This is a genomic window from Ensifer sp. ENS10 (genome assembly GCF_014852025.1).
Lineage (GTDB): Bacteria > Pseudomonadota > Alphaproteobacteria > Rhizobiales > Rhizobiaceae > Ensifer.
The window spans coordinates 283,287-340,957 of sequence record NZ_JACVAS010000006.1; the positions used below are offsets into that span (position 1 = coordinate 283,287).

Below are 57,671 nucleotides of genomic sequence, written 5' to 3' on the forward strand. Positions count from 1 at the left end.
GTTCTGAATCCAACCGGGGTTGATCGGCCCGGTCCTCGTTGGGTTGCCGGGTTGGCTGCGGACCTGAGAAGTCAGGCTGAGCCGGCGCATTGCTAGACACGGTCATGTGTCCTCCCATCCACCGTCAATTCCCGCATGTGGGGAATTGGCGGTAACAGGCACCGCCCTCGACTGGGCATCGGAGATCGCAAAGCCGGCGGCGCATTGGTTTTCAAGGCCGCGGTGATGCATGAAAATGGCATTTTTTAGCCGTGGTGCCAACAGCTTGCAAGGATTGCTCATACAAGTTCGGACGATTTGCGCACAAACGAATCAAGCCGAAACCGGCCGCTGCGCGCGCCCCCAATGGCACTTCGATACAGCTCTCTCAATTGCCCTCTTCTCAAGCTTCATCGCGAATGGCAGACGAGGCGAAACGTGAAGCGGCGAGGAAGGTTCCCTCGATTTGTAGAAAAGCGTCGATCCGCTCAGCCCACTTGCTCGGTGATCCACTCCCGGAAGGCCAGGCTGATGGGGTTTTCGAGCTTACCCTCGGGCACGGCGAGATAATAGCTGTTTTCCGTCTTCATCGGCCGGTCGAGCACGATGCTCAGCGTGCCGGCGGCAATTTCCTGCTCGATCAGGTAACGTGGCAGCAGCGCGAAACCGAGCCCCGCCGTCGCCGCTTCGATCACCATGGAGAACTGGTCAAAACGGTTGCCGCGATAGGCGCCGCGGCCGTCCATGTCGTTTGCCTCGAACCATTGTGCCCAGAGCTTCGGCCGCGTGGCGAGATGCAGCAACGGGCCGGCGACGAGATCCTCGGGGGTCTCGATCGGATGGTTCGCCAACAGGGCAGGGCTCGCAGCGGGCACGATGATCTCGCTGCACAGATAGCTGCAGGTGGCGCGCGCCCAGACCGGTTGGCCGTAATGAATGGCGAGATCGAAGTTCTGCTCGTCGAAATCGAAGGGCGCGGAACGGGAGGCGATGTTCAGCACCGTATCCGGATGGCGCTTGAGGAAGTCGGGAAGGCGCGGCACCAGCCAGCGGCTGCCGAAAGTCGGGAGCGACGCGATCGAGAGCGTCGAGTCCGCCCGGGCCGAAGCCATGGCGCGCACCATCAGTTCCTCGGTCTGATTGAGGAGACGGCGAACCTCGGGCAGGAACTTCTGGCCGGCATCCGACAGGATCACCCGCTGGCGCACGCGCTCGAACAAAAGCACGCCGAGCTGGTTTTCGAGATCCTTGATCTGCCGGCTGACGGCGCTTTGGGTAAGGTTCAGCTCGGCGGCGGCCTGCGTGAAGCTGCCATGTCGCGCCGCGCATTCGAACGCCTGCAGCGTCGTCACGTCGGGAACCAGCCTGCGGCTTAACTTCATTCCAGCCTCGCATCAACATAGTCAGAAGCAACGCGATCAATGGCCAGTTCGATCGGATATGATCCGAAATGAGAATGACCTTGTCCTTCACCCATAGCGCGAGGCGAGCCCCAGTGAAAGAGAATAGTTTCGTATCGGCCGACGACATCCGTTCGGCCTTTTCCGCAGCCATGTCGGTTATGTACCGCGAAGAGGTGCCGGCCTACGGCACGCTGATGGAACTGGTCGCCAAGGTAAACGACGATACGCTCGCCGCCGATCCGGTCCTGAAGGAGCGTCTGGACGCCACGGATTCGCTCGATCGCATCTCCGAGGAACGCCACGGTGCGATCCGCCTCGGCACACCCGCCGAGCTATCGATGATGCGTCGCGTCTTTGCCGTCATGGGCATGTACCCGGTCGGCTACTACGACCTGTCGACTGCCGGTGTCCCGGTGCACTCGACGGCTTTCCGCCCCGTTGGTGACGCCGCTCTGAAGCGCAATCCCTTCCGCGTTTTCACCTCGCTGCTGCGCCTGGACTTGATCGCTGACGAGAGCCTGCGCGCCGAGTCACAGGCGATCCTCGCCGAGCGCCGGATCTTTACGCCCGTCGCTGTCGAACTGACCGAAAAGGCTGAACGTGACGGCGGTCTCGACAAAGCCGACGCTGAGCGTTTCGTCTCGGAAGTGCTCGAAACCTTCCGCTGGCACGACAAGGCCAATGTCAGCGCCGACATGTACAAGCGTCTGCACGACGCCCATCGTCTGATCGCCGACGTCGTCTCCTTCAAGGGTCCGCACATCAACCACCTGACGCCGCGTACGCTCGACATCGACATGGTGCAGGCGCTGATGCCGGAATACGAAATCGCGCCGAAGGCCGTCGTCGAGGGCCCGCCGACCCGCAAGTGCCCGATCCTTTTGCGCCAGACCTCGTTCAAGGCGCTGGAAGAGCCTGTTTCCTTCAAGGATGCCGACGGCGCCTGGAAGGCCGGCTCCCACACCGCTCGCTTCGGCGAGATCGAACAGCGCGGCATCGCGCTGACCCCGAAAGGCCGCGCGCTCTACGACGACCTGCTCGACGCCTCGCGCAAGATCGTCCGCCCAGCCGCCGACGGCTCCAATGCCCGCGAATACGAAGCAGCCCTCGCCAAGGCTTTTGAGCCCTTCCCGGACACTTGGGCAGGCATCCGCGAAGCCGGCCTCGGCTATTTCAGCTACTCGCTAACGGAGAAGGGCCGCAAGGCCGGCGTCTCCCCGGCGCGTGACATCGAAGCGCTGATCGCGAGCGGTCTCGTCCAGTTCGACGCGATCGTCTACGAAGACTTCTTGCCGGTCAGCGCCGCGGGTATCTTCCAGTCGAACCTCGGCGACGGCGCCCAGCAGGACTTCGTCGCCAGCCCGAACCAGAAGCGCTTCGAAAGCGATCTCGGCGCCACCGTGCTCAACGAATTCGACCACTATGCCGGCATCGAGCAGGCTTCGATCGAAAGCTGCATCCGGGCCTTGACCGGCGCGATCGCTGCGGAATGATGCTTTTCTGATGATCGACAAACGGCACATCGACGCGCTGAGCGGGATCCTTGGAAACAAGGGTGTCGTTACGCGTCCTGAAGACCTGGAAGCCTACGAGACCGGCGCGCGCTACGATCGCGGCCGGACTTCGCTCGTGCTGCGGCCGGCAACGACGGAAGAAGTCTCTGCTGCGGTCGCCTATTGCGTCACGAACGGCATCGCGCTGATCCCGCAATCCGGCAACACCGGCCTCGTTTCCGGCTCGACCCCGGATCAGTCGGGCGACGAGGCCGTGCTCAGCCTCGACCGGCTGACGAAGCGCTTCGAGCTCGACCTCGACAATCGCTCGGTGCGGCTCGACGCCGGCTTTCGGCTGTCCGATCTCAACCGGCGGCTGGAAGAGCACGGCCTGTTCTTCCCGATCGACCTTGGTGCCGACCCGCGCATCGGCGGCATGATCGCCACCAACACCGGCGGTTCACGCTTTCTGAAATATGGCGACGTGCGCCGCAACACGCTCGGGCTCAAGGTCGTTCTCGCAGACGAGGACGGCACCGTGCTCGACCTGCAATGCGACCTGCGCAAGAACAACACCGGCGTCGATTGGAAGCAGATCTTCGTCGGCACTTCGGGCGCCTTCGGCATCGTCACCGAATGCGTGCTGAACCTAGAGCGCCTGCCGCAACAGACGGCAACCGCGCTGCTCGTTCCGGCAAGCGGCGCCCATGTACTGCCGTTGCTCCGCGCCATGGAAGAGCGGCTCGGCGCCTATCTCTCGGCCTTCGAGGGCATGTCGAAGAACGCCGTCAAGGCCGCCTTCGCCCATGTGCCGTCACTGAAGAACCCCTTCCAGGGCGGCAACGTTCCTGACTATGTCATCCTCGCCGAGATCAGCCGCACCTGGGCACCGCGCGACGGCGAACAGTCGCTCGACGCGGTATTGGAATCGGCACTTGCCGAGATCTGGGAAATGGAAGAGGCGCCGCTCGCCGATGCTTTCGTCGGCCCGCCGCATGAGATCTGGGCGCTGCGCCACGCTCTGTCCGAGGGCGTCAAGCATCTCGGCAAGCTGATCGCCTTCGACGTCTCCTTCCGCAGGGGTGACATCATGGCCTTCTGCGACCATATGAAGGCCGAAATGCCGGCGAAATTCCCTGATGTGACCGTCTGCGACTTCGGCCATATCGGCGACGGCGGCGTGCACTTCAACCTCGTCGTGCCGAAGGACAGCGACCTTCTCAACGACGAGACCTTCGAATCCCGGCTTCGCGAATGGGTTTTCGCGGTCGCCGTTGAGGAGTATCACGGCAGCTTCAGCGCGGAACATGCGATCGGCCGCCGCAACCAGGCCTATTACGACATTTATACACCAGACAAACTCAAGGACATGGCCGCAGGCCTGAAGACGCTCACCTCGCCGGGAAAGCTCGGCAGCGTGCGCTTCGGATAGGTCAAGCCAGGAAAACGGGAGTCAGACCATGAACATCGCAACCAAAAAAGTCGACGTGACCAAGGAAGCCGCAGCGCTTCTCGAAAAGATGGGCGTCGCCAAGGAACTCTACACCGGCGGCGACATGCCGTCCTACAGCCCGGTCACCGGCGAGAAGATCGGCAACCTCAAGACGGTTTCGGCTGCGGAAGCCGCCGCCAAGATCGAAAAGGCTCATGAAGCCTTCAAGGCCTGGCGCCTGGTTCCGGCACCGAAGCGCGGCGAACTGATCCGCCTGCTCGGCGAAGAACTGCGCGCCTTCAAGGCCGACCTCGGCCGCCTGGTTTCGATCGAAGCCGGCAAGATCACCTCCGAAGGCCTCGGCGAAGTCCAGGAAATGATCGACATCTGCGATTTCGCCGTCGGTCTTTCCCGCCAGCTATACGGCCTGACGATCGCCACCGAGCGCCCCGGCCACCGCATGATGGAAACCTGGCATCCGCTGGGCGTCGTCGGCGTCATCTCGGCCTTCAACTTCCCGGTCGCCGTCTGGTCGTGGAACACGGCGCTGGCGCTCGTCTGCGGCAACTCCGTCGTCTGGAAGCCGTCCGAAAAGACCCCGCTCACGGCGCTTGCCTCGCAGGCAATCTTCGAGCGTGCACTCGCCCGCTTCGGCGATGCGCCGGAAGGCCTGTCGCAGGTTCTCATCGGCGACCGCACCGTCGGCGAAGTCCTCGTCGACAACCCGAAGGTTCCGCTCGTTTCGGCGACCGGTTCCACCCGCATGGGCCGCGACGTCGGCCCGCGCCTTGCCAAGCGTTTTGCCCGCGCCATCCTCGAACTCGGCGGCAACAATGCCGGCATCGTCTGCCCCTCGGCCGATCTCGACATGGCCTTGCGCGCCATCGCCTTCGGCGCCATGGGCACCGCCGGCCAGCGTTGCACCACCATGCGTCGTCTCTTCGTGCACGAGAGCGTCTATGACCAGCTCGTTCCGCGTCTGAAGAAGGCCTATGGCTCGGTCTCGGTCGGCAACCCGCTGGAATCGACCGCCCTCGTCGGCCCGCTCGTCGACAAGGCTGCTTTCGACAGCATGCAGAAGGCAATCGGCGAAGCCAAGACCCATGGCGGCACCGTCACCGGCGGCGAACGCGTCGAACTCGGCTATGATAACGGCTACTATGCCAAGCCGGCCCTCGTCGAAATGCCGAAGCAGGCTGGCCCGGTGCTCGAAGAGACCTTCGCGCCGATCCTCTACGTCATGAAGTACAGCGACTTCGACGCCGTCGTTGCCGACCACAATGCGGTCGCGGCCGGCCTGTCGTCCTCGATCTTCACCCGCGACATGCAGGAATCCGAACGCTTCCTGGCGGTCGACGGCTCGGATTGCGGCATCGCCAACGTCAACATCGGCACCTCGGGTGCTGAAATCGGCGGCGCCTTCGGCGGTGAGAAGGAAACCGGCGGCGGTCGCGAATCCGGCTCGGACTCGTGGAAGGCCTACATGCGCCGCGCCACCAACACGGTGAACTATTCGAAGGCTCTGCCGCTGGCGCAGGGCGTGTCGTTCGACATCGAATAATCGGCGCACTTAAGTAGGATTCGACCATGACCATCAACCAAACGGTCAAGGAGGCGGGCTTTCAGCCCGCCTCGCGGATCTCCTCGATCGGAGTCTCCGAAATCCTGAAAATCGGCGCCCGCGCGCAAGCCATGAAGCGCGAAGGCAAGCCGGTCATCATTCTCGGCGCTGGCGAGCCGGACTTCGACACGCCCGACTACGTCAAGGACGCCGCCTGCGAGGCGATCAAGCGCGGCGAAACCAAGTACACCGCACTCGACGGCACGCCGGACCTCAAGAAGGCGATCCGCGAAAAGTTCCAGCGTGAAAACGGCATTGCCTACGAGCAAGACGAGATCACGGTGGCAACCGGCGCCAAGCAGATCCTGTTCAACGCCATGATGGCGTCGATCAATCCCGGCGACGAGGTGATCATCCCGACGCCCTACTGGACCTCCTATTCGGATATCGTCCAGATCTGCGAAGGCAAGCCGGTTCTGATCCCCTGCGACGCCTCCTCGGGCTTCCGGCTGACAGCCGACAAGCTCGAAGCGGCAATCACGCCGAGGACGCGTTGGGTGCTCCTGAATTCGCCGTCGAACCCCTCGGGTGCCGCCTACAGCGCTGCCGACTACCGGCCGCTGCTCGACGTGCTCCTGAAGCATCCACATGTGTGGCTGCTGGTCGACGACATGTACGAGCACATCGTCTATGACGGCTTTCGCTTCGTCACCCCGGCCCAGCTCGAGCCGCGCCTGAAAGACCGCACTCTGACGGTCAACGGCGTCTCCAAGGCCTATGCCATGACCGGCTGGCGCATCGGTTATGCTGGCGGACCGCGTGACCTGATCAAGGCTATGGCCGTGGTCCAGAGCCAGGCAACCTCCTGCCCCTCCTCCGTCAGCCAGGCCGCTTCCGTCGCCGCGCTCACCGGGCCGCAGGAATTCTTGAAGGAACGCACGGCCAGCTTCCAGCGTCGCCGCGACCTGGTCGTCCATGGCCTCAACGCCATCGACGGTCTCGACTGCCGCGTTCCGGAAGGTGCCTTCTACACCTTCTCCGGCTGCGCCGGCATGCTCGGCAAGGTCACGCCCTCGGGCAAGAGGATCGAGACGGATACGGACTTCTGCGCCTACCTGCTCGACGATGCCCACGTCGCCGTCGTTCCCGGCTCGGCCTTCGGCCTTTCGCCGTTCTTCCGCATCTCCTATGCGACCTCGGAAGCGGAACTGAAGTTAGCGTTGACGCGCATCGCCGACGCCTGCGCGCGGCTTTCGTAACGTACTGCGGACGGCGCCCCGGCGCCGTCCGTCCTCAAAACGTCGGCGGCGTACAGGCGCTGATCACCTCGCAAGGCACCGGCCCGACGCAGCGAAAGCGATGCGGCCGCCGGCTCTCAAAGTAATACGCATCCCCCGGCCCCAGTATCCGCCGCTCGTCATCGACGGTGACCTCGATGCGGCCCGAGAGTACGATGCCTCCCTCCTCGCCATCATGCACCAGCGGCACCTTTCCGGTGTCGGCGCCCGGCTGGTAACATTCCTTCAGGATCTGCAGGCTGCGGCCAAAGAGGTTTTCGCCGATCTGCCGGTAGGAAATCGGCCCCTTGCCGATTTCGACCAGTTCCTCCGCTGCATAAAACGCCTTGCGCGGCTTCTCCGGCTCGAAGGAGAAGAACTCCGCAAGCCCGATCGGTATGCCGTCGAGAATGCGCTTCAGCGCGCCGACGGACGGATTGGAGGCGTTCGATTCGATCAGCGAGATCGTCGAGTTGGTGACGCCGGCGCGCTTGGCGAGTTCGCGTTGCGACAGATTGTGCATGAGCCTCAGATGGCGAAGCCGGTTTCCGATGTCGACTGTCATGCAGATCAAACCTTGGTGTTCAGGTTGTTCGAAATAGCGCAAACACACTGCATCGACCCGATGAAATTCAATGAGTTAAGTGACAGCAGAAAAGGACTTGTTTGGCAAATCAAATCATGGCGTCAATCGCCGACTTCAGGAGGATGCCATGAACCAGCACACCAAACCCAACGCTCCCGTACTCGACAGCTATTGGATGCCCTTTACCGCCAACCGGCAATTCAAACAGGCACCGCGCCTGCTCGCCTCGGCCGAGGGCATGCACTACACCAGCACCGATGGCCGCACGATCCTCGACGGCACCGCCGGCCTCTGGTGCGTCAATGCCGGCCATGGTCGCCGCCAGATTGCCGCTGCCGTCGAGCGCCAGCTGTCGACCATGGATTTCGCGCCCTCCTTCCAGATGGGCCACCCGATCGCCTTCGATTTCGCCGAACGTCTCGCCGAGATCGCTCCGGGTCCTGAGGGCCAGAAGCTTGACCGCGTGTTCTTCACCGGCTCCGGCTCGGAATCGGTCGACACCGCCCTGAAGATCGCGATCGCCTATCAGCGCGCGATTGGCCAGGGCACCCGCACCCGCCTGATCGGCCGTGAGCGTGGATATCACGGTGTCGGCTTTGGCGGCATTTCGGTCGGCGGCATCCTCAACAACCGCCGCGTCTTCCCGCAGCTTCCCGGTTCGGACCACCTTCGCCACACCCACGACCTCGCCAAGAACGCCTTCGTCAAGGGCCAGCCGGAGCACGGCGCCGAACTTGCCGATGATCTCGAGCGGCTGGTGGCGCTGCACGGCGCCGAAACCATCGCCGCCTGCATCGTCGAACCGGTCGCCGGCTCGACCGGCGTGCTCATCCCGCCGAAGGGTTACCTGGAACGCCTGCGCGCCATCTGCGACAAGCACGGCATCCTCCTGATCTTCGACGAAGTCATCACCGGCTTCGGCCGCTTGGGCGCCCCCTTTGCGACGGATTTCTTCGGCGTCACGCCCGATCTGGTGACGACCGCCAAGGGGCTTACCAACGGCGCGATCCCGATGGGCGCTGTCTTTGCCAGCCGCAAGGTGCACGATGCTCTGATGCATGGTCCGGAAAACGCGATCGAGCTCTTCCACGGCTACACGTACTCCGGCCACCCGGCCGCTTGCGCCGCCGGCATCGCCACGCTCGACATCTACCGCGACGAGGGCCTGATGACCCGCGCTGTCGAGCTGCAGGACGCCTGGCACGATGCCATGCATTCCATGAAGGGCCTGCCAAACGTCATCGACATCCGCACGATCGGCCTGATTGCCGGCATCGAGCTGCAGTCGCGCGACGGCGCTGTCGGCGCCCGCGCCTATGACGTCTTCGTCGATTGCTTCGAAAAGGGTCTGCTGATCCGCGTCACCGGCGACATCATCGCCTTCTCGCCGCCGCTGATCGCCGAAGAGAAGCATTTCGCCGAGATCGTTTCGATCCTTGGCGATGCGCTGAAGCGCGCCAAGTAAGTCAAAGCGAAGCAAGTCAAAACAGCGCCGCCGCCGCGGATATCGGCGGCGGCGTTTGCATTTCACATGCGGCGCCGAATCCGGCTAACATCTCTGCGAGAAAGCCGCGTCCTAGCGGATCAGCAGCGCCCGGAAATCGTTGACGTTCGTTCCGGTCGGTCCGGGCGCGAAGAGATCACCACTCGCGGCAAAGGCCGACCAGGCATCATGGCGGGCGAGGTGCAGGCGCGGATCGATGCCGGCCGCCCGCATGCGGGTTATGCTCTCACCGTCGGCAAAGGCGCCGGCATTATCCTCGGAACCGTCGATTCCATCCGTATCGGCGGCAAGCGCATCGATGCCATCCACGCCGTCGATGTCGAGCGCCAGCGACAGCAGCAATTCGCTGTTGCGCCCACCCTTTCCGTAGTCCTTGCCTGAGATCGTCACGGTCGTCTCGCCGCCGGAAAGCAGCACCACCGGCTTTTCGAAGGGGCGGCTCCTGAGCGCCACCTCACGAGCGAGCGCCGCATGCATACGGCCGATATCACGCGCCTCTCCCTCGATCGCATCGGATAGAATGCGCGCCTCGATGCCGAGTTCGCGCGCCTTGGCCGCGGCCGCTTCGAGAGACACGCTCGCCGAAGCGATCACGTGGCATTCATGTCCGGCAAAACGCAGATCGTCCGGATCGGGCGCTCTTGCCGCTTCCGAGCGCAGATGCGCCATCACCCCATCGGGCAGCGCCATGCGGTAACGGGCAACGATATCAAGTGCCTCCGCCGCCGTAGTGCGATCCGGAACGGTCGGGCCGGAGGCGACGAACGCCGGATTGTCGCCGGGCACGTCGGAGACCACCAGGCTGACGACACGCGCCGGGAAAGCCGCCGCAGCGAGCCGACCGCCCTTGATGCGCGACACGTGCTTGCGGACAACATTCATTGCTGAGATCGGTGCACCGGAAGCAAGGAGCGCCTTGTTGACCGCAATCTCGTCGGCAAGCGTCAAGCCTTCAGGCGGCGCCGGCAGCAGGGCCGAGCCGCCGCCGGAAACCAGCGCAACCACGAGATCGTCGGCTGTCAGGTTGGAGACGGCGTAAAGCAGCACGCTCGAGGCCGCGAGGCCGGCTTCGTCCGGCACAGGGTGGGCCGATTGCAGCACCGTGATCCGCTCGCAATGTTCGATCGGGCCGTGTCGTGCCACCACCGTCCCGCTCAACGGATGCTTCCAGAGCCGCTCAAAGGCGGCCGCCATCTGGCTCGCCGCCTTGCCGGCGCCGACGACCACGGTCCGCCCCTTTGGCGGATCGGGCAGATGCGCCTTGATTGCCTCATAGGGGTCGGCGGCTCTTACGGCTTCCTCGAATAGCCGGGTCAGGAACGGGCGCGCTTCGAGCATGATCGTCACTCAATCGGCAATTTCGAGGTCGTAGACGAAGATACCGGCAACGCCGCCTTCGGCCGCAGCGACGATCTTGGCGCCGGTCTTGCGGTGCGCCTCGTCTTCCAGGTAGGCGTCGCGGGCCGCCGCATCGGTGAAGTCGACGATGAAACCTAGGCCATGGCCCTTGTCCATGCCCACTTCCGGGCTGACATTGCCACCGATATGGGCTGCCATGAAACCCGGCAACCGTGATTTCAGCGCGACGATCTCGTCGAAGATCGTTGCTTTCTCCTCCTCGGAGATTTCGGGGCGGAAGCGGATGAAGACGCAATGGCGGATCATGGGGACCTCAACGGATATCGGCGCGGGCGCGCGGGCGGCTGTCGTTACGTTCGTGGGAAAAGATGGCAGGCGGCAGGGGCTGGCGCTCGCGAATGATGTCGGCGCCCTTCTCCCCCATCATGATCGTCGGCCCGTTGGTGTTGCAAGAGGGAACGCGCGGCATCACCGAGCTGTCGCAGACGCGCAGTCCCTCCAGCCCCCGCACCTTGAGATCGAGGTCGACCACCGCCATGGCGTCCGTCCCCATCTTGCAGGTTCCGACGGGGTGGTGATCCGTCTTGGCATTGGCGCAGCCGTAGTCGAAGAACTGTTCATCGCTGATGACCGAATTGCCGGGAAGACGTTCCGCCATCACGAAAGGCTTCAGCGCCGCCTGCTGCATGATCTCGCGGGCGATCTTTAGCCCCTCGATCGACATCTTGCGATCGTGCGGATCCTCCCAATAGTTGGGGTCGATGAGCGGCGCTGCCGCCGGATCCGAGGACGAAAGCCGGACCGTGCCGCGTGAGCGCGGATGCAGATAGGCGGAATTGAGCGTCACGCCGGCGTTCTTCAGCTTTTCGACGCCGGCCTCGATGCCGGAGCCAAGCCCCAGATGGAACTGGATATCCGGCGAGCGCGCATTGGGATCGGCATACCAGAAGCCCCCGGTTTCAAAGAGCGAGGACGCGACCGGACCGGAACGGAACAGCACATATTGCAGCCCGGCCCATAGCGTACGATGAAGTTTCGCCACACCGTCATAGGTGTGGTCGCCGGTGCATTCAGAAATGACGAAGAGATCGAGGTGGTCCTGCAGGTTGCCGCCGACCCCGGGCAGGTCGTGCTTCACCGCGACGCCGACCGACTTCAGGTGATCGGCCGGGCCGATGCCGGACTGTAGCAAGAGCTTTGGCGAACCGATGGCGCCGGAGGAGACAAGCACTTCACGCTCCGCCCGGATGATCTCGCTACCCTTGCCGGTGACGACTTCGACGCCGACGGCGCGGGTGCCCTCAAGCACGATCCGCGCGACGCGCGCGCCGGTCCGGACCGTGAGGTTGCGGCGGTCCTTGATCGGCGAAAGATAGGCAAGCGATGCGCTCGAGCGGCGACGGTTGCGCTGGGTGAGCTGGTAGAAGCCGACGCCCGCCTGCTGGCGGCCGTTGAAATCGTGGTTATAGGGAATGCCGAGTTCCTGGCCGGCGCGGATATAGGCGTCACAGATCGGCAGCGCCGAGACCGGCATTGAGACGCCGAGCGGGCCGCCATAGGCGTGATAGTCGTCGGCAAAGCGCTGGTTGTCTTCGCAGCGTTTGAAATAGGGAAGCACGCTGCGATAGTCCCAGCCGGCGCAGCCGTCCTCGGAAGCCCAGAGATCGTAGTCGGCGGCGTTGCCGCGGGTGTAGAGCTGGGCGTTGATCGAGGAGCCGCCGCCAATGACCTTGGCCTGGGTATAGCGCAGCACCCTGCCCTTCATGTGCTTCTGCGGGACGGTCTCCCAGCCCCAGCTGGCAACACCCTTGGTCATCTTGGCAAAGCCGGCCGGCATGTGGAACAGCGGATTCCAGTCGCCGCCACCGGCTTCCAGCAGCAGCACGCGAACCGACGGATCCTCGGAGAGCCGGTTGGCAAGAACGCAGCCGGCCGGGCCGGCACCGGTGATGATGTAGTCGTAGCTCATTCCCTGTTTTCCTCCGCCGCCGCCATTTGGAACGTTCCAAATTTTCGACGTGATAACTCCAAACCCTGCCCGCTTGCGAGCGTCCGTAAGTCCTGCCTGTTTCCTAGAGTCGGCCGATCGAAAGGCCGCCATCCGCCTGGATGACGGAACCCGTGGCAAAGCCGAAAGTGCCGCCGGCGAGACCGGCCACCATGTTGCCGATATCCTCCGGCTCGCCCCAACGGCGCATCGGCACCAGCCCGCCATCGATCAGTGTGTCGTATTTCGCCGAGACGCCCGCGGTCATGTCGGAGCGGATGATGCCCGGCCGGATCTCGAAGACCGAGATTCCGGTATTGGCGAGCCGGAGCGCCAGACCCTGGCTGAAGGCGGCAAGCCCGGCCTTGGTCATGCAATAGTCGAGCCGCTCCGGCGAACTCATCGTCGCCGAAACCGAGGTGATGTTGATGATCGATCGCGGCGTCACATCGGCCGGATCGGTCAGCATCGACACCAGAACGGCCTGGGTGAAAAACACCGTGCCGCGCAGGTTGGTGGCGACGATCGTGTCGAAATTCTCCGGCAGCAGGTCGAGAAAGTCACCCCTGACGACCGAGGCGATGCCGGCATTGTTGACGAGGCAGCGGATCGGGCCGAGCTCGGCGCGAACGCGCTCAACGGTGGCGCCATGCCCGCCGACATCGGCAAGATTGGCCTCGATGTAGATGGCCCGGCCGCTGTCGCCCGCAAGTTCGGCAAGCGTCTGGTCCGTGGCAGTGTCTGGAGCGCCGAGACCGGTGATGGCGATGTCGAAACCGTCGCGCGCAAGCGCGCGGGCAACGCCGAGCCCGATGCCGCGGCGGCCGCCGGTGACGATGGCGACGGGACGCGTCGATGACGTCATGATCGGAACTCCTTCGCAACGATATGGTCGGCGACGCGCAGCGCCTGGGCGGCAACCGTCAGCGCCGGATTGACGGCGGCGGACGTGGGCAGAAAGGCGGCGTCGACGACGAAGAGATTGGGGTGGTCGAAGGCACGGCAATAGACGTCGAGCGGCGCGTCCTTCGGGTCGGTGCCGATTCGCACCGTGCCGCATTGGTGCGACGGCGTGCGCTTGTCGAAGGCCTGGGAAAGCACGATCGGATAGCCGGCGGCCTTGAAGTGCGCGCGCATCTTCGCTTCGAGCCCGGAAAGTGCCTCCATGTTCGAGCGCCGCCACTGCATGATGATGCCCTTGCCGTCGACCATGATACGACTTTCCGGGTTCGGCAGGTCCTCGGTCATCATGTACCAGTCGACCGCATGACCGGCCATGAAGTCGAAGGCGAAGCGTGGCCCCCAGATCGGCGCATTGGCCTTGAGGATGTCGGCATTGATCTTGCCGAGCAGCTGGACATTGCCGAGTGGCAGGCCATCCCTACCGCCGGTCAGGTAATAGTCGTTCAGCATCAGCGTCTTCTGGTAGATGCTGTCGTTGCGCCTGAACGGATTGATCGCCAGCATGGCGCTGCAATTGTGGTTCATGAAGTTGCGGCCGACCTGGTCGGAAGCGTTTGCCAGCCCCTTGCCGTCGCCGGAGCGCAGCAGGATGGCCGCCGAATTGATCGCGCCCGCCGACAGGATCACCAGCTTCGGCGACAGGCGCTTCCTCTCGCCCCTGTGGGTGTAGTGGATCGCCTCGATCCGCCCGCCCGGGCCTGCCTCCAGCGTGTCGACATGGGCTGAGGTGATCAGCTCGATATTCGGGTCCTTCAGAGCGGCCGCGAGCGATGCGGTCTCGGCATCCTTCTTGCCCTTGCCGGTATTGGGAAATCCATCCCATGGCGTGCGCCCGCCGGCGAGCCACGTCTCGATATCGACACCGAGCGGCAGCGTCGCCGGGTGCAGTCCCTGCGCCTTCAACTCGGCGCGCGCGCGGGCAATCGCCGGCTCGTCCGGTACCGGGCCGTGAGGATAGGGCGAAGCGTGGAACGGCTCGGTCGGGTCCTGGCCCAGCTCGCCGCGCACCTCGAACAATTGCTCGGCCTTGCCGTACCATGGCTCCAGTTCCTCATAGGGAAAGGGCCAGGCCGGCGAGACGCCGCCAAGGTGCTGCATCTCGGTGAAATCTTCGGCCCGGTAGCGCAGGAGCACCGCGCCGAAGAGCTTGGAATTGCCGCCGACGAAGTAGAAATTTCCCGGATTGAATTCGGTACCATCGGGCTCGCGCCACATCTCCCTGGGCCGGAAATGGCCCTTGACGAAGATCGAGCTGTAGCTGCGCGCCTCCGGCGTATCGGGCAGGCGCTCGCCGCGCTCGAGGATGGCGATGCGGGCACCGGAGCCGGCAAGCCCCGCCGCAATGGTGGAGCCGCCGATACCCGACCCGATGATGACGATGTCCGGCTGCTCCTGCATCGTTCGTTACACGATCCGCTGTTGGCTCTGCGGGTCGAAGAACACCGCCTTGTCGAGGTTGAAGGCAAGGCGCGAGGTCTGGCCTGGGGCGATGCGCGCATCGGCGCGCAGGCGGGCAACGACCTCCTTGCCGCCGAGACGGGTCACCGCGAAGGTGTCCGAACCCGCGGGCTCAACCACCTCGATCAGGCATTCGCCTTCGACGATCGCCTTGGCATTGCGGTCGGCCCCGTCAGGATCGGTCAGCGCTTCCGGACGGATGCCGAAGACGACGTCCTTGCCGGCATAGGCGGCGAGCGCGCCGTTATGCGGCACCGCCAGCTTCATCGGCTCAGCGTTCGGGCGCGCGAGCGTGACGGCAACGTCGGAACCGCTCTTTTCGATGCGCGCCGTCAACAGGTTCATCGCCGGCGAGCCCATGAAGTCGGCGACGAACATGTTGGCCGGATTGTTGTAGATCTCCGCCGGCGTTCCGAACTGCTGCAGCACGCCGTCCTTCAAGACCGCGATCTTGGTCGCTAGCGTCATCGCCTCGATCTGGTCGTGCGTGACGTAGACGATCGTCGTCTTCATGCGATGGTGCAGGCGCTTGATCTCGGTGCGCATGTCGACGCGCAGCTTGGCGTCGAGGTTGGAGAGCGGCTCGTCGAACAGGAAGACCTGCGGGTTGCGCACCAGCGCACGGCCCATGGCGACGCGCTGGCGCTGGCCGCCGGAAAGCTGGCTCGGCTTGCGGTCGAGCAGATGGCCGATCTGCAGCATGTCGGCGACCTGCTTGATCGCCTTCTCGCGCTCGTCCTTCGGCACGCCGCGGATTTCCATGCCGAAGGCGATGTTTCCGGCGACAGTCATGTTCGGATAGAGCGCGTAGGACTGGAACACCATGGCGATGTCACGCTTCGACGGATGCAGATCGGCGACCGACCGGCCGTTGATGGCGATCTCCCCCGACGTGATCGGCTCAAGGCCGGCAATCGTGTTGAGAAGCGTGGACTTGCCGCAGCCCGAGGGGCCGACGAGCACGAGGAAACCACCCTTTTCAATCTCCAGGTTGATGTCCTTCAGGATCTCGAGCGAGCCATAGGATTTGCGCAGGTTGCTGATTTTCAAGAAAGACATGAGCTTATCCTTTCACGGCGCCCGACATCAGCCCGCGAACGAAGTAGCGGCCGGACACGATGTAGACGATGAGCGTTGGCAGGGCGGCAAGGATCGCGCCTGCGAAGTGAACGTTGTATTCCTTGACCCCGGTCGAGGACGAAACGAGGTTGTTGAGCGCGACCGTCATCGGCGTCGAATAGGGGCCGGAGAAAGACGCACCGAACAGGAAGTCGTTCCAGATGTTGGTGAACTGCCAGATGACCGAAACGACGATGATTGGGCCGGACGACGGCAGGAGGATGCGCCAGAAGATCTGGAAGAAGCTGGCGCCATCGATCTGCGCCGCGCGCACCAGTTCCGTCGGAAACGCCTCGTAGTAGTTGCGGAAGTAAAGCGTCGTGAAGCCCAGGCCGTAGATCACATGGACGAAGATCAGGCCCCAGATCGAACCGGCGAGCCCCAGGATACCGAGGATGCGCGCCATCGGGATCAGCACGATCTGGAACGGGATGAAGCAGGACAAGAGCAGCATGCCGAAGAAGATGTTGGCACCGGGAAAGCGCCACTTCGTCAGCACGTAGCCATTGAGCGCGCCGATGATCGTCGAGATCGCCACGGCCGGCACCACCATCAGGATCGAGTTGATGAAGAAGGGTTTCAGGCCGGTCGGCTGCACACCGATCTGCGCCGTCGACCAGGCCTGAAGCCAGGGCTCGATGGTAAAGGTTTGCGGCAGGTTGAGCATGCCGCCCTGGCGGATCTCATCGAGCGGCTTCACCGAATTCACCAGCATCACATAGAGCGGCAGCAGCGAATAGAGCGCGAAAAGGATCAGTGCGGTATAGATCAGCGCACGGGTGAGGCGGTTGTGCGAGATGATGTTGTCTGGGCTCGGAGCGCTCATCAGCGTTTTGCTCCCCGGATTTCGGAATAGAGGTACGGCACGATGATCGAGAAGATCATCACCAGCATGATGATCGCCGAGGACGCGCCGATGCCCATCTGGTTGCGGGTGAAGGTGTAGGAATACATGAAGGTCGCCGGCAGTTCGGTCGCCTGCCCCGGGCCGCCGCCGGTCAAGGCGATGATCAGGTCGTAGGCCTTGATCGCCAGGTGCGCGAGCACCACGAAGGCCGACAGGAACACCGGCCGCATCAAGGGAATGATGATCCGGCGATAGATCGTCGAGGTCTTGGCGCCGTCGATCTGTGCTGCCTTGATAATCTCGTTGTCGACGCCGCGAAGGCCGGCCAGGAACATCGCCATGATGAAGCCGGTCGACTGCCAGACCGCGGCAATCACGACGCAGTAGATCGCGTAGTTGCGGTCCTTGATCCAGTTGAAGGAGAAGCTCTCCCAGCCCCAGAGATGCATGGTGTTTTCAAGACCGATGCCAGGATCGAGGAACCACTTCCAGGCCGTTCCCGTCACGATGAACGAGAGCGCCATCGGATAGAGGTAGATCGGCCGCAGGAAACCTTCGGCCCGGATCTTCTGGTCGAGCAGGATTGCCAGCCCGAGACCGAGCACGGAGCAGATGGCGATATAGAGCGCGGCGAAGATCGCCAGGTTGCTCACCGCCCGCCACCAGTGCGGCAGCGCCCACAGTTTCGCGTAATTGCTGAACCCGACGAAATTGTAGGACGGCAGCATCTTGCTGTCCGTCATCGACAAGAAGCCGGTATAGGCAATGAAGCCATAGACAAAGATCAGGACGATAAGGAAGCTCGGGGCAAGGACCAGCTTCGGTATCAGGTCCTGCAGGCGGCTGCGGCTATCCATGAACGTTCACCACTTCTGGCGCGGCCGTCGGGAAATCCCTGATATCGGCATCCGCGCGAGGTTCTGGGTATCGAAGCGCCCTTCCCCGCGTCCTATTGGCCACGGCGGTACGACGACGCTTGCATGTCGGAATGGGTGTCCGGGGCGCTTTGAGCGCCCCGGAACGAGCCCGTTACTTCGCGGCCTCGACCGCTGTGACCAGTTCCTTGACGGCCTCTTCGGACGTCAGTTCGCCGTTGAACTCACGCGTCACGACGTCGTAGATCGCGTTCTTGACGGCAGCCGGGTTGGCATGGCCATGCGCCATGGAACCGAAAAGCTTGCCGTTGCTGTTGGCTTCGGCGAGGTCCTTGATGCCCTTCTTGCCGCAAGCGTCGAAGTCCGTGTCCGGAACGTCGGTGCGGGCCGGGACCGAACCCTTGACGACGTTGAAGGCCGACTGGAAGGTCGGGCTTTCGATGGCCGAAGCCATGGCGAGCTGCGCCGGAACCTTGTCGTCAGCAACCTTGAACATCGCGAACTGGTCGGAGTTGAAGGTGACCGAGCCTTGCGTGCCCGGGAAGCGCATGCAGACGAAATCGGTGCCAGGCACCTTCTTGGCCTTCAGGAACTCGCCCTTCGCCCAGTCGCCCATGAACTGCAGGCCGGCCTTGTTCTCGATGACCATGGCGGAAGCGAGGTTCCAGTCGCGACCGGAGAAGTTGTCGTCGACATAGGAGCGCAGCTTCGTCATGCGATCGAAGGCTTCCTTCATCTTGTCGCCGCCGAGCGCTGCCGGGTCGAGATCGATGAAGGCCTGCTTGTAGAAGTCGGTGCCGAGCGAAAGCACGACGGCGTCGAAAATCGTCGCATCCTGCCAGGGCTGGCCGCCATGAGCAATCGGGGTGATCCCTTGAGCCTTGAAGTTGTCGAGCAGAGCGATCAGCTCGTCCCAATTGGCCGGCTCCTTGCCGCCAGCCTTGTCGAGTGCGGCCTTGTTGATCCAGACCCAGTTGGTCGAATGCACGTTGACCGGAGCTGCGATCCAGTGGCCGTCATACTTCGAGAACTGCTGCAGGGCGGTCGGAACGACCTTGTCCCAGCCTTCCTTGGCAGCCGTCTCGTCGAGGTTGCCGAGCGCGCCTTCCTTGGCCCAGTCGAGAATGTCGAAGCCGAGCATCTGCACGGCGGTCGGAGCGTTGCCCGCGGTGACGCGAGCGCGCAGGACGGTCATGGCTTCCGTGCCGCCACCGCCGGCAACCGGCATGTCGGTCCAGGTGATGCCCTTGCTTTCCAGATCCTTCTTCAGAACGTCGAGCGCGGCAGCTTCGCCACCGGATGTCCACCAGTGCAGAACTTCCACATTCTCGGCTGCGCGCGCGGCGGTGGCCGCCATCATCAGCGCCACAACGGCCGTCGTCGTCATCAACTTGCGCATCGTTATCCTCCCGTTTGCAAGTTTTCGAAGTGGAACCTCCTTCCACCCCGGAATTCGCGCCGCTCTAGCCAGCGGCTGGCCATTTAAAACGTTATAAATTCAGCAAGTCAAGCATTGCGCCATTTTGTATTTTAGCACCTTCAGAACCGATTGAATTTGCTGAATTATATAGCACATATTGGCTTTTGCAGTGCAGCAAACCATGCCGCGATGCGAGATTTAAAACGTTTTCATGATTCGATTGCCTAAGCGTTCGCACCACGTTACAAAACCCGCTCTCGCCCGCTCTCAGGATGACTTGCATTGGCCGATCCCTCCAAGCCCGCCCATCGCGAAGACGGTGGCTCCACCGCCAAGCGCGGCAAGCCGACCCTTCGCACGATCGCGGAAATCACCGGCCTTGCGGTCACCACCGTATCCCGCGCGCTTTCCGATGCGCCGCAGATTTCGCTCGATACCCGCAAGCGGGTGCGCGAGGTCGCCGATGAGATCGGCTACTCGCCCGACCGCGCCGCCCAGCGCCTGAAGACCGGCCGCACCAATGTCATCGGCGTGCTGCTCGACCCGCATGAGGAAATCCTGGGCTACGGCACGTCGATCATGAGCGGCATCGCCAAGGCGCTGCAGGGCACGGCGTTTCACCTGATCGTCATGCCGAACTTCCTGAATTCGACCAATGTCGAGGCGGTCAACTACATCACCCGCAACGGCATGGCCGACGGCCTGATCTTCTCGCGCACGGAACCGCTCGATCCCCGCGTCCGGCTGCTGTCGGATCTCGGCTTTCCCTTCGTCACCCATGGGCGCACTGAGCTTTCCACCCCGCATCCCTATGTCGACTACGACAACTTCACCTTTTCCTACCAGGCGACGAAACGCCTGATCGCCAAGGGCAGGCGCAAGCCGGCTCTCATCAGCGGTCCCGCCGGTTTCACCTTCGCCGGTCATCTGCAGCATGGCTTCATGACCGCCGTGCGCGAGGCCGGCTGCGCCTATGAGATCCTCACCGGCATCGACCTTGATAGCCCCGCCGGCGCGATCCGCGACCGTATCCGGCAGCGCTACGCCGAGCCCGGTCCGCCGGACAGTTTCATGTGCGGCGGGGAGGTCTGCGCGCTCGCAACCATCACCGGCATGAGCGATTGCGGGCTGACGCTTGGCCGCGAATACGACATCGTCGCCAAGCAGACCTCGCATCTGCTGAGCGCCATCCAGCCGCAGGTCGAGACGATCTACGAAGACCTGACGGCAACCGGCGAGGACATGGGCCGGGTGCTCCTGCAGAAGATCGGCGGCGAAAGCGACGTCAGTAAGCTGCAACTGTTGCTCTGTCCGCAGATCCCCGCGAGTTTCAGCACGGCGGGCTGAGCGGGCGGAAAAGATGCGCAAGGCCGCGTCGCGTGACGCTGCCTCCTGCCGCCTCTGATCTCCGCCCTCGATCCGCATGTCTTCTCCTCCCTCAGCAGCGCCTTAACGCGGCATCCACCAGCCGGTGCGCGGCCCCATATGCATGTTGAGCGTCTTGGTCTCGGTGTAATCCTCGACCGAATGTCGGCCGAGCTCGCGGCCGAGGCCGGACTGGCGGTAACCGCCGAAGGGCAGCTCGGACGCGCCATCCATGAAGGTATTCATCCAGATGGTGCCGGCGCGCACGCGGCGGCCGATCATCAGGCAGGTGTCGAAGTCGCGGCTCCAGACGCCGGCCGAAAGACCGTAGTCGATCGCATTGGCGATGCTGATCGCTTCCTCGGTCGTCTCGAAGGTCAATACCGAAAGAACCGGGCCGAACACTTCCTCGCGCGCCACCGCCATGTCGGGGCGCACGGCCGAGAGGATCGTCGGCGCCATGAACTGACCCATGCCGAGATCGAGGGCCGTGCCGCCATGCGCGACCGCAGCGCCATCCTTGGATGCAGCAGAAACATAGCCGGCAATCTTTTCCAGATGCTGCGGCGTGATGATCGCGCCGACCTGGGTTTCCGGATCCAGCGGATCGCCGACCTTGACCTTGGCCGAAAGCTCGGCGATCCGCCGCGTCACCTCGTCGGCGATATCGCGATGCAGGATCAGACGCGAGCCGGCATTGCAGCATTCGCCGGCATTGAAATAGGCGCCGAAGACGGCCGCATCGATGAATTCGTCGAGATTGGCGTCGGGGAAGACGATCTGCGGGTTCTTGCCGCCGAGTTCCAGCGACACCTTCTTCAGCGTCTGTGCGGCATTGGCCATGGTCAGGCGACCAACGCCGGTCGAACCGGTGAAGGACACCATGTCCACATCCGGATGCGTCGTCATCGGCGCGCCGACCTCCGGCCCCGTGCCGGTGATGATGTTGACGACGCCAGCAGGGACGCCAGCCGCTTCGAGGATTTCGCCGAGCAGCAGCGTCGAAGCCGAGGTCAGTTCGGACGGCTTGACCACCGTGGTGCAGCCCGCCGCCAAGGCGAAGGGCAGCTTCTGGCTGACGATCAGGAACGGGAAGTTCCAGGGCGTGATGATCGAGACGACGCCAATCGCTTCGCGCAGCACGACACCAAGCGTGCCATCGCCGAGCGTGTTGTAGCTTTCGCCATGCAGATCGCGGGCAAGGGCCGCGGCATAGCGCCAGATATCGGCCGCGCCGCCAAGCTCGCCCTTGGCCTGGCTGATCGGCTTGCCGGATTCGATCGCGTCGAGATAGGCGAGTTCATCGGCCCGTTCCGCGATGATGTCGGCGGCCCGCAGCAACACCAGCGAGCGCTGGGAAGCGGTCATGCGCGGCCAGGCGCCTTCGTCGAAAGCACGGCGAGCCGCGGCGATCGCCTTTTCGGCGTCGGCCTTGGTGCCCGCTTGGTAGCGGCTGACGACGACGCCATGGCCCGGCGACACGCGCTCGATCATGCGCCGCTCGGCGCTGTCCACCCATTTGCCGTCGATCAGCATCTGGAAGGCGCGGACCTTGTGGTCGCCAAGCGCCTTGGGTTTCACGAGCACGGTCATTACCATTCTCCCTTGAATTGGGCTTCACGCTTTTCGGAAAAGGCGGCAACGCCTTCCTTGAGATCACCGGTCTTGGCGACGAGGATCGAGCCGAGAGCCTCGACCGCCGAGCCATTGTCTTCGCCATTCGCCGAAGCGATCATCAGTTTCGAGATTTCGAGCGCCGCCGGGCCGCGCTTCGCAACACGCGCCGCGTAGTCGCGGGCGGCGGCAAGGACCGTGCCGGTCTCGACGACGGCATCGACCAAACCTTCCTTGAGCGCAGTCTCGGCAGTGAACATCTCGCCACCCAGCACCATGCGCCGCACGATCTGGGCACCGAAGCGCGAGACCAGGCGCTGCGTGCCCGACCAACCGGGAACCATGCCGAGGCTCGTTTCCGGCAGACCGATCTTGATCTGCGCCTCGGCCAGGCGGATGTCGGCCGCGGCCGCAAGCTCCAGCCCGCCTCCGAGCGCGTGGCCGTTGAGCGCGGCGATCACAGGCATGCGCAACGTCGCCAGCCGCTCGAACACACGATGGCCGAAGCGCACCCAGTCATGACCGAATGCGGGCGCATCCATGCCGCCCCAGGCCTTGATGTCGCCGCCGGCCGAAAACGCCTTGCCCTCACCGGTGAGGATGACAACGCGGATGTTGCGGTCGGCCTCTACCGTATCGCAGGCGGCGGCCAGGGCCTTCAGCATGTCGATGTCGAAGGCGTTGAGCTTTTCCGGGCGGGCGACCGTCATGGTCGCGATCGCGCCTTCTATCTCAATTCGGATGCGCCCCTCAGCCATGGTGGCCTCCGTCGAGCCGACGCTGCGCCTTTTTCGGCAGCTCAAGCCCGATCAGTGCGTCCTGGAAGAGGGCAGCATCCATCGTTTTCAGCTGATTGGACACGATCAGCGGAAACTCCGACTGATCAAGAATATGGGTCTGCAGATCGACGCCCGGCGCGATCTCCGTCAGCATGACGCCCTCAGGCGTCAGCTTCATCACGCAGCGCTCGGTCACATAGGTGATGTCCTGGCCTTGCTCGATGCCGCGACGGCCGGAGAAGGTGACGTGTTCGACCTCGTTGACCAGCTTCTTCAGCTTGCCTTCCTTCTCGATCACCAGCTTGCCATCGCCGATCGAAAGCTTGGCGCCGGCATTGAACATGCCGGAAAAGACGATCTTCTTCGCCCGCGCCGTGATGTCGACGAAGCCGCCGGCGCCGGCCGTCACATGCGGACGGAACGAGAGCTTTGAGACATTGACCGAGCCGTGACGGTCGATCTCGAGGAAGGAGAGCAGCGACGCGTCGAAGCCGGCACCCTGGAAATAGGTGAACTGGTAGGGCGAAGGCATGAAGGCATCAGCGTTCGAGGCGCAGCCGAAAGCGAAATCGAGAAGCGGCACGCCGCCGACGGCGCCCTGCTCGATCACCCAGGTGACCGCGCCATGCAAGCCTTCTTCAAGCAGGATGCGCGGCACGTTGGCCGAGATGCCGAAACCGAGATTGACGGCGCTGCCGACCTCAAGCTCCTGCGCCACGCGGCGGGCGATCACCTTCTGGATATTGAATTCCGGCACGCGGAAACTGTCGAGCGGCCGGAAGATCTCGCCCGAGATCGCCGGATCGTAAAGCGTCTGGGTCGTCTGCTTCTGGTCCGGGTCGACGATGACATAGTCCACGAGGACACCCGGCACCCGCACGTCGTGCGGCTTCAACGAGCCTTCCTTGGTGATGCGCTTGACCTGGGCAATAACAATGCCGCCATTGTTGCGGGCGGCGAGCGCCTGATCGAGGCCGCCGAGATAAGCGCCCTCGTGTTCATAGGTGAGGTTGCCGCGCTCGTCCGCGGTCGTCGCGCGGATGATGGCCACCTGCGGCGCAATCGCCTTGAAATACAGCCAGTCCTCGCCCTCGAACGAGACCTTCTTGACCACCGGCTTGGCGGCCGCCGAAGCATTCATCGCGCAGCCCTCGCGCGACGGGTCGACAAAGGTGTCGAGGCCGACCTTGGTCATGACGCCCGGCCGCTTGGCGGCCGCCTCGCGGTGCATATCGAAGAGGATGCCGGAGGGAATGTTGTAGGCGGCCACCTCGTTGGCACCAATCATCTGCCAGATCAGCGGCGGTTCCGCACTCGACGGGCCGGAGGGATAGGAGCCGCCGATGATCTTCTTCAGGAGGCCCTTCTTCGCGATGTAGTCGACACCTTTGATGCCGCTCATGTCGCCGGCGGCGATCGGGTGCAGTGTCGTGAGATCGCGCGGATGACCGGTCGCCTCGAAGCGCTCACCGATCGCCTTCAGCATCAGGTCGGGGCAGCCGAGTCCGCTGGACGACGAGACGGAAACCACCGCACCATCCGGGATCAGGGCGGCCGCTTCGGCCGGCGAGATATGCTTGTTCATCGACATGAGTTCAAAGTCCCGTTTCGATCGCCACCGCCTGGCCGGTCGCAGCCGCCTTGACCACGGCAAGACCCGTCGCCAGCGACCACACGCCGTCTTCACCCGTGGCCGAAGGACGGCCTTCGCCCTTGACTGCGGCGTGGAAGGCGGAAAGTGCGGTTTCGTAGAGGTTGCGATGGTCGAGCGACAGCTCGGTCTCACCATCGGCATTGCGCAGCGTCACGGTTCCGACCGGTCGCTGGGTCATGACCTTGCGGCCGATCAGCGAGCCCTCGGTTCCATGCACCTCGAGGCCGGTATCGGCGAACCTGGTGGTAAAGGCGTCATGGAACTGGGCGATGACGCCGGAGCGGAAGTGCAGCACGCCCATGACGCCGTCTTCCAGGCCTTCCTTGCCCATGCCGGCGCTGTGGCTGATGGCGACCGCTTCGATCGGGTCGTCGTCGAGCACGTAGCGCAGCGTATCGACATCATGCACGGTGATGTCGAGAATGACGCCGCCGCCGGCTTCCGGCCTGTCGAGCCGCCAGCCCTGGAGGTGCGGTGGCAGATAGACGGCATGGAAGACGCGTGCCGCAATCGGCCTGCCGATTCGGCCCGCGGCGATCGCTTCACGCATGACGCGATGGGGGGCGGCATTGCGCAGATGGTGGTTGGTGGCGAGCACGACGCCCGCCTCACACGCCTTCAGCACCATCTCGCAGCCATCATTGAGGTTCATCGCCAGCGGCTTTTCGCAAAGCACGTGTTTGCCGGCAGCGATCGCCGCCAGCGTCTGTTCGCGATGCAATTCGTTGGTGGTCGAGACATAGACCGCATCGACGTCGGGATCACCGACCAGTTCAGCAACTGACGTCACCGACTTCGGAATGCCGTTTTCCTCGGCATAGGCAGCGCCGCGCTCGGCATTGGTGCTCATGACCGAGACGACCTCGCCACCGGCGGCGCGGATCGCGCCAATCACCCATTCGCGCGCAATCGTGCTTGCGCCGATCAGACCCCACCGCGTCATGCCAAAACCTCCCTTTTTCTCTCCACCGCAGCGCCGCAGCTCTGGCGAACGACGAGGCGCACCGAACTGACGATCGCTTCGGGTTCCGCCTTGCCGGCCTTGATCTGCTTCAGCAGCAGTTCGGCGGCCCGCTGACCCATGCCCTGCGGATCGACGGAAACCGTCGTCAGTGCCGGCACGGCGGTCTTCGCCTCGATCACGTCGTCGAAGCCGATGACGGCGAAATCGGCGCCTGGCTCCAGCCGCCGCGCCCTGAGGCCATCGCAGACGCCAAAGGCGACCGCATCGTTGAAGCAGAGCGCCGCCGTCGGCCGGTCGGCGAGCATCATTGCCTGTTCCACCGCCGTTACCCCGCCGGCGCGCGACGGCGCCGAACCGATGATCAACGCATCGGAGCCTGCAATACCGGTCTCGATGAGAGCATCGCGGTAGCCGCGCATGCGCGCCTCGAAGACGGCAGTATCGGGAAAGCCGCCGAGAAAGGCGATGCGCTGGTGGCCACGCTCGATCAGGTGACGCACGGCCGCCATGGCACCGGCGTGATTGTCGGATATCAATGAAGAAACGTCGGCGCCGGCAATGTCGCGCACGACAAGCACGACGGGAATGCCGCTATCGACCAGAGGCGCGAGATCGGCAACTTCCGTGCCGCGCGCCGGAGAGACGATCAGGCCGGAGACGCCGTGCTCACGCATCGACGCCACCACTTCGCGCTGACGCTCGATCTTTTCACCGGTGTTGGCAAGGAACTGCACGAAGCCAGCCGACTGCACGACGGCATCGACACCGACGGCCAGCTCCGCAAAGAAGCTGTTGGTGAGATCGTTGACGACGATGCCGATGATCTTGGACTTCGCCTGGCGAAGATTGGCAGCTCCACGGTTGTAGACGTAGCCGAGATCGCGGATCGCGGCATTCACCTTGGCGCGCGTCGCCTCGTTGACGAGCGAGCTGCCCTGCAGAACGAGCGACACGGTCGACTTGGACACGCCGGCGGCGTGCGCAATATCGATGACCGTCACCCTTTCCTTGACCACAGCATCCTCCCGAATTCTCGTACCTGCTTTTCTCTTTCATAATTGGAACGTTCCAATTTCGTCAAGAGATGATTGATCACTTTTTTCTGGACCAACGACTCTTCTAGCGATCAATCGGCATTAAATGCCAGTGATACTGGCGCCTTCCTGATGACATAAATCCATACAAAACAACGATGTAATCACACGTGAGCCGCTACCGATAACACTGTTGGCGAATTCCCAAAAACAATGCCACTTGCCATTTGGAACGATCCAAAGTATTTCAACACAAACTTCCGCGGAGGAGACCTACCCCGATGACAAGCCTGACGCTGCCGCACCAAGACGGCTCGCTCGAACACTACCGCCTGACGGGAACCCCGATCGAACGGCCGCAGACGCCGCCGACCTTCAACCGCATCGCCTATGCGGCCGCCCATGTGGTCTCGGATCCTCTCCGGGATCTCGATCCCTGGGGCAATCCGGCGATCGACTGGGGGGCGACGATGGCGTTTCGCCACCATCTCTGGAGCCTTGGCTTCAAGATCGCCGAGGCGATGGACACCGCCCAACGCGGTATGGGCCTTGCCTGGCCGGGCGCGCAGGAACTGATCCGCCGCTCGCTTGCGGACGCGCGGCAGGTTCCGGGCGCCGATCTTGCCTGCGGTGCCGGCACCGACCACCTGGCGCCGACCGATGCGCGATCGCTGGACGACGTGATTGCCGCCTACGAAGAGCAGGTCGGCTTCGTCGAAGGCGAGGGGGGCAGGGCGATCATGATGGCAAGCCGCGCACTCGCCCGCGTTGCCCGCTCCGCCGACGACTATCGCCATGTCTATGGGCGCATCCTCGGCCAGACCCGACACAAGGTCGTGCTGCACTGGCTCGGCGACATGTTCGACCCGCAACTTCGGGGTTACTGGGGCTCTGAGGACTTCGACCAGGCGCTCGATACCGTGCTCTCGATCATCGAAGCCAACCGCGACAAGGTCGAAGGCATCAAGATCTCGCTGCTCGACAACGCCAGGGAAGTGGCGCTACGCAACCGCCTGCCGGACGGCGTGCTCTGCTTTACCGGCGACGATTTCAACTATGCGGAACTGATCGAAGGCGACGGCACGAAGTTTAGCCACGCCCTGCTCGGCATTTTCGATGCGGTGGCACCCTCCGCCTCCAAGGCGCTCGCAGCACTCGCCAAGAGTGACCTCGCCACCTTCCGCGGCGTGATCGAGCCGACCGTGCCGTTGTCACGCAAGATCTTCGAGGCGCCTACGCAATACTACAAGGCCGGGGTCGTTTTCCTTGCCTGGCTGAACGGGCACCAGCGCCACTTCACCATGCCCGCCGGCATGCAGTCCGCCCGCGGGGCGCTGCACTATGCCGACATCTTCCGTCTCGCCGACCGCGCCAATGTGCTCGATCGGCCGGAACTGGCGGCGCAACGGATGCAAAGCCTGCTATCGACATTTGGCGTCGAGCAGAGCGCTTGAGCAGAATGCTAAAACGGCGCCCGAGGGCGCCGTTCCAATATCCAGCCAACCGGGCAGGTTTCAGGACACCTCAGGCCGCCAGGCCCTTCTTTGCCAGCATCGCATCCGGGCTCGGCAGCTTGCCGCGGAACGCCTTGTAAGCATCCTCCGGATCGATCGAGCCGCCGACCGAATAGATATTGTCCTTGAGGCGGGCGGCCATCGCCGGATCGAAGGCATTGCCGGTTTCCTCGAAGGCCGCGAAGGCGTCGGCGTCGAGCACTTCCGACCACATGTAGGAATAGTAGCCTGCCGAATAGCCGTCGCCCGAGAAGACGTGCAGGAAATGTGGGCTGCGGTGGCGCATGACGATGGATTTCGGCATGCCGATCTCATCGAGCTTCTTTGCTTCGAGCGCCATCGGCTCCGCCGTCTCCTCGGCCGTGTGGTAGGCCATGTCGACCAGAGCAGAAGAAGTGAACTCGACGGTGGCGAAGCCGGAGTTAAACGTCCGGGCGGCGAGCACCTTGTCAAGCAGCGCCTGCGGCATCGGCTCGCCGGTCTGGTAATGCACTGCGTAGCGCTTGAGGATCTCCGGCACCGTCAGCCAATGTTCGTAGAGCTGCGACGGCAGCTCGACGAAATCGCGCGACACACCGGTACCCGAAACGGACGGATAGGTGACGTTGGATAGCATGCCATGCAAGGCATGGCCAAACTCGTGGAAGAGCGTGCGGGCATCGTCGAGCGACAGCAGTGCCGGCTTGCCCTCGGCGGGTTTGGCAAAATTGCAGACGTTATAAATGATCGGCAGTTCGCCTTCGGCGCCGCTCTTCAGTTTCAGCTTGTGCTGCGACTGGAACGAGCTCATCCAGGCGCCGGAACGCTTCGACGACCGGGCGAAATAATCGCCGAGGAAGAGGGCCACCAGCTTGCCGGACGCGTCCTTGATCTCGAAGACCCGCACGTCAGGATGATAGGCGGCGATGCCTTTCTTCTCCGTCGCGGTGATGCCGAACAGGCGCTTGGCAACGTCGAAGCAAGCTTCGATGATCTTTTCGAGCTGCAGGTAAGGCTTGAGTTCGCCTTCGGAGAAATTGAACTTCTCGGCCCGGAGCTTTTCGGCATAATGGCGCCAGTCCCAGGGCATGACGTCGTGATTGCGACCCTCGCCGGCAACGAGCCGGGCAAGCTCCGCCTCTTCCTCGTGGGCGCGGGCAACGGCCTTTTCCCAGACCTGCATCAGGAGACCGTTCACTGCGGCCGGCGTCTTCGCCATGGTGTCGTCGAGCTTCAGCGACGCGAAGTTTTCATAGCCGAGCAGCTTCGCCTTTTCCGCGCGCAGCGCCAGCATCTCGGCGATCAGCCCGCGATTGTCGGTGTCGCCGCCGTTTTCGCCTCGCGCGACCCAGGCGCGGAAGGCCTGTTCACGGAGCTCGCGATTTTCCGAGAAGGTCAGGAACGGTTCGATGATCGAGCGCGACAGGGTAACCGCGTATTTTCCCTTCTGGCCACGGTCCTCGGCCACTGCCGCCATGGCGTCGCGAAGGAAGTCCGGCACACCGGCGAGCTGTTCCTCGCTTTCGAGGAACAGAACCCAGATCTTCTCGTCGGCAAGCACGTTCTGCCCGAACTTCGCGCCGATGCCGGCGAGCTTTTCGTTGATCGCGGCCAGCCGCTCCTGCTCGGGTTTTGCGAGCTTGGCGCCGGATTTGACGAAACCCTTCCAGTGCCGCTCGAGCACACGGGTCGCTTCAAGATCAAGCCCCAGGGACTGGCGGCCTTCCCACAGCGTGTCGATGCGCCTGAACAGCGCGGCATTCATGCCGATCTTGGAATAGTGCCGCGACATCTTTGGGGCGATGTCGCGCTCCAGCGCCTGAATCGTTTCGTTGGTGTCGGCCCCGGCCTTATTCCAGAAGATGGAGGACACGCGCGAAAGTGCATCGCCAGCGATTTCGAGTGCAACGATGGTATTCTCGAAGGTCGGAGCGGCCGAATTTTCGGCAATCGCGTCAATCTCCGCTTCGTGCTCCCGGAAGGCCGCTTCGAACGCCGGCGCGAAATCCTCGTCCTTCACCAGATCGAAACGCGGCAGGCCCTCGTGGCCTGACCATGATGTGAGCGCGGGGTTGAGCGGGGTGCTGGTGGTCATCAGAAATCCTTTCGCATGCGGTCCGGCTTAGGTCCGGGGAGGGGGCCGGCTACCTCCGACATGAGGAAGCGGCGAAAATGAAGGTGGTTGCCGGCAGGGATACCGTCAAGGTTTGCGCAGCCCGAGAAGTCCCGGCGCTGCGTGCCAGACGGCTTGAGCGGCGAAGCCCATGAACAGGAGACCGGAGAGCCTGACGATTGCCAATTCGTGCCGTCGGTAGAAACGCCGCACCACAGAGGTGCCGATGATGACGATCAGGATCAGGTCGGCAACAAGAAAGCCGATGAGCGAGACGCCAAGCAGCGCCGGAAGCGCGTTGAACTCAAGCGCGTTCGCCGAGCTGGCAAGCAGCGCCGTGAAAGTTGCGAGCGCCACCGGATATCCCTTGGGATTGGTGAGCCCAAAGATCAGGCCGCGCCGCAGCGGACGCTCGACGGTCAGGAGTGCCCGGTTCTCGCCCGCCGGCCTCGCACGGAGTGCCGTCCAGCCGATCCAGCCGAGATAGACGCCGCAAAAGAGGCCGAGAATATCGAAGATCGTGCTACCGACCGAACGCGCGCCAACGATGGCAACCAGCGCCAGGGTCGACCAGAGAACGTCACCCGCCAGGTGCCCGCCCATGAACAAGGCGCCTGCCTTGCGCCCCTGTCCGGCGCCGATACCGAGCAACGCCAGAAACGCCGGTCCGGGAATAAGGACATAGGAAAGGGCGGCGAGAAAGGCTCCGATCAGCAGCGTCTCGGACATGGCGGGTTCCCGGTTGTGTTGCCCGCATTCGATCCGGAGGCACCGATTCAGTCAAGAGGAAAGCTAAGCCAGCTATATGACGACGCGGGTGACCGCTTGCCAGCAAAGGTTAAATTCTTGGCCGTGGCGCGGATATGTGTGGCGACTGCATGGACGAACTTGCGCATGCTTTTCTCCTAGGAGGATCGATGGCCGGGCAAGATGCGCGGCCTCGAAAAGAGCATCCCACTTCCTCGGTAGAGCAGCTGTTCCGCCGGGAACGTGCCGCTCGCAGCCGCGCACAAATCTTTCGTCGCGGCGATTTCCCTCGATACGAAGTTGCGCTAGAACGCGGCCGAGTTTTCCCCCGCGAGAAGGACTATCCATGACTGTGCGCAACCTCTTCCTTCTGCCCGGCGACGGCATCGGCCCGGAAGCCATGGCGGAAGTCCGCAAAATCATCGCCTACATGAATGCCGAGCTTGGTGCCGGCTTCGTGACCGACGAGGGCCTGGTCGGCGGTTCGGCCTATGACGCCCATGGCCAGGCGATCTCGGAAGCGGACATGAAGAAGGCGCTGACCGCCGATGCGGTGCTGTTCGGCGCCGTCGGCGGTCCGAAGTGGGATGCGGTGCCCTACGAGGTGCGTCCGGAAGCCGGGTTGCTGCGTCTGCGCAAGGATCTCGAACTGTTCGCCAACCTGCGCCCGGCGATCTGCTATCCGGCACTGGCCGCCGCCTCGTCGCTGAAGCCCGAGCTGGTCGAAGGTCTCGACATCCTGATCGTGCGCGAACTGACCGGCGGCGTCTATTTCGGCGAGCCGAAGCAGATCATCGATCTCGGCAACGGCCAGAAGCGCGGCATCGACACCCAGGTCTACGACACCTACGAGATCGAGCGCATCGCCGGCGTCGCCTTCGAGCTGGCCCGCACGCGGTCCAACCGCGTCTGCTCGATGGAAAAGCGCAACGTCATGAAGTCGGGCGTCTTGTGGAACCAGGTGGTGACCGAGACGCACAAGGCGAAATATTCTGACGTTCAGCTCGAGCACATGCTGGCCGATGCCGGCGGCATGCAGCTGGTGCGCCAGCCCAAGCAGTTCGACGTCATCGTCACCGACAACCTGTTCGGCGACATGCTGTCGGACGTCGCCGCCATGCTGACCGGCTCGCTCGGCATGCTGCCGTCGGCCTCGCTCGGTGCCCCGGATGCGGTGACCGGCAAGCGCAAGGCGCTCTACGAGCCGGTGCATGGCTCGGCCCCCGACATTGCCGGCAAGGGCATCGCCAACCCGATCGCGATGATCGCCTCCTTTGCCATGTGCCTGCGTTATTCCTTCAACCTGGTGACGGAAGCCGACAATCTGGAGAAGGCGATCGCCGCCGTGCTCGACCAGGGCATCCGCACCGGCGACATCATGGCCGAGGGTGCGAAGAAGGTCGGCACGACCGAAATGGGCGACGCCATCCTCGCCGCGTTCAAGGCGCTGTCGGCCTGAGCCACCAACGATTCCAGTCGGCGTGATCTGACGCCGACCTGCAGGCAAGAACAGACACCTCCGGAGCGCATCCGGAGGTGTTTTGCGTCGCACGGCCTTGAATTTGCCGAAAGAACCGACACATCGGGGAACTAGACGCCATGAGAAGAACGAACGCGGCGCAGACATGCGACGCGGCGGCAGGACGGAGATTCATGAACGGACCACTTGCGACCACCGGATGGATTGCACTGACTACTTTCGTCCTCGTGCTCGCACTCATTCCATTGGATCCATATCTGTCGCAAAGCGCGCAGGCGCTGCCGGAAAGCATCGTCGATTTCAATCGGATGATCACGGACTTCGGGACGTTCGCCTGGATGATCTACCTTTCAGCTGGGCTCCTGGCAGCGACGTTCATCCTGCGTCGCGCGGCAAACCAGGGGCCGCTTCAGCGCAGGGCAAGTGCCGCCCGCGATCTTGCGGCCTATTTCCTCCTGACGATCGGCACAGCCAGCGCGCTGGTCCACACACTGAAAATTATCGTCGGCCGGGCCCGGCCGGAACTCTTCACCGAGCTCGGCGCCTACAGCCTGACGCCGTTTGCCAACAGCGGTCTGTACGAAAGTTTCCCCTCCGGCCATTCGACCGCGGCCGGCGCCTTCTTCGGTGTCTTCGCCATGCTGATGCCGAAGCTGAGGCCACTCTTTCTGATCCTGGCGCTGACGATCGGCGTTTCCCGCGTCATCGTCGGCGCACACTACCCAAGCGACGTCGCTGCCGGGCTGCTGCTCGGTCTCTGGACATCCGTGATGGTGGCGTTTCTCTTCGCGCGGCAGAACCGGCTGTTTCATCTGAGCGAGGGTGGATGGCCGCTCGTGGGGCGCAGCGATCCACGCCCATAAAAAAGCCGGCGCGGAAGGCCGCGCCGGAGTCAGGAGAGCCATAGTAGCTCGGGGAAGATTTGGTGCGCTCCCGGGAAATGGTTCTCCCGGGAGCGCGTGACTGCAGACTTAGTCCATCGCGTGAATGTCGCGGTCCTTCGTTTCCGGCAGGAACAGGAGGCCGATGACCAGCGTGATGCCTGCGAAGACGATCGGGTACCAGAGGCCGTAGTAGATATCGCCCTGGGCCGCGCTCATCGCGAAGGCCGTTGCCGGAAGCAGGCCACCGAACCAGCCGTTGCCGATGTGGTAGGGCAGCGACATGCCGGTGTAGCGGATGCGGGTCGGGAAGAGTTCGACCAGCAGCGCAGCGATCGGGCCGTAGACCATGGTCACGTAGATGACGAGCACGGTCAGAACGGCGATGATCGTCGTCCAGTTGACATTGGCGGGATCCGCCACCATCGCGTAGGTGCCGCCGCCGGCGATCGTGTAGACGGCCATTTCGGTGGCAGTGCCGACTTCATCCTTCGTCAACAGCTTGTCGGCGACGAGCTTGTCGGCCGGAACCATGGTCTTCTCGCCGCCGCGAACGGCAGCCGGATCAAGCGCCAGTTCCGGGTTGGCGGCGACAAAGCCGTCAAGCTTGGATTCCGGGACCTTTGCCGCACCACGAACCAGCGGGTAGCCGGCATTGTGAAGCGCCGTGTTGGTTTGCTTTTCGAAGGCGGCATTGGCAGCCTTGGCGCCATCGCCTGCGGCGACCGCGTCGTAGCTGTTGATCGTGGTTTCGCCGACCTTGACCGTTGCGGCCGTACCCGCGGCGGCCGTCGTTACCACGTCGTAGGGCACCGAGTTCTTGGTGAGGAATGCGGTTGCGATGTCGCACGAGGTGGTGAACTTCGCCGTGCCCGTCGGGTTGAACTGGAATTTGCAATCGCCGGGGGCCGCGGTCACCGTCGCGCGGACGGTTGCCTGGGCTTGAGCGAGTGCCGGGTTACCGGCCCAGGTCAGCGCCTTGAACAGCGGGAAGTAGGTGAGCATGGCAAGCAGCAGGCCGGCCATGATGATCGGCTTGCGGCCGATCTTGTCGGAGAGCCAGCCGAAGAGCACGAAGAAGCCCGTACCGATCAAGAGCGAAGCGGCGACCATGATATTTGCCGACTGGCCGTCCACCTTGAGCACGCCCGTCAGGAAGAACAGCGCGTAGAACTGACCGGAGTACCAGACGACGGCCTGGCCGACGACGGCACCAAACAGTGCCAGAAGCGCGATCTTGGCATTCTTCCACTGGCCGAAAGCTTCCGACAGCGGTGCCTTGGAGCCCTTGCCCTCTTCCTTCATCTTCTTGAAGGCCGGCGATTCGTTCATCTTCAGGCGAATCCAGACGGAAACACCGAGAAGCACGACGGAGACGAGGAACGGAATGCGCCAACCCCAGGCAGCAAAGGCTTCCTTGCCGACCAGGAACTGGACGAGCAGGATCACCACCAGCGACAGGAACAGACCGAGCGTCGCCGTCGTCTGGATCCAGGAGGTGAAGTAACCTCGGCGCCCGTGCGGCGCATGCTCGGCCACATAAGTGGCGGCACCGCCATATTCGCCGCCGAGCGCCAGGCCCTGTAGCATGCGCAGCGCGATGAGCAGGATCGGTGCGGCAATGCCGATCGAAGCAGCGCCGGGCAGGATGCCGACCAGGAAGGTCGACAGACCCATGATCAGGATCGTCACGAGGAAGGTGTACTTGCGGCCGACGAGGTCACCGAGGCGACCGAAGACCAGGGCGCCGAACGGGCGAACGAGGAAGCCCGCGGCAAAGGCCAGAAGCGCGAAAATGTTACGCGTCGTTTCCGGATAGGAACTGAAGAAGGTCGCGCCGATATAGACGGCAAGCGAGCCGTAAAGATAGAAATCGTACCATTCGAACACGGTACCAAGCGACGAGGCGAAGATGACCTTCTTCTCCTCGCCGGTCATTGGACGCGTTTTTGCGTCGTCCACTGTCGCGACATTTGCCATTTCGTTTATCCTCCACTCCAAAACAGCTTGTTGGAGCGCCCATTGGCTGGTCCGGCATTCCTCCCTAGAACCGCCGGACGTGGTGCGCCTGTTGAAGAGGATGTCAGAAAACCTGCGGCGCAGGCAGAGATGCTTTCGGCTTATGACTTTCGTCTAATGCGGCGATCGACCGCGGACCACGCCGGGGAAGCCACCACGATGCAGCGGCGTCTTGACTCTTCCCCAAAACCGCGTAAGAGCAGCGACGAACGAGGAAATCACCACCATGCGACCGATCGGTCCAGCCATCGCTGCTTTGATCCTGCCGGCTCTTGCCGCGGGGCAGGATGTCGATTTTTCGTTCGCTTGCAAAACAACGGCCAAAACGACGACGAAAACCGTCTGACGTCTCTGGCCCTCCGCTCTCTCCCCGGTAAGGCCGGGGACCGGAACCTTCGTGGCAACGCGCGCGGTTCCCCCTCCACCCGACGAGGAGAGACAGAAAGAGAGCTTAGATCATGGGTTTCAAGATTGCAGTCGCAGGCGCCACCGGCAATGTCGGCCGGGAGATGCTGAACATCCTTTCCGAACGCGGCTTTCCCGCGGATGAAGTGGTCGCGCTTGCTTCCGCCCGCTCCCAGGGCACGGAAGTTTCCTTTGGCGACAAGACCCTCAAGGTCAGGAACCTCGAAAACTACGATTTTTCCGATACCGATATCTGCCTGATGTCGGCCGGCGGCGCTGTTTCTCTCAAGTATTCGCCGAAGATCGGCCAGCAGGGCTGCGTCGTCATCGACAACTCTTCGGCCTGGCGCTACGACGCCGAAGTGCCGCTGATCGTGCCGGAAGTGAACCCGGACGCGATCTCGCTCTTCACCAAGAAGAACATCATCGCCAACCCGAATTGCTCGACGGCCCAGCTCGTCGTGGCGCTGAAGCCGCTGCACGACCATGCCAAGATCAAGCGCGTCGTCGTCTCGACCTACCAGTCGGTTTCCGGCGCCGGCAAGGACGGCATGGACGAACTCTTCAACCAGACCCGCGCCGTCTTCGTCGCTGATCCGATCGAATCGAAGAAGTTCACCAAGCGCATCGCCTTCAACGTCATCCCGCACATCGACGTGTTCATGGAAGACGGCTACACGAAGGAAGAGTGGAAGGTCCTGGCCGAAACCAAGAAGATGCTCGATCCGAAGATCAAGGTGACCTGCACGGCTGTGCGCGTTCCCGTCTTCATCGGCCATTCGGAATCGGTCAACATCGAGTTCGAGAACGAGATCACCGCAGACGAGGCCCGCGACATCCTGCGCGAAGCACCGGGTTGCCTGGTCGTCGACAAGCACGAAAACGGTGGCTACGTCACGCCTTACGAATGCGCCGGCGAAGATGCGACCTACATCTCGCGCATCCGCGAGGACGCAACCGTCGAAAACGGTCTCAACATCTGGGTCGTTTCCGACAACCTGCGCAAGGGTGCGGCACTCAACGCGATCCAGATTGCCGAGCTCCTGGTCAACCGCGGTCTCATCAAGCCGCGTAAGCAGGCCGCCTGAAACGGCAATTGAGCAATTCGTTCCCGCCGAGCCCATCCGGGCTTGGCGGGTTTCCTGTTTCACAATCGCGGGTCGTTTCGCCCCGGCTTCACGTGAAACCACGAAAAAGTTACCGCCGCTTCCGGCAGGTGACATGGCCGGCCAAGGCTGGCATTTTTGAAAGCAATGAGATTCGGGCTATGACGGGGTATTTCATGCACAGGGCAAAGTGCGTAGCGGTGGGGCTTGCTGCCCTGGTTTCGACTGTGGTTTTTCCGGCGGTGGCCTCCGCCGCCCAATGCGGCAACGACGGAAGCGGATTTGCGGCCTGGGTGCAGAATTTCAAGCAGGAAGCCTCCGGCAGCGGCATCAGCCCTGCGGTGCTCGACCGCGCCCTTTCCAGCGTCTCCTACAACAAGGCGACGATCCGCGCCGACCGCGGCCAGAAGAGCTTCAAGCTGTCGCTCGACCAGTTCATGCAGAAGCGCGGCGGTCAGACGATCATTTCCCGCGGCAAGAAGATGAAGCAGCAGAATGCGGCGCTCTTCACCAGCATTGAACGCCGCTTCGGCGTGCCTGCCGGCCCGCTGATCGCTATCTGGGGCATGGAAACGGGCTTTGGCGGCTTCATGGGCAAGGAGCATACGCTCTCGGCCGTTTCGACGCTCGCCTATGACTGCCGCCGCTCGGACTATTTCACCGACCAGCTCTATGCCGCCCTGCAGCTCGTACAGCGCGGTGACCTGAGCCCCGATGCGCGCGGTGCTGCCCACGGCGAGATCGGGCAGACCCAGTTCCTGCCGGCCAACGTCCTGAAATACGGCGTCGATGGCGACGGCAACGGCCACATCGACATGGTTCGCTCCAAGGCCGACGCGCTGGCCTCGACCGCCAACTTCCTGCGCGGCCATGGCTGGCAGCCTGGCGCCGGCTATCAGCCCGGCCAGGCGAACTTCGGCGCGATCCAGGGCTGGAACGCGGCAACCGTCTACCAGCAGGCAATCGCCATCATCGGCGCCGAGATCGACGGCCTCTGATCGAACCCAATTCGCGCATCTCTCCGGATGCACGATGCCTTTCGGAAGATTGCAAAGCCCGGATCGTCGATCCGGGCTTTTTTGCCGGTTACATGCCCGGGCGGGAGAAGTCGCCGGTCGTGGGATCCATGATCCAAAGCTCGCCGGTCGAGATGTCGAACCAGGCGCCGTGCAGATGCAGCTTGCCCTTGGCTTCGAGGATCTGAACGCAAGGAAAGGTGCGCAGGTTGGCAAGCGAGTTGCGGATCGAGACCCGCTCGAGCGCACGCTGCCGCTCCGCCTGGGTCATGACGTCGTTGCTTTGGATCTGCTCGGCGGCCGGCTTCAGGAGGTTCATCCAGCGACCGATGAAATCGCCCGACGACAAGGGCTCGGCATCCGGATCGAGCGCCGCCTTGATACCGCCGCAGCGGCCATGCCCCATCACGACGATGTCGCTGACGCGGAGCGACTGCACGGCGAACTCAAGCGCGGCCGACGTCGAATGGTAATGGCCGTCCGGCTCATAGGGCGGCATGAGATTGGCGACGTTGCGCACGACGAAGAGTTCACCCGGCCCGCTGTCGAAGATCGTTTCCGGCGCCGCCCGCGAATCGCAACAGGCAACAACCATCGTCCTCGGCTTCTGGCCGGTTTCCGCCAGCACCTTGTAGCGCTTCTGCTGTTCGCTGAAGCGGCCATTCATGAAGTTGTGGTAGCCGTTCAGAAGGTGGTCCGGAAAACGCTGTTGCTGCTTGTCCATCGATTACTCCGCTGCTGCTTCGAGCGGGATGAGCGGACTTCCGCCCGCATCACGCCCCGCCATGAATATCATCATGACCTAAAGTTCAATCCACGATGCGACAAGGGCTGCTGCCCATGAACAGTTTCTTCTATTTGCGCCGCATCTGATTCGGATGCACCAGGCGGCGCATCTGCACCATCGCCATCGGCGTCGAAAGGCTCGAAGCGTCCTGCTCGATCGTCAACTCGTCGGCACCGCGTTTGACGCTCCGCGCGATGATCTCGAACACGCTTGCGGTCGCCATCTGCAATGCGCGCTCTTCCGATAGTCCTTCGAGAAGCCGCGCGAGAAACAGGGCAGTCAGCAAGTCTCCGGTGCCATTCGGCGGGTTCTCGACGAGCCGATGTTCGGCGAGCAGCGCGTGATTGCCCGAAAGGAAGAGATTGCCGGTACCGCCGCTCATCATCGGCACCGCTGAGGTCACCAGCACGCGGGCCGGACCGAGGCCGAGGGCGGCATCGAGGATCGCCGTATTGGTTTCCAGCGTCGCGCCGGCGAGCCAGGCGAGCTCGAAGCGGTTCGGCGTCGCCAGGTTGGCGAGCGGCAGCAGCTGGTCACGGATGGCCGTCGCGGTCGCCTCCGGAACATAGAGCCCGCCGGCGTCGCCAATGACGGGATCGCAAGCGTAGATCAGCTTGGGATTACGTTCCCTAAAAGCCGTCACCAACCGCGCGACACCTTCGGCCTGACCGGGCGATCCGAGATAGCCCGAAAGCACGGCGCGCACCTCCCCGACCCAGGGCGCGGCAATGAGATCGTCGATCATCGACTGGAAATCCGCGTCTGAAATGGTGACGCGGGTCGAGCGCCCGTGTCCGGGATGCCAGGGAAGAATGACTGTCGGCAGTGCCCAGACCGGATGCCCCAGCGTCTCCAACGCGAACACCGCGGCCCGGTTGCCGACCTTGCCACGCACGACATGGCTCGAGATGACGATGACGGCGCCGGGCAGGGAGGGCATTTCGGGCATCGACGAGTCCAATCCTTCGGTCTACAAACTCTGATCACCCGACTGTCACCGCCCTGTCAACAGGCGATGGCAGATAGGTCCGGTGGAAGCCGCTGGCGTTTTCGTGCTTTTTCATCGATTTTCGAGCAATTTTCGCGAAATTGCCTTCGATTTAAATGGATTTAAGCTGTTTTCACGTGAAATTCTCCAATTTTCGGCTCGATTTTGCCGAAATCGGCGTAAAAAGCGGTCGCCATTAGCCATGGTTCTGATAGGGTTTGGCCTATCATGAGTGGGAGAGACTTCATGGGCGTGAAATACAATCCGAAGCGGGACAGACACATCGACGCAGCAAAGGCGGCCGCCATCAAACTGGGCGTCGACGCGCTGGCGCCGGAGAGCCTCTTCGGTGGGGCCAGCAACGATGACCTCGATCTTTATTCGGCGGACATGCTGGCGCTGATTGCAGCCCATGCGCATCGTGAACTCGCCCGCTGGGATGGCGGCAAGCCGCAAGTTTCGGTCGAAACCGTCGCCGGCGTCGCGCCGGGTGGCACCGAGGTTTCGATCATCGCGATCACAGAACACAACATGCCGTTCCTCTATGATTCGGTCATGGGGGAAATCACCAGCACGCACCGCGATATCCACCTTGCGATCCATCCCATCCTGGTCAAGGAACCGGGCAAGCCGGTAAAACTCTTCGATCCGGAAGAGGCAAGCGATCCGGCGCACCGCGTCAGCCACATCCAGATCCACTTGACGAAGCTGGCGCCCGTCGAAGCCGAGCAGCTCAGCAACCGCATCCGCGACGTGCTGGAGCAGGTACACCAGACGGTACACGACTGGCCGGCGATGACGGCGCTGCTCGACCAGGCCGTGCAGGAACTCGAGGCCTACAACGCCTCGCGCAAGAAAAGCGACCGTGATGAGGCGCTCGCCTTCCTTCGCTGGCTGCGCGACAACAACTTCACCTTTATCGGCATGCGCGAGTATACCTACTCGGGCAAGGGCGGAAAGGCGACGGTCGAGCGCGGCAAGGGCAGGGGCCTCGGCATCCTCTCCAACCCCGACGTGCGCGTTCTGCGCCAGGGCAAGGACGCAGTACTGACCACGCCGGAAATCCTCGCCTTCCTCGACGGCCCCGATTTCCTGATCGTCACCAAGGCCAACGTGAAATCGGTCGTCCATCGCCGGGCCTATATGGACTATATCGGCATCAAGCGCTTCGATGCCGACGGCAATGTCGCCGGCGAGTTGCGCATCGTCGGCCTGTTCACTTCCTCGGCCTATACCCGCCAGGCGGCTGAAATCCCGTTGCTGCGCCACAAGATCGAGAAGATCGTCGACCATTTCGGCTACGACCCGCAGAGCCACTCCGGCAAGATGCTGGACAACACGCTCGAATCCTATCCGCGCGACGACCTCTTCCAGATCGATGTCGGTCTGCTCGCCGCCTTCTGCGAACAGATCAACGAACTCGGCGACCGGCCGCGCATCCGCGTCCTGCCGCGCATCGACCATTTCGACCGCTTTGTCTCGGTCATCGTCTTCGTGCCGCGCGAACAATATGATTCCGACGTACGCGAAAAGATCGGCGACTACCTGAAGACCGCCTATGACGGCCGCGTTTCGGCCTATTACCCGGCCTTCCCCGAAGGCGGACTGGCGCGCGTGCACTTCATCATAGGCCGCACCAGCGGCAAGACCCCGCGCATTCCGCAGGCCAAGCTTGAAGAGGCCGTTCGCGGCATCGTCACGCGCTGGATCGATCGGTTCGACCTTCTCGCCCGTAAGGACGGCATCGAGCTTGATGTCGACGGCGCCTACCAGTCGTTCTTCACGCCGGCGGAAGCCTATGCCGACCTTGCAGACATTGCCGCCTGCAAGGCGGAAGATCCGATCCGGATCTCGTTCTACAACTATAACCGCCCGGTCAACCGTCCTGACACGGCCGAGCTGAAGATCTTCCATGCCGGCGAGCCCGTGTCGCTGTCGCGCCGCGTGCCGCTGCTGGAAAACCTCGGCTTCCGGGTCATCAGCGAACAGACCTACGACCTCAATGTCGGCAGGCACGGCGAGGACAAGCACCGCGTCGTGCTGCACGACATGGAGCTGATCCATCGCGACGGGCATGCGCTCAATCTCGAAAAGTCGGGTGCGGCGCTGGAGGAAGCCTTCCTCGCCGCCTGGAACGGCACGATCGAGGACGACAACTTCAACCGGCTGATCCTGCTTGCGGGCCTCAATGCCCGCGAAGTCACGGTGCTGCGCGCCTATTCCCGCTATCTGCGCCAGGCCGGCATCACCTATTCGCAGGGCTATATCGCTGACACGCTGAACAAGTATCCGGCGATCGCCGCCGATATCTTCAAGCTGTTCGTGACCCGGATGGATCCGAAGCTCGAGGAAAAGCCGCGTGCCAAGAAGTGCAGCGCCCTGCTTTCCGCGATCGAGGACGCGCTGTCTGCCGTTCCGAGCCTCGACGAGGACCGCATCCTTCGCCGCTACGTCAACGCGATCGAAGCAACGCTCCGGACCAACTACTTCCAGCATGGCGCCGACGGCAAGCCGCGCGCGGTTCTCGCTTTCAAGCTTGACCCGAAGCAGCTCGACGGCCTGCCGGAACCGCGTCCGTTCCGCGAAATCTTCGTCTACGGCACCGAGGTCGAGGGCGTGCACCTGCGCTTCGGCAAGGTCGCCCGTGGCGGCCTGCGTTGGTCGGACCGCGCCCAGGACTACCGCACGGAAGTGCTTGGCCTCGTCAAGGCGCAGCAGGTCAAGAACGCCGTCATCGTGCCGGTTGGCGCCAAGGGCGGCTTCTATCCGAAGCAACTCCCGGTCGGCGGCACCCGTGATGAGGTCTTCAGGGCCGGTACCGAAGCCTACAAGACTTACATCCGCACTCTGCTTTCGGTGACTGACAACATCGTCGGCCAGGATATCGTGCCGCCCGCCGATACGCTGCGCCGCGATGGCGACGACCCCTATTTCGTCGTTGCCGCCGACAAGGGCACTGCGACCTTCTCCGACACGGCCAACGGCCTGGCGCAGGAAGCGGGCTTCTGGCTTGACGACGCCTTCGCCTCGGGCGGCTCCGCCGGCTACGACCACAAGAAGATGGGCATCACCGCCCGCGGCGCCTGGGAGACCGTCAAGCGGCACTTCCGCGAGATGGACATCGACATCCAGACGACGCCCTTCACCGTTGCCGGCGTCGGCGACATGTCCGGTGACGTCTTCGGCAACGGCATGCTGCTCTCGGAGAAGATCCGCCTGATCGCGGCCTTCGACCACCGCGACATCTTCATCGATCCGAATCCGGATATCGATGCCTCGTTCGCCGAGCGCACGCGCATGTTCGCTCTGCCGCGTTCGAGCTGGCAGGACTATGACCGCAAGACGCTCTCCGAGGGCGCGATGATCATCTCGCGTGCCGAAAAGTCGGTGACGCTCACGCCTCAGGCGATGGCCGCCATCGGCCTCGACAAGCAGAAGGCAACGCCCTTCGAGATCATGAATGCGATCCTGAAGAACCAGGTCGATCTGCTATGGTTCGGCGGCATCGGCACCTACATCCGCGGCAGCAACGAAACGGATGCGGAAGTCGGCGACCGCGCCAACGATGCCATCCGTGTGACGGCCGAAGAGGTCCGCGCCCGCGTCATCGGCGAGGGCGCTAACCTGGGCGTTACCCAGAAGGGCCGCATCGGCTTCGGCCTCAATGGCGGCCGCTGCAACTCGGACGCCATCGACAACTCGGCCGGCGTCAACTCCTCCGACGTCGAGGTCAACATCAAGATCGCGCTTGCTTCGGCCATGCGCGATGGTCGCCTGACCCGCCCGAAGCGCAATACGCTGCTCGCCTCGATGACCGAGGAAGTGGGCCATCTGGTGCTGCGCAACAACTACGAGCAATCGCTGGCGATCTCGCTGACCGCGATGCAAGGACTCGGAAACCGGACGACGCTTGGCCGGCTCATGACGCGCCTCGAGGCCGACGGCCATCTCAACCGCAAGGTCGAGACGCTGCCGACCGACCAGGCGATGACCGAGCGCTACCAGGCAGGCAAGCCGTTGACCCGCGCGGAAATCGGCGTGTTGCTTTCCTACTCCAAGCTCGTTCTCTTCGATGAACTGATCGCGAGCGAACTGCCCGACGATCCGTACTTCACGGCAACGCTGGAGCGCTACTTCCCGGCGAAGATGCGCAAGACCTATGCCGGCGACATTCACGGCCATCGCCTGCGCCGCGAAATCATCGCGACGATCCTCGCCAACGAGGTCATCAACCGCGGTGGCCCGGCTTTCGTCTCGACGCTGACGGATGCGACCGGCTTCTTCTCGGCCGACGTCGTCAAGGCCGCTGTGCTGGCGCTCGACGGCTTCGACCTGCCGCGCATCTATGACGAGATCGACGCACTCGACAACAAGATCGGCGGCGGCCTGCAGAACATCCTCTACCAGGAAGTCGGCCGCATCTTCACGCTCGTCACCGAGCGGGCGCTGCGGACCCATGCAGCGACCGGCTCGGTCTCCGAAGCCGTATCGCGCCTCGGCGACGGCCTGCAGAAGCTGCGCGCTACCATGCGGACCGCTGTCTCCGGCGAGAGTGCTGAAGAGGCCCGGTTGAAGACGGCTGCCTTCGTCGAGGGCGGGGTACCCGTCAAGCTCGCCGAGGAGATTTCGGAACTGGCGTTGATGACGCTCGTGCCCGAGATCATGCAGATTGCCGCTGAAACCGGTGAAACGCTGAGCCGCACGGCCCAGGGCTACTTCGCCGTCACCGATACGCTTCGGATCAACCGCCTGCTTGCGGCGTCCGATCGTGTTCCGGCAACGGAGCAGTTCGAGGCAATGGCTCTATCGCGAGCCGTATCCGATATCGCCGCCGCGCGGCGGGATATCACCGCGGCAGCGCTGCGCGAGCAGAAGAAGGACCGCAATCCGGTAGCCGCCTGGGAAGAGGCCGAACGCGTCCGTGTCGCCCAGGCGACGGGCCAGCTGCGGCTCCTGACCGAGAAGGGCGAAACGACGCTCGCCAAGATCACCGTTGCTGCTGGTCTGCTCAATGACCTCGCACGCGGTAGGGCGAAGTAAGACAGTTTATCCCGTACCGATCGGCGCGGGTTGGATGGAACCGACCCGCCTGAACGGGACAAATGCAGATGCGGGCAGTTTTTTCGTCCGCATCCTGCTCTGGACCTTTTGGAATCGGTGGGATTGAAGATAGGCTGCGCCGCGCGTTCGAGAGGACGCGCGGCGCAGTCGTTTCGGGAGGGGACCTTGCAGATTTCGGCCGAGAGGACTGAGGAACAACCGCGGGCGTCGCGCGCGGGCATCGCTGGCTGGATGCTGTTCGACTGGGCGGCGCAACCCTTCTTCACGGTCATCACCACCTTCATCTTCGGCCCCTATTTCGTCTCGCGACTGACGGAGGATCACGCCGTCGGCCAGGCGATGTGGGGCTACACACTCACCGTTTCCGGCATCATCATCGCGATCCTTTCACCGGTTCTCGGCTCGATTGCCGACGCGACCGGGCCGCGCAAACCCTGGATCGCCTTCTTCGCGGTCATCAAGATCATATCGCTGGCTATGCTTTGGTTCGCAGCCCCAGGCTCGCCGATCCTCTACCCGGCGATCTTCATGATCCTCGCAAGCATCGCGGCCGAGTTCTCGATCGTCTTCAACGATTCGATGATGCCCCGCCTCGTCCCGGAGAAAGACGTCGGCCGCATCTCCAACATCGCCTGGGGGCTCGGCTACCTCGGCGGCATGATCGTGTTGATCGCCGTCGTGGCACTCCTTGCCGGCAGCCCCGAGACCGGCAAGACGGCAGCCGGCATCGATCCGTTGTTTGGTCTCGATCCCGCCAAGGGAGAGGATGCGCGCATCACCGGCCCGATCTCGGCGCTTTGGTACCTCGTCTTCATCCTGCCGATGTTCCTGTTCACCCCGGATGCGACTAAGGCGACCATGTCGCTTGGCAAGGCAACCGTCACCGGCCTTCGGGAATTGAAGGGCACGCTCGGCGAACTCAAGGAAAGAACGGGCATTCTGCGCTTCCTCATCGCGCGCATGATCTTCCAGGATGGCGTCAACGGCCTTCTGGCGCTTGGCGGCACCTTCGCCGCCGCAATGTTTGGCTGGCGGACGCTGGAACTCGGCATCTACGGCATCATCTTGAACGTCGTCGCCATCGGCGGCTGCCTCTATGCAAGCAGGCTTGATACGCGGCTCGGCTCCAAGGTCATCGTCACTGCCAGCCTGATCTGCCTGACATTGGCAACGATCGGCATCGTCTCGACCGGCCCGGGCTTCACCCTGTTCGGTCTCATGCCGCTGTCGACGGAGGATACCGGGGGCCTGTTCGGCACGGCGGCTGAGAAGGCCTACATCCTCTATGGCCTCTTGGTTGGCATAGCCTTCGGCCCGGTTCAGGCCTCGTCGCGTTCATATCTTGCCCGCAGCGTCAGCCTGGACGAGGCCGGGCGCTACTTCGGTCTCTATGCGCTTTCCGGCCGCGCCACGTCGTTCCTTGCCCCTGCCTCGGTCGCGACGATCACACTTGCCACCGGTTCGGCCCGCATCGGCATGATGGCCCTCATCGCGTTTCTGGTCGTTGGCCTGTTGATCCTCCTGCGCACGCCCTATCCGGCTGACGACGGGCGCAAAAAAACCGCCGCATCCTTCGGACGCGACGGCCTCTGACTTGTCGTTCACGCGCCTTAGATCATTTCATTGTTTCATCGAAACACTGAAGTGATCTAAGTCTTTGAAATTACGCAATTCCGGACGGAAAACCGTTTCACACTTTCCTGGAACTGCTCTAGTGGCGGAAGTGGCGCATGCCGGTGAAGACCATGGCAACGCCGTGCTCGTTGGCAGCGGCAATCACCTCTTCGTCACGCATCGAGCCGCCCGGCTGGATGACGGCGGTGGCACCCGCCGCGATCGCTGACAGCAGACCGTCAGCAAAGGGCAGGAAGGCTTCGGAGGCGACAGCGGAGCCCTTGGTGAGCGGCGTTGCGAGACCGAGCGCCTTCGCCGCCTCCTCGGCCTTGATCGCAGCGATGCGGGCGGAATCGACGCGGCTCATCTGGCCGGCGCCGATGCCGGCGGTCTGGCCATCCTTGGCATAGACGATCGCGTTCGACTTCACGTGCTTGGCCACCTTGAAGGCGAACTTCATGTCCTCGAGTTCCTGGGCCGTCGGCGCGCGCTTGGTCACGACCTTGAGCTCGAGATCTTCGACCATGCCGTTGTCGCGCGTCTGGACCAGCAGGCCGCCGGAAACGGTTTTGGCGGCAAGACCGGGGATGCGCGGGTCCGGCAGGCCGCCGGTCGAAAGCAGCCGCAGGTTCGGCTTGCGGGCGATGACCGCCTTGGCCGCATCGCTGACAGACGGTGCGATGATCACTTCGGTGAAGAGCTTGACGATTTCTTCCGCCGTTTCGGCATCGAGCTCCTGGTTGAGCGCAATGATGCCGCCAAAAGCCGAGGTGGAATCGCAGGCAAGCGCCCGGCGATAGGCTTCCGCCAGCGTCGGCGCCGTCGCAACGCCGCAGGGGTTGGCGTGCTTGATGATGGCGCAGGCCGGCGCCTTCTCGGGTAGGAATTCGGCGACCAGTTCGAAGGCCGCGTCCGTGTCGTTGATGTTGTTGTAGGAGAGCTGCTTGCCCTGCAGCAGCGTTGCCGTGGCGACGCCCGGGCGGTTCTCGCCGGTGAGATAGAACCCGGCCTTCTGATGCGGGTTCTCGCCGTAGCGCATCTCTTCCTTGAGCACGCCGCCGATTACCCGGTGGCGCGGCATCGGCGTATCGAGCGCCTCGGCGAACCAGTTGGAGATGGCTGCATCGTAAGCCGCGGTGCGGGCATAGGCCTTGGCCGCCATCTTCTGGCGGAAGGCATAGGTCGTCTTGCCGGCAGCAAGCTCTTCCAGAAGAACCGGATAGTCGGCCGGATCGGTGACGATCGTCACATAGGCATGGTTCTTGGCCGAGGCGCGGATCATTGCCGGGCCGCCGATGTCGATGTTTTCGACCGTCGTCGGATAATCGCCGCCCTTGGCGCGGACCTCTTCAAAGGGATAGAGGTTGATGATTGCGAGGTCGATCGCAGTGATACCGTGCGTCGACATGGCGGCAACGTGGTCGGCGTCGTCGCGGATCGCCAGAAGACCGCCGTGAACGCCCGGATGCAACGTCTTCACGCGGCCATCCATGACCTCGGGGAAGCCGGTCAGTTCGGAAACGTCGCTCACCGGTAGGCCGGCCTCCGAGAGCGCCTTGTGCGTGCCGCCGGTCGATACGAGCCGGATGCCCTTTTCGTGAAGAGCACGCGCCAGATCGACGACGCCTGCTTTATCGGACACGGAGAGGAGGGCGGTGCGAACCGTAACCTCGTTCGGTGCGGGGATTTTCTTCGAGGCGACAGCCATCACCATGCTCCTTTGGCGGCGCCGGACGCCCGGGAAGAAGCTCCGGCGGTTGGGATGGCTGCCCGTTAGCATAGCTTGTCTGGAGAAGGAACCTCCACGAGACGGTAGCGCTAAAATAAGCACCTCAGTTCGCGCGCGAGAAGGTCCACTGGATCTCCGGCTGACGGGCGACGGCGAAGGTTACGGTCAGTTGCGACGACGCGCGGATGCCCGAAGGATCGGCAAAGAAGATGTCCTCCTCCACCGCAAGCTCTCCGTCCTGGCAGGCAAAGAGCCAGATTTCGCCATCCGGCGCGGTCAGAAAGATCTCGCGCGCATTATTCTGGCGGATGCCCACGGCCGGATGAATGTGGAAACGCGCGACAGCCGTTGCCGTATTGCCGTCGTCCGGATCACTGCCATCGGCCCGCGACAGCCGGTCGCGGCCACGGATCATGCGGCCGCCGTTCAGGACGCCGATGTCGCGTTCGTGGACCAGGTCGAAGGCCGCAAGATAACCGTCATGACTTGCCGTCACCGACTCCAGCCCGCCAGGCTCGTCTTTCCGTGCCACCGTTACCTTCGAAACGCCTGTCGTCATGATCGGCCCCAGGAAACGGGACTGCGAGAAGCGCGAAGAGGACGTGTCGTTGACGGTGACAGTGGAATGCGCTGCGGTCGTGCGCGACATCTGCCGGAAACGGTCGCCGGCAAATTTCGGGGCACCGGAATTGACGACGAAGCGCGTCTTGCCCGACGACATTTCGAAGGACAGGCAGCCGGCATGGGCGCTGCGCGAGAGATCGACGGAAAGCGGCCGGCCGGTATCCATGATGACGACCGTGTTCTCGATCGCCAGACGCTCGTAATGCGCATGGGGCAGCGAACGGAACGGTTCGCCTGCGGTCTCGTCATAACGCAGCACCGAGGCCAGTTCGTGCGCCAGGACCGACGTCGCGCCGTTGAACAGCGCGAGCTCGCCGCCCTGATGGCGGAAAAAGCGCAGGGCCGGATACATGCGGTCGATGCAGGGGATCAGCCGCGACGGCACGTCATGGCCGAGATTGACGTAGGTCTGCCGAAGCGGCAGCAGATCGAGCAGCAATTCGAGCCCGGCCCGCGGGCTGCGCGAGCAATGGCTGCCATCCGGCAGGATCTGGCGATCGAGTTCGAGGTCGAGATGGCGCGAGGCTTTGCGAATGGCGCTCGGCGAAGCTGGCATGGCGACCGACGCCATGGCAAGCGCAAGCCGCACCCGAAGCCTCGCCTCGCCATCGCGCACCGTCTCTGCGATGTGGCGCAGGTAGCGCACCTGAAGCGCCAGACTCTTCAGGAAACGGCGATAGAAACCATGCTCCGCATTGCGCAAAACAACGGGCGAGTGGGAAAGCCAGGCAATGATGCGCTGGGCGATGATATCCGGATCCCAGGCAATGCCGCCGAGATCGCGGCCGTGGGTGGCGATCCAGTCGTCGACGATCTGGCGCAAACGCACATAGCCGGCATCCTCGCGGATCGCACGCAGGTGCCTCAGCCAGCCGAAGGAGTGGAGACGCGCCGCGAACTCGCGCGACGGCAGGTCGATCTCGAACGGCGACTCGCCTTCCGTATCGACAACGCGGCCGGCAAGCGGGAAACGGCCGGCGAGAATTTCTTCGGCAACAAAGGGATCGACGGCTCTAAGATCGGTCGGCGCGACGATCAGGCGGTTGGGCGTCGAGCCAGTAAAACGCAAAGTGGAGACGCGGCCGATCGACAGCCGGCGCGACACCCGGCGCCAGCCTTCACGCACATACAGGTAAGAAAGCCTCCGCCTGCCGGAAAACAACATCAAGGCCGCCGGTTTCCTCATTTCTGGCACGACCGCTCAACATCTGAACGGGCGATGGTCTCGCGCCAGCCGCCGCATGGTGCCAGAGAGACCGTTAAACTTTTATCAATCCTGTCATCTTTGATAGGCCTCTGGCGCCAAAGCGTCAAATGACGCGGCAAAACAGGGCCTTGAGCCCTGTTTTGCCCGACTCAACTTCGGTTGGCGCAGCTATTTGCGGCGAATCACCGCCGCGTAGAAGCCGTCGAGACCACTGGCAAAGGGCGCGTCGAGCGGGAACATCGCCGGCGTGGTGCGCATTTCGCCGAGCGGCGTGATTGCGTCCTCCAGCCCCGGCCAGTCCGCAGCCGAAATCGCAACCCGCTCATAATGAGCACTGGAACCAACAACTCGCTCAACAACCTCTTCGCCTTCGAGCGGATCGAGAGAGCAATTGGAAAAGACGACGACACCGCCGGGCTTGACGACGGTGAGCGCATGGCGGAGCAGCCGCTCCTGCAAGGCGGCGAGCTTTGCGATATCCTCCGGCCCCTTGGTCCACAGCACGTCGGGGTGACGACGTGTCGTGCCGGTGGAAGAGCAGGGTGCATCGAGCAGGGCCGCATCGAATAGCGTTTCCGGCTGGAAGTCGGCCATGTTGACTTCCTTCGTCTCCGCCTCCAGGCCAAGCCGCTTCAGATTGCCCTTCAGCCGACGCAGACGGCTGCCGGACTGATCAAGCGCCGTCACTTCGGCGCCGGCAAGGATGAGCTGTGCGGTCTTGCCGCCCGGCGCGGCACAGAGATCGACGACCCGCTTGCCGCTGAGGTCGCCGAACAGCCGCGCCGGTATCGACGCTGCAGCATCCTGAACCCACCAGGCGCCATCGTCGAATCCGGCTAAGGAAGGGATGGAGCCAGAGAATGCGCCGAGACGGACCGAACCTGTCGGCAAGACGATGCCACCAAGACGCTCGGCCCAAGCTGCGGGTTCAGACTTGACCGACAAATCGATTGCCGCCGGCGTCAGCTGCGCATCTGCGATCTGTTGCGCTGGCCCAGCGCCATAGCGGGCGACCAGGCGCTCGAAGAACCAATCTGGCATCGCCGGGACATCACGCATACCTTCGAGAAGGGCATCCTTTTCACGTGACAGGCGCCGAAGAACAGCATTCACGAGATTGGCGAAACGCCGATTGCGGGGATCCGCCTGCGCCTGCTCGACGGCGAGGTCGACGGCCGAATGATCAGGCACATCGAGATAGAGGATCTGCGCTGCCGCGACGGCAAGCACATGATCAAGCGCGCGCGCGCCCTCCGGCAAAGGCGTCTGCAGCAGCGAATTGATGGCGGCCTGGATGCGCGGGAGATGGCGAAGCCCTGAGTTCAGGATCGCCCGCACCAGAGCACGGTCGGCCTCACTGAGTTCGCGATAGGCCGGATTGCCGTGCTCGCTGTCGAGCATGCCGTCGAGCGACGTCTTGCGGTCGATCACCGCGCCGAGAATCTTGGCGGCGGCCTGACGTGCTTTCAGCCCCGGTTTTTCCGGGCCGCGAGGCGAATCGGCGGCTTTTTTCGATTTCGCTGCGGCGCCGTTTCGGTGCGATCGTTTCGGGGGTGAATCGTTCTTGTTATCTGCGGACATCAGGACCAGGGACCTTTGGGTGGTTCGGAACCACCGCGACCCCAACCGGTAGAGGGTACAGAGCGCGATTTGCGCACCGGATTATCAGCCCGAACCGGCGGCGTCGAGACCGAAGACATTTCCTGGGCCATCTGCTGCAGGGCCGCAATCCGGTTTTCGGTGTTCGGATGGGTCGAGAACAGGTTGTCCATCCGCTCGCCGGAGAGCGGGTTGATGATGAACATATGCGCCGTCGCCGGATTGCGTTCGGCGTCGTCATTGTGAATCTGCTGCGCCGCACCGGCAATCTTCTGCAGCGCCGAGGCCAGCGCCATGGGCTTGCCGCAGATCTCGGCGCCGCGCCGGTCAGCCGAGTATTCACGGGTACGGCTGATCGCCATCTGCACCAGCATCGCCGCCATCGGCGCCACGATCATGGCGACCAGCGTGCCGATGAAACCGAGCGGATTGTTGTTTTCACGGTTGCCGCCGAAGAAGAAGGCAAAGTTGCCGAGCATCGAGATCGCGCCGGCAAGCGTCGCCGTCAGCGTCATCGTGAGCGTATCACGGTTCTGCACGTGCGCCAGTTCGTGCGCCATGACGCCCGCCACTTCATCATAGTTCAGCGCATGCAGCAGGCCGGTGGAGGCGGCAACCGCGGCATTTTCGGGATTGCGACCGGTGGCGAAGGCATTCGGCTGGGGGCTGTCGATCACATAGACGCGCGGCATCGGCAGACCGGCATTCCGGGCAAGGTCACGCACGATGCCGTAGTACTCCGGCGCACTGCGCTCATCGACTTCCTGGGCGCGATATATGCGCAGCACCATCTTGTCGGAGTTCCAGTACGAGAAGAAGTTCATGCCCGCGGCCATGACGAAGGCGATCATCATGCCGCCGCGTCCGCCGATGACGAAGCCCACCGCCATGAACAGGGCGGTCATGACTGCAAGCAGCATGGCGGTGCGGACAAGGTTCATCTAAGTCTCCGGATCGTCGATGTTTCACGTGAATCAGGGTTCCCGTTGTGTGAACGGCATCCTATATGATGGGTGCAAATGCCCCGTTCTTCAATATTGATGCTCGAATCCGGATACCGTTCAGATGCAGAACGACAATGACAACGCTCCCGATCGCCCGAAACGGCCACTGCCGCCCGCAGCCATGCGCGCGCTGAAGGAAGCCGAAGAGCGGCGTCAGGCGGAAGAGAAGAAGGAATTGCCACCAGAGATCGGCGGACGCGGCGGTGAAGATCCTGCCCGCTACGGCGACTGGGAGATCAAGGGTCGGGCGATCGACTTCTAAGCTTGAGGCGGCAAGCCGCCGGCCCCTTAGCTGCGAACTGAATCCGGCTCACTAAATCGCCACAGGTGCAGAGCACTGCGTGCAGCGACACCGCAAATCACGTGCAAACCTTATTTGTTTCAGTCGAAACGGCCGCTACACACCCAGTGGGCTCGTAGCGGCCGCAAGAGATCAGGCCTTGTTCTGACGATTGGCGATGAGGTCGTCGACGACGGCCGGATCGGCGAGCGTCGAAGTATCGCCGAGCGCGCCGAAATCGTCTTCGGCGATCTTGCGCAGGATGCGTCGCATGATCTTGCCAGAGCGGGTCTTCGGCAGGCCCGGTGCGAACTGGATCTTGTCCGGCGTGGCGATCGGTCCGATTTCCGAACGGACGTGCTTCACCAAAGCAGCGCGAAGATCGTCATTGCCGATTTCGCCGGCCATCAGCGAAACATAGCAGTAGATGCCCTGGCCCTTGATCGGATGCGGATAGCCGACAACTGCCGCTTCCGAGACGAGGTGATGCGATACCAGCGCCGATTCGACTTCTGCCGTTCCGAGACGGTGGCCGGAAACATTGAGAACGTCGTCGACGCGACCGGTGATCCAGTAATAGCCGTCCTCATCGCGACGGCAGCCGTCACCGGTGAAATACTTGCCCTTGTAGGTGGCGAAGTAGGTCTGGCCGAAGCGCGCGTGGTCGCCGTAGATCGTGCGCATCTGGCCGGGCCAGCTGTCGGTGATGCAGAGGTTGCCGTCAGCAGCACCCTCAAGTACGTTTCCTTCATTGTCGACCAGCTGCGGCTGCACGCCGAAGAACGGCCGGGTGGCGGAACCGGGCTTCAGATCGGTTGCGCCCGGCAGCGGCGTGATCAGGATGCCACCGGTCTCCGTCTGCCACCAGGTATCGACGATCGGCGACTTCTGCTCGCCGACGACGTTGTAGTACCACTCCCAGGCTTCCGGGTTGATCGGCTCGCCGACCGAGCCGAGCAGGCGGAGCGACGAGCGCGACGAGCGCTTGACGAAGTCGTCACCGGCACCCATCAGCGAGCGGATCGCCGTCGGCGCCGTGTAGAAGACGTTGACCTTGTGCTTTTCGACCACTTCCCAGAAGCGCCCGGCATCCGGGAAATTCGGGACACCTTCGAACATTACGGTCGTCGCCGCATTCGCCAGCGGGCCGTAGACGATATAGGAGTGGCCGGTGACCCAGCCGACGTCGGCCGTGCACCAGTAGACTTCGCCGTCGCGGTAGTCGAAGACATATTCATGCGTCATCGACGCATAGACGAGGTAACCGCCGGTCGTGTGCAGCACGCCCTTCGGCTTGCCGGTCGAACCCGAGGTATAGAGGATGAACAACGGATCTTCCGCCTTCATCTTCGCCGGCTCGCAATGCGGCTTCACAGTCGCGATTTCCTGGTGATACCAGAGGTCGCGACCCGGCGCCCAGGCGGTCTTGCCGCCGGTGCGGCGGACCACGAGCACCTTGTTGACGATGACATGCTGCTTGGCCGCGATGTCGATCGCCGTGTCGGTGTTTTCCTTGAGCGGTACCGGCTTGCCGCCGCGCACGCCCTCATCGCAGGTGATGACGAAGGTGGATTCGCAGTCGACGATACGGCCGGCAAGCGCGTCCGGCGAGAAGCCGCCAAAGACGACCGAATGGATCGCACCGATGCGGGCGCAGGCGAGCATCGCATAGGCCGCTTCCGGGATCATCGGCATGTAGATGGTGACGCGGTCGCCCTTCTTGACGCCATGCTTCTTCAGCACGTTGGCGAGGCGACAAACCTGCTCGTAGAGCTGGTTGTAGGTGATCTTCTTGTCGATATAGGGGTTGTCACCTTCCCAGATAATCGCCGTCTTCTCGCCATGCGTCTTCAGGTGGCGGTCGATACAGTTGTAGGAGACGTTGGTGAGGCCGTCTTCATACCACTTGATCGAAACCTTGCCCTTGAAGGAGGTGTTCTTGACCTTGGTGTAGGGCTTGAACCAATCGATCCGTTTGCCGTGTTTGCCCCAGAACTTTGCCGGGTCCGAAACACTCTCCTCATACCACTTCAGGTAAGTGGCATTGTCGAGCAGCGTCCGGCTCTTGGCAGACTTCAACACCGGATAGATTTTGGCGGACATATTTTCCTCCCTACGCATTCCTAGTGCGGCTCGCCACTCCCAGGGCCAGCCCGTTTCGCGGACATACATAGCAGGTCAAATGCCCGCCGCAATTAGACAAAAGGACATTTGGAACTGAAGAATTGCAATTTTGAGACAAGGACGGTATAGAGGCCCACATTTCCCGGAAATCAGTGGTAGACTCCACGGCCCGCGACACCGGCGCGGCGGACAAAAGGACTATATCCATGGCTCAGCAACTGCTTATGCCCAAGGCAACAGCCGTCTGGCTCGTTGACAATACCGCGCTGTCCTTCGACCAGATCGCGCAGTTTTGCAAGCTGCACCCGCTTGAAGTAAAGGCGATCGCCGACGGTGAATCCGCGCAGGGCATCAAGGGCCTCGACCCGATTGCCACGGGCCAGCTTTCGCGTGACGAGATCGCTCGCGCAGAAGGAAACCCCAACCACAAGCTGAAGCTTTCCGAGCCGAAGGTCCGCGTTCCCGACTCGAAGCGTAAAGGTCCGCGGTACACCCCGGTTTCCAAGCGCCAGGATCGCCCCAACGCCATTCTCTGGCTCGTTCGCAACCATCCCGAGTTGAAGGACGCGCAGATTTCGCGCCTCGTCGGCACGACCAAGTCGACGATCGAACAGATCCGCGAGCGCACCCACTGGAACTCCGCCAACTTGACGCCGATGGATCCGGTGACCCTCGGCCTCTGCTCGCAGATCGACCTCGACCTCGAAGTCGAACGCGCCTCCAAGGGCCGCCCGCTGCCGACAGCTGCCGAACTCGGCCAGACGCTGGAATCGGCTCAGGAGACCGAAAAGCTGGGCTTCAGCTACGAGCGTGAGGAAGAGAAGGAAATCGACGCCGATGCCGTCTTCGCCAAGCTCAAGTCGCTGAAGTCGGACCGCAAGGACGAGGACGAAGACGATCACTATTGATCGCCGTCCAGCTCGATGAAAAAAGCCCGGATCGTCGATCCGGGCTTTTTTGTTGGCCAGCGTTCAATATGTGTTCAGTAAGCCGAACCGGATGGATCGTTGAGGTTGTGGCGCTCGGTCCCTTTAAGCGGCGGATTGAAGATGCTGACGAGGATCAGATCCTCGCCCTTGCCGCCGCGCAGATAGTGTTTGTCGTGCTGGTCCAGCACGTAGATGTCGCCCTTGTTGATCGGGAAGATCTTGCCCTGCATGTCCTCGACCTCGCCGTGGCCGGCGATGCAGTAGCAGGCCTCCAGATGATTGCGGTACTCGAGCAGAGACACCGTGCCGGCGCGCACCACGGTGTGGCAGACGGTGAAGCCCATGCCATCCTTCTCGGTAAGCAGCCGATGACTGGTGCCGCTGCCCCATTCGACGAAATGATCGGTTGCTTCGATCTGCTGCAGGCTGCGCACGAACATGGCTCTCTCCATCTGTAAGGATTTCTAATGTTTTCGGGTGAGGATTCCGACCCGCTACCGGGATAGTCCCAGTATCCGTTGACAGCGGCACCCAATCAAACGACGATTCCTCAAGGGATTGATGAGGAAAATTTACAGATGATGATGCCACCACTTGGCATGCTGCGCGCCTTCGAAGCCGCGGCGCGTTTGGCAAGTTTCTCCCGTGCCGGCGACGAACTGCACGTGACGCATGCGGCCGTCAGCCACCAGATCCGGCTGCTGGAGGAGTGGTTCGGCCGGCCGCTGTTCGTGCGGGAGAAACGTGGTGTGCGGCTGGCGGCGGAAGCCGAGAGCCTGGCAGCAGCGCTGACCTCGGCATTCGAGCGCATCGCCGCGGAAACCGAGTTGCTGCGGCTGAATGCCAAGGCGCAAGTGAGCGTCGCCTGTATTCCCTCGATCGCCACCCGCTGGCTGATACCGGCACTCGGTGAATTTCTCGGCCGTCATCCCGAGGTCGACGTCAAGGTCGTCTACGCCATGGCCGAACAGCAATTGCGCGAAACCGGCTGTGATATCCTCATCACTCTCGGCGCCGATACGAGCGAAGGGACGCGGTCAGACCGGCTGTTTTCGCGAATCAATCGGCCAGTTGCGAGCCCCCGTTACATCGAACGGAAAGGTGAGTTGAGGGCAGTGCAGGCGATCGCTTCCGCCGATCTGCTGCACGACGAGACAACCTCGCGCTGGCGCGATTGGTTCGCCAGGGCAGGGGTGACGACGGGACAAAGCCTGCGAGGCCCCATCTTCCAGGACTTCAACCTTCTCGCCACGGCCGTCATCGCCGGCCATGGCGTGGCCCTTTGTCCGGTCGAGGTCTTCCGGCGCGAAATCGAAAGTAGCGACCTCGTGATCCTCTCCGACATCGCCACTCTCGAAGACGAGAGCTATTTTCTCATCACCAAGACCGCGCGCTCAAAGGCAGTGTCAATCTTCAGCGACTGGATCGCGACCGTCGTCAGGTCTTGATGCAAGCGCAGTGGCGCTCACATTATAAGCCGGCTCAGGAAGTCGCTAGATGCCGATTCCCCGGCCATGCAGCGCCAACGTGATCTCGTCCAGGATAACCGGATCGTCGATCGTCGCCGGCATTTTCCAGGGTTGGCGATCGGCAATCTTCTGGATCGTCGCCCGCAGGATCTTGCCCGACCGCGTCTTCGGTAGTCGCTTGACGCAAATCGCCAGGCGGAAGGCCGCCACCGGCCCGATGCGCTCGCGCACGAGGCTGATTACTTCGCGTTCGATCTCCGACGTTTCACGGGAAACATTGGAATTGATGACGAGGAAGCCCGCTGGCACCTGACCCTTCAAAT

The 57,671-nt window shown here is 63.0% G+C and carries 45 protein-coding genes (2 of these 45 cut by a window edge); 16 read left to right on the forward strand and 29 right to left on the reverse strand.

Annotation, left to right across the window (positions count from 1 at the left end):
• Positions 1–106, reverse strand: partial view of a cyclic beta-(1,2)-glucan synthase gene (gene ndvB / locus IB265_RS21825; RefSeq protein WP_192495163.1) — the 5' end (the start) only. 8,522 nt of this gene lie to the left of the window's left edge; 106 of the gene's 8,628 nt are visible here — the first part of the coding sequence; its start codon is at positions 104–106; its stop codon lies off the left edge, out of view.
• Positions 107–467: 361 nt separating this feature from the next.
• Positions 468–1,361, reverse strand: a complete 894-nt coding sequence (locus tag IB265_RS21830; RefSeq protein WP_057254863.1) for a LysR family transcriptional regulator — start codon at positions 1,359–1,361, stop codon at positions 468–470.
• A 113-nt stretch (positions 1,362–1,474) separates the two neighbouring features.
• Between IB265_RS21830 and IB265_RS21835 the strand changes: the two genes are divergently transcribed.
• From IB265_RS21835 to IB265_RS21850, 4 genes are read left to right on the forward strand one after another with little or no spacing between them, the layout of a single operon-like run.
• Positions 1,475–2,875, forward strand: a complete 1,401-nt coding sequence (locus tag IB265_RS21835) for a VOC family protein (RefSeq protein WP_057254862.1) — start codon at positions 1,475–1,477, stop codon at positions 2,873–2,875.
• A gap of 10 nt (positions 2,876–2,885) precedes the next feature.
• Complete coding sequence (locus tag IB265_RS21840) at positions 2,886–4,307, forward strand: FAD-binding oxidoreductase (protein WP_057254861.1); 1,422 nt, start codon at positions 2,886–2,888, stop codon at positions 4,305–4,307.
• A gap of 28 nt (positions 4,308–4,335) precedes the next feature.
• On the forward strand, positions 4,336–5,868 hold the full coding sequence (locus tag IB265_RS21845) for an aldehyde dehydrogenase family protein (protein ID WP_057254860.1): 1,533 nt from the start codon (positions 4,336–4,338) through the stop codon (positions 5,866–5,868).
• Between the two features lie 26 nt (positions 5,869–5,894).
• On the forward strand, positions 5,895–7,127 hold the full coding sequence (locus IB265_RS21850; protein WP_057254859.1) for a pyridoxal phosphate-dependent aminotransferase: 1,233 nt from the start codon (positions 5,895–5,897) through the stop codon (positions 7,125–7,127).
• Positions 7,128–7,161: 34 nt separating this feature from the next.
• Here IB265_RS21850 and IB265_RS21855 read toward each other — a convergent pair whose 3' ends face one another.
• Positions 7,162–7,710 carry a cupin domain-containing protein gene (locus tag IB265_RS21855; RefSeq protein ID WP_057255083.1) on the reverse strand — a complete coding sequence of 183 codons (549 nt, stop codon included), beginning with the start codon at positions 7,708–7,710 and terminating at the stop codon, positions 7,162–7,164.
• A 148-nt stretch (positions 7,711–7,858) separates the two neighbouring features.
• On the opposite strand from IB265_RS21855, the gene IB265_RS21860 reads away from it, so the two are divergent.
• Positions 7,859–9,196, forward strand: coding sequence for an aspartate aminotransferase family protein (locus IB265_RS21860; protein ID WP_057254858.1), 1,338 nt, complete (start codon positions 7,859–7,861; stop codon positions 9,194–9,196).
• A 111-nt stretch (positions 9,197–9,307) separates the two neighbouring features.
• Here the strand turns inward: IB265_RS21860 and IB265_RS21865 are convergent, their stop codons facing one another.
• From IB265_RS21865 to IB265_RS21905, 9 genes are all read right to left on the reverse strand, one after another.
• On the reverse strand, positions 9,308–10,573 hold the full coding sequence (locus IB265_RS21865; protein ID WP_057255082.1) for a glycerate kinase: 1,266 nt from the start codon (positions 10,571–10,573) through the stop codon (positions 9,308–9,310).
• A gap of 9 nt (positions 10,574–10,582) precedes the next feature.
• On the reverse strand, positions 10,583–10,900 hold the full coding sequence (locus IB265_RS21870) for a Dabb family protein (protein WP_057254857.1): 318 nt from the start codon (positions 10,898–10,900) through the stop codon (positions 10,583–10,585).
• Between the two features lie 7 nt (positions 10,901–10,907).
• Positions 10,908–12,563, reverse strand: a complete 1,656-nt coding sequence (locus tag IB265_RS21875; protein WP_057254856.1) for a GMC family oxidoreductase — start codon at positions 12,561–12,563, stop codon at positions 10,908–10,910.
• Positions 12,564–12,666: 103 nt separating this feature from the next.
• On the reverse strand, positions 12,667–13,446 hold the full coding sequence (locus tag IB265_RS21880) for a 3-ketoacyl-ACP reductase (protein ID WP_057254855.1): 780 nt from the start codon (positions 13,444–13,446) through the stop codon (positions 12,667–12,669).
• Positions 13,443–14,942: an FAD-dependent oxidoreductase gene (locus IB265_RS21885; protein WP_057254854.1), complete on the reverse strand. Its 1,500-nt coding sequence runs from the start codon at positions 14,940–14,942 to the stop codon at positions 13,443–13,445. The genes IB265_RS21880 and IB265_RS21885 overlap by 4 nt, the downstream gene beginning before the upstream one ends.
• Before the next feature lie 6 nt (positions 14,943–14,948).
• Positions 14,949–16,061 (reverse strand): ABC transporter ATP-binding protein, encoded by a 1,113-nt coding sequence (locus IB265_RS21890; protein WP_057254853.1) that lies wholly within the window; start codon positions 16,059–16,061, stop codon positions 14,949–14,951.
• Between the two features lie 4 nt (positions 16,062–16,065).
• A complete protein-coding gene (locus IB265_RS21895) occupies positions 16,066–16,947 on the reverse strand; it encodes a carbohydrate ABC transporter permease (RefSeq protein ID WP_057254852.1) in 882 nt (293 codons plus the stop codon).
• Positions 16,947–17,825 (reverse strand): carbohydrate ABC transporter permease, encoded by an 879-nt coding sequence (locus IB265_RS21900; RefSeq protein ID WP_057254851.1) that lies wholly within the window; start codon positions 17,823–17,825, stop codon positions 16,947–16,949. The genes IB265_RS21895 and IB265_RS21900 overlap by 1 nt, the downstream gene beginning before the upstream one ends.
• A gap of 172 nt (positions 17,826–17,997) precedes the next feature.
• Entirely contained in the window at positions 17,998–19,230 is a 1,233-nt protein-coding gene (locus IB265_RS21905; protein ID WP_373419844.1) for an ABC transporter substrate-binding protein, read from the reverse strand.
• A 315-nt stretch (positions 19,231–19,545) separates the two neighbouring features.
• Here IB265_RS21905 and IB265_RS21910 point away from each other — a divergent pair, with 315 nt between their 5' ends.
• On the forward strand, positions 19,546–20,610 hold the full coding sequence (locus IB265_RS21910; RefSeq protein ID WP_058328036.1) for a LacI family transcriptional regulator: 1,065 nt from the start codon (positions 19,546–19,548) through the stop codon (positions 20,608–20,610).
• Between the two features lie 102 nt (positions 20,611–20,712).
• On the opposite strand, the gene IB265_RS21915 is transcribed toward IB265_RS21910, so the two are convergent.
• From IB265_RS21915 to IB265_RS21935, 5 genes are read right to left on the reverse strand one after another with little or no spacing between them, the layout of a single operon-like run.
• Positions 20,713–22,221 (reverse strand): aldehyde dehydrogenase family protein, encoded by a 1,509-nt coding sequence (locus tag IB265_RS21915; RefSeq protein WP_057254848.1) that lies wholly within the window; start codon positions 22,219–22,221, stop codon positions 20,713–20,715.
• On the reverse strand, positions 22,221–23,000 hold the full coding sequence (locus IB265_RS21920; protein WP_057254847.1) for an enoyl-CoA hydratase/isomerase family protein: 780 nt from the start codon (positions 22,998–23,000) through the stop codon (positions 22,221–22,223). Before IB265_RS21920 ends, IB265_RS21915 begins: the two co-directional genes overlap by 1 nt.
• Positions 22,993–24,612 (reverse strand): acyl CoA:acetate/3-ketoacid CoA transferase, encoded by a 1,620-nt coding sequence (locus IB265_RS21925; protein WP_082616160.1) that lies wholly within the window; start codon positions 24,610–24,612, stop codon positions 22,993–22,995. The genes IB265_RS21920 and IB265_RS21925 overlap by 8 nt, the downstream gene beginning before the upstream one ends.
• 4 nt (positions 24,613–24,616) lie before the next feature.
• Positions 24,617–25,618, reverse strand: a complete 1,002-nt coding sequence (locus IB265_RS21930; RefSeq protein ID WP_057254846.1) for a Gfo/Idh/MocA family protein — start codon at positions 25,616–25,618, stop codon at positions 24,617–24,619.
• Positions 25,615–26,655 carry a LacI family DNA-binding transcriptional regulator gene (locus IB265_RS21935; protein WP_057254845.1) on the reverse strand — a complete coding sequence of 347 codons (1,041 nt, stop codon included), beginning with the start codon at positions 26,653–26,655 and terminating at the stop codon, positions 25,615–25,617. Before IB265_RS21935 ends, IB265_RS21930 begins: the two co-directional genes overlap by 4 nt.
• 299 nt (positions 26,656–26,954) lie before the next feature.
• Here IB265_RS21935 and IB265_RS21940 point away from each other — a divergent pair, with 299 nt between their 5' ends.
• Positions 26,955–28,127, forward strand: coding sequence for a dihydrodipicolinate synthase family protein (locus IB265_RS21940; RefSeq protein ID WP_057254844.1), 1,173 nt, complete (start codon positions 26,955–26,957; stop codon positions 28,125–28,127).
• Between the two features lie 70 nt (positions 28,128–28,197).
• Here the strand turns inward: IB265_RS21940 and IB265_RS21945 are convergent, their stop codons facing one another.
• Both IB265_RS21945 and IB265_RS21950 read right to left on the reverse strand, forming a co-directional pair.
• Complete coding sequence (locus tag IB265_RS21945; RefSeq protein ID WP_057254843.1) at positions 28,198–30,261, reverse strand: M3 family metallopeptidase; 2,064 nt, start codon at positions 30,259–30,261, stop codon at positions 28,198–28,200.
• A gap of 105 nt (positions 30,262–30,366) precedes the next feature.
• A complete protein-coding gene (locus IB265_RS21950; RefSeq protein WP_057254842.1) occupies positions 30,367–31,008 on the reverse strand; it encodes a LysE family translocator in 642 nt (213 codons plus the stop codon).
• 364 nt (positions 31,009–31,372) lie between these two features.
• On the opposite strand from IB265_RS21950, the gene leuB reads away from it, so the two are divergent.
• Together leuB and IB265_RS21960 are read left to right on the forward strand one after the other, a co-directional pair.
• A complete protein-coding gene (gene leuB / locus IB265_RS21955; protein ID WP_192495164.1) occupies positions 31,373–32,485 on the forward strand; it encodes a 3-isopropylmalate dehydrogenase in 1,113 nt (370 codons plus the stop codon).
• Between the two features lie 194 nt (positions 32,486–32,679).
• A complete protein-coding gene (locus IB265_RS21960; RefSeq protein WP_057251994.1) occupies positions 32,680–33,369 on the forward strand; it encodes a phosphatase PAP2 family protein in 690 nt (229 codons plus the stop codon).
• A 108-nt stretch (positions 33,370–33,477) separates the two neighbouring features.
• Here the strand turns inward: IB265_RS21960 and IB265_RS21965 are convergent, their stop codons facing one another.
• Positions 33,478–35,367, reverse strand: a complete 1,890-nt coding sequence (locus tag IB265_RS21965) for an MFS transporter (protein WP_057251995.1) — start codon at positions 35,365–35,367, stop codon at positions 33,478–33,480.
• A gap of 497 nt (positions 35,368–35,864) precedes the next feature.
• Between IB265_RS21965 and IB265_RS21970 the strand changes: the two genes are divergently transcribed.
• Both IB265_RS21970 and IB265_RS21975 read left to right on the forward strand, forming a co-directional pair.
• Positions 35,865–36,899: an aspartate-semialdehyde dehydrogenase gene (locus tag IB265_RS21970; protein WP_057251996.1), complete on the forward strand. Its 1,035-nt coding sequence runs from the start codon at positions 35,865–35,867 to the stop codon at positions 36,897–36,899.
• A gap of 194 nt (positions 36,900–37,093) precedes the next feature.
• Complete coding sequence (locus tag IB265_RS21975) at positions 37,094–37,915, forward strand: lytic transglycosylase domain-containing protein (protein ID WP_057252121.1); 822 nt, start codon at positions 37,094–37,096, stop codon at positions 37,913–37,915.
• Positions 37,916–38,003: 88 nt separating this feature from the next.
• Here the strand turns inward: IB265_RS21975 and IB265_RS21980 are convergent, their stop codons facing one another.
• Both IB265_RS21980 and pdxY read right to left on the reverse strand, forming a co-directional pair.
• Positions 38,004–38,657, reverse strand: a complete 654-nt coding sequence (locus tag IB265_RS21980) for a carbonic anhydrase (RefSeq protein WP_057251997.1) — start codon at positions 38,655–38,657, stop codon at positions 38,004–38,006.
• A gap of 130 nt (positions 38,658–38,787) precedes the next feature.
• The gene (pdxY, locus tag IB265_RS21985; protein WP_057251998.1) at positions 38,788–39,669 is read right to left on the reverse strand and encodes a pyridoxal kinase PdxY; all 882 of its coding nucleotides are present in this window, start codon (positions 39,667–39,669) and stop codon (positions 38,788–38,790) included.
• Between the two features lie 285 nt (positions 39,670–39,954).
• On the opposite strand from pdxY, the gene IB265_RS21990 reads away from it, so the two are divergent.
• Together IB265_RS21990 and IB265_RS21995 are read left to right on the forward strand one after the other, a co-directional pair.
• Complete coding sequence (locus tag IB265_RS21990; protein WP_057251999.1) at positions 39,955–44,748, forward strand: NAD-glutamate dehydrogenase; 4,794 nt, start codon at positions 39,955–39,957, stop codon at positions 44,746–44,748.
• A 186-nt stretch (positions 44,749–44,934) separates the two neighbouring features.
• Positions 44,935–46,362, forward strand: a complete 1,428-nt coding sequence (locus tag IB265_RS21995; protein WP_057252000.1) for an MFS transporter — start codon at positions 44,935–44,937, stop codon at positions 46,360–46,362.
• A gap of 118 nt (positions 46,363–46,480) precedes the next feature.
• Here IB265_RS21995 and purH read toward each other — a convergent pair whose 3' ends face one another.
• From purH to htpX, 4 genes are all read right to left on the reverse strand, one after another.
• Entirely contained in the window at positions 46,481–48,091 is a 1,611-nt protein-coding gene (gene purH / locus IB265_RS22000) for a bifunctional phosphoribosylaminoimidazolecarboxamide formyltransferase/IMP cyclohydrolase (protein ID WP_192495165.1), read from the reverse strand.
• Positions 48,092–48,215: 124 nt separating this feature from the next.
• Positions 48,216–49,901, reverse strand: a complete 1,686-nt coding sequence (locus IB265_RS22005) for a heparinase II/III family protein (protein WP_057252002.1) — start codon at positions 49,899–49,901, stop codon at positions 48,216–48,218.
• A gap of 210 nt (positions 49,902–50,111) precedes the next feature.
• Complete coding sequence (locus tag IB265_RS22010) at positions 50,112–51,524, reverse strand: RsmB/NOP family class I SAM-dependent RNA methyltransferase (RefSeq protein ID WP_192495166.1); 1,413 nt, start codon at positions 51,522–51,524, stop codon at positions 50,112–50,114.
• Positions 51,524–52,483 carry a zinc metalloprotease HtpX gene (htpX, locus tag IB265_RS22015; RefSeq protein WP_057252004.1) on the reverse strand — a complete coding sequence of 320 codons (960 nt, stop codon included), beginning with the start codon at positions 52,481–52,483 and terminating at the stop codon, positions 51,524–51,526. The genes IB265_RS22010 and htpX overlap by 1 nt, the downstream gene beginning before the upstream one ends.
• Positions 52,484–52,607: 124 nt before the next feature.
• Here htpX and IB265_RS22020 point away from each other — a divergent pair, with 124 nt between their 5' ends.
• Positions 52,608–52,808, forward strand: coding sequence for a DUF1674 domain-containing protein (locus tag IB265_RS22020; RefSeq protein ID WP_057252005.1), 201 nt, complete (start codon positions 52,608–52,610; stop codon positions 52,806–52,808).
• 171 nt (positions 52,809–52,979) lie between these two features.
• Here IB265_RS22020 and acs read toward each other — a convergent pair whose 3' ends face one another.
• Positions 52,980–54,929, reverse strand: a complete 1,950-nt coding sequence (gene acs / locus IB265_RS22025) for an acetate--CoA ligase (protein WP_057252006.1) — start codon at positions 54,927–54,929, stop codon at positions 52,980–52,982.
• 227 nt (positions 54,930–55,156) lie between these two features.
• Between acs and IB265_RS22030 the strand changes: the two genes are divergently transcribed.
• A complete protein-coding gene (locus tag IB265_RS22030) occupies positions 55,157–55,858 on the forward strand; it encodes a DUF1013 domain-containing protein (protein WP_043624204.1) in 702 nt (233 codons plus the stop codon).
• 74 nt (positions 55,859–55,932) lie between these two features.
• Here IB265_RS22030 and IB265_RS22035 read toward each other — a convergent pair whose 3' ends face one another.
• Complete coding sequence (locus tag IB265_RS22035) at positions 55,933–56,319, reverse strand: ectoine synthase (protein WP_057252007.1); 387 nt, start codon at positions 56,317–56,319, stop codon at positions 55,933–55,935.
• A 141-nt stretch (positions 56,320–56,460) separates the two neighbouring features.
• Between IB265_RS22035 and IB265_RS22040 the strand changes: the two genes are divergently transcribed.
• Complete coding sequence (locus IB265_RS22040; RefSeq protein ID WP_192495173.1) at positions 56,461–57,327, forward strand: LysR substrate-binding domain-containing protein; 867 nt, start codon at positions 56,461–56,463, stop codon at positions 57,325–57,327.
• 45 nt (positions 57,328–57,372) lie between these two features.
• Here IB265_RS22040 and IB265_RS22045 read toward each other — a convergent pair whose 3' ends face one another.
• Positions 57,373–57,671 carry the 3' portion of an AMP-binding protein gene (locus tag IB265_RS22045; protein ID WP_057252009.1) on the reverse strand. Its footprint extends 1,609 nt past the window's final position, so only the last 299 of its 1,908 coding nucleotides appear in the window; its start codon lies beyond the right edge, outside the window — the gene reads right to left on this strand; its stop codon occupies positions 57,373–57,375.

Bases quoted from the DNA above. Each gene is read 5' to 3' on its own strand.
- IB265_RS21830 (WP_057254863.1), bottom strand. From the start codon at position 1,361: ATGAAGTTAAGCCGCAGGCTGGTTCCCGACGTGACGACGCTGCAGGCG.
- IB265_RS21840 (WP_057254861.1), top strand. From the start codon at position 2,886: ATGATCGACAAACGGCACATCGACGCGCTGAGCGGGATCCTTGGAAAC.
- IB265_RS21845 (WP_057254860.1), top strand. From the start codon at position 4,336: ATGAACATCGCAACCAAAAAAGTCGACGTGACCAAGGAAGCCGCAGCG.
- IB265_RS21850 (WP_057254859.1), top strand. From the start codon at position 5,895: ATGACCATCAACCAAACGGTCAAGGAGGCGGGCTTTCAGCCCGCCTCG.
- IB265_RS21855 (WP_057255083.1), bottom strand. From the start codon at position 7,710: ATGACAGTCGACATCGGAAACCGGCTTCGCCATCTGAGGCTCATGCAC.
- IB265_RS21860 (WP_057254858.1), top strand. From the start codon at position 7,859: ATGAACCAGCACACCAAACCCAACGCTCCCGTACTCGACAGCTATTGG.
- IB265_RS21865 (WP_057255082.1), bottom strand. From the start codon at position 10,573: ATGCTCGAAGCGCGCCCGTTCCTGACCCGGCTATTCGAGGAAGCCGTA.
- IB265_RS21870 (WP_057254857.1), bottom strand. From the start codon at position 10,900: ATGATCCGCCATTGCGTCTTCATCCGCTTCCGCCCCGAAATCTCCGAG.
- IB265_RS21875 (WP_057254856.1), bottom strand. From the start codon at position 12,563: ATGAGCTACGACTACATCATCACCGGTGCCGGCCCGGCCGGCTGCGTT.
- IB265_RS21880 (WP_057254855.1), bottom strand. From the start codon at position 13,446: ATGACGTCATCGACGCGTCCCGTCGCCATCGTCACCGGCGGCCGCCGC.
- IB265_RS21885 (WP_057254854.1), bottom strand. From the start codon at position 14,942: ATGCAGGAGCAGCCGGACATCGTCATCATCGGGTCGGGTATCGGCGGC.
- IB265_RS21890 (WP_057254853.1), bottom strand. From the start codon at position 16,061: ATGTCTTTCTTGAAAATCAGCAACCTGCGCAAATCCTATGGCTCGCTC.
- IB265_RS21895 (WP_057254852.1), bottom strand. From the start codon at position 16,947: ATGAGCGCTCCGAGCCCAGACAACATCATCTCGCACAACCGCCTCACC.
- IB265_RS21900 (WP_057254851.1), bottom strand. From the start codon at position 17,825: ATGGATAGCCGCAGCCGCCTGCAGGACCTGATACCGAAGCTGGTCCTT.
- IB265_RS21905 (WP_373419844.1), bottom strand. From the start codon at position 19,230: ATGACGACGACGGCCGTTGTGGCGCTGATGATGGCGGCCACCGCCGCG.
- IB265_RS21915 (WP_057254848.1), bottom strand. From the start codon at position 22,221: ATGACCGTGCTCGTGAAACCCAAGGCGCTTGGCGACCACAAGGTCCGC.
- IB265_RS21920 (WP_057254847.1), bottom strand. From the start codon at position 23,000: ATGGCTGAGGGGCGCATCCGAATTGAGATAGAAGGCGCGATCGCGACC.
- IB265_RS21925 (WP_082616160.1), bottom strand. From the start codon at position 24,612: ATGTCGATGAACAAGCATATCTCGCCGGCCGAAGCGGCCGCCCTGATC.
- IB265_RS21930 (WP_057254846.1), bottom strand. From the start codon at position 25,618: ATGACGCGGTGGGGTCTGATCGGCGCAAGCACGATTGCGCGCGAATGG.
- IB265_RS21940 (WP_057254844.1), top strand. From the start codon at position 26,955: ATGACAAGCCTGACGCTGCCGCACCAAGACGGCTCGCTCGAACACTAC.
- IB265_RS21945 (WP_057254843.1), bottom strand. From the start codon at position 30,261: ATGACCACCAGCACCCCGCTCAACCCCGCGCTCACATCATGGTCAGGC.
- IB265_RS21950 (WP_057254842.1), bottom strand. From the start codon at position 31,008: ATGTCCGAGACGCTGCTGATCGGAGCCTTTCTCGCCGCCCTTTCCTAT.
- leuB (WP_192495164.1), top strand. From the start codon at position 31,373: ATGACTGTGCGCAACCTCTTCCTTCTGCCCGGCGACGGCATCGGCCCG.
- IB265_RS21960 (WP_057251994.1), top strand. From the start codon at position 32,680: ATGAACGGACCACTTGCGACCACCGGATGGATTGCACTGACTACTTTC.
- IB265_RS21965 (WP_057251995.1), bottom strand. From the start codon at position 35,367: ATGGCAAATGTCGCGACAGTGGACGACGCAAAAACGCGTCCAATGACC.
- IB265_RS21970 (WP_057251996.1), top strand. From the start codon at position 35,865: ATGGGTTTCAAGATTGCAGTCGCAGGCGCCACCGGCAATGTCGGCCGG.
- IB265_RS21975 (WP_057252121.1), top strand. From the start codon at position 37,094: ATGCACAGGGCAAAGTGCGTAGCGGTGGGGCTTGCTGCCCTGGTTTCG.
- IB265_RS21980 (WP_057251997.1), bottom strand. From the start codon at position 38,657: ATGGACAAGCAGCAACAGCGTTTTCCGGACCACCTTCTGAACGGCTAC.
- pdxY (WP_057251998.1), bottom strand. From the start codon at position 39,669: ATGCCCGAAATGCCCTCCCTGCCCGGCGCCGTCATCGTCATCTCGAGC.
- IB265_RS21990 (WP_057251999.1), top strand. From the start codon at position 39,955: ATGGGCGTGAAATACAATCCGAAGCGGGACAGACACATCGACGCAGCA.
- purH (WP_192495165.1), bottom strand. From the start codon at position 48,091: ATGGCTGTCGCCTCGAAGAAAATCCCCGCACCGAACGAGGTTACGGTT.
- IB265_RS22005 (WP_057252002.1), bottom strand. From the start codon at position 49,901: ATGTTGTTTTCCGGCAGGCGGAGGCTTTCTTACCTGTATGTGCGTGAA.
- IB265_RS22010 (WP_192495166.1), bottom strand. From the start codon at position 51,524: ATGTCCGCAGATAACAAGAACGATTCACCCCCGAAACGATCGCACCGA.
- htpX (WP_057252004.1), bottom strand. From the start codon at position 52,483: ATGAACCTTGTCCGCACCGCCATGCTGCTTGCAGTCATGACCGCCCTG.
- IB265_RS22020 (WP_057252005.1), top strand. From the start codon at position 52,608: ATGCAGAACGACAATGACAACGCTCCCGATCGCCCGAAACGGCCACTG.
- acs (WP_057252006.1), bottom strand. From the start codon at position 54,929: ATGTCCGCCAAAATCTATCCGGTGTTGAAGTCTGCCAAGAGCCGGACG.
- IB265_RS22030 (WP_043624204.1), top strand. From the start codon at position 55,157: ATGGCTCAGCAACTGCTTATGCCCAAGGCAACAGCCGTCTGGCTCGTT.
- IB265_RS22035 (WP_057252007.1), bottom strand. From the start codon at position 56,319: ATGTTCGTGCGCAGCCTGCAGCAGATCGAAGCAACCGATCATTTCGTC.
- IB265_RS22040 (WP_192495173.1), top strand. From the start codon at position 56,461: ATGATGCCACCACTTGGCATGCTGCGCGCCTTCGAAGCCGCGGCGCGT.